Annotated in this window: 48 protein-coding genes, 2 pseudogenes and 1 CRISPR repeat array (1 of these 51 running past the window's edge); of the genes and pseudogenes, 22 read left to right on the top strand and 28 right to left on the bottom strand. The window is 41.5% G+C overall.

All coding sequences use genetic code 11. The features are described from left to right. The 5 genes and pseudogenes from V7K84_RS11640 to V7K84_RS11620 all read left to right on the top strand — a co-directional run. Positions 1–444, top strand: the 3' portion of a protein-coding gene (locus V7K84_RS11640; RefSeq protein WP_334838233.1) for a prephenate/arogenate dehydrogenase. It extends 393 nt beyond the left edge of the window; 444 of the gene's 837 nt are visible here — the last part of the coding sequence; its start codon lies beyond the left edge, outside the window; the stop codon is at positions 442–444. A 207-nt stretch (positions 445–651) separates the two neighbouring features. Continuing rightward, positions 652–969 (top strand): hypothetical protein, encoded by a 318-nt coding sequence (locus V7K84_RS11635; RefSeq protein WP_334838182.1) that lies wholly within the window; start codon positions 652–654, stop codon positions 967–969. A 400-nt stretch (positions 970–1369) separates the two neighbouring features. After that, positions 1370–2700: a CRISPR direct-repeat array (repeat unit 37 nt; unit sequence ATTGCAATTCATCAAAATCCCTATTAGGGATTGAAAC). 213 nt (positions 2701–2913) lie between these two features. Further along, a pseudogene (locus V7K84_RS11630) lies at positions 2914–3066 on the top strand (short-chain dehydrogenase); the annotation flags it as partial. 6 nt (positions 3067–3072) lie between these two features. Next, positions 3073–3990 (top strand): SMP-30/gluconolactonase/LRE family protein, encoded by a 918-nt coding sequence (locus V7K84_RS11625; RefSeq protein ID WP_334838181.1) that lies wholly within the window; start codon positions 3073–3075, stop codon positions 3988–3990. A 148-nt stretch (positions 3991–4138) separates the two neighbouring features. After that, positions 4139–4705, top strand: coding sequence for an antibiotic biosynthesis monooxygenase (locus V7K84_RS11620; RefSeq protein WP_334838179.1), 567 nt, complete (start codon positions 4139–4141; stop codon positions 4703–4705). Positions 4706–4916: 211 nt separating this feature from the next. On the opposite strand, the gene hetF is transcribed toward V7K84_RS11620, so the two are convergent. The 7 genes and pseudogenes from hetF to V7K84_RS11585 all read right to left on the bottom strand — a co-directional run. Beyond that, on the bottom strand, positions 4917–7421 hold the full coding sequence (hetF, locus tag V7K84_RS11615; RefSeq protein WP_334838178.1) for a cell division protein HetF: 2505 nt from the start codon (positions 7419–7421) through the stop codon (positions 4917–4919). Positions 7422–9684: 2263 nt separating this feature from the next. Further along, a complete protein-coding gene (locus V7K84_RS11610; RefSeq protein WP_334838177.1) occupies positions 9685–10443 on the bottom strand; it encodes an FHA domain-containing protein in 759 nt (252 codons plus the stop codon). A gap of 844 nt (positions 10444–11287) precedes the next feature. After that, positions 11288–12883, bottom strand: a complete 1596-nt coding sequence (locus tag V7K84_RS11605; RefSeq protein WP_334838176.1) for a serine/threonine-protein kinase — start codon at positions 12881–12883, stop codon at positions 11288–11290. A 703-nt stretch (positions 12884–13586) separates the two neighbouring features. Further along, positions 13587–14417, bottom strand: a complete 831-nt coding sequence (locus tag V7K84_RS11600) for a phytoene/squalene synthase family protein (RefSeq protein ID WP_334838174.1) — start codon at positions 14415–14417, stop codon at positions 13587–13589. Between the two features lie 1098 nt (positions 14418–15515). Beyond that, on the bottom strand, positions 15516–15959 hold the full coding sequence (locus tag V7K84_RS11595) for an acyl-CoA thioesterase (protein WP_334838173.1): 444 nt from the start codon (positions 15957–15959) through the stop codon (positions 15516–15518). A 41-nt stretch (positions 15960–16000) separates the two neighbouring features. Next, positions 16001–16588 carry a TetR/AcrR family transcriptional regulator gene (locus V7K84_RS11590; protein WP_334838172.1) on the bottom strand — a complete coding sequence of 196 codons (588 nt, stop codon included), beginning with the start codon at positions 16586–16588 and terminating at the stop codon, positions 16001–16003. Between the two features lie 260 nt (positions 16589–16848). Continuing rightward, positions 16849–17012: pseudogene (locus tag V7K84_RS11585) on the bottom strand (NADH-dependent alcohol dehydrogenase); the annotation flags it as partial. A gap of 650 nt (positions 17013–17662) precedes the next feature. Here V7K84_RS11585 and V7K84_RS11580 point away from each other — a divergent pair. Beyond that, entirely contained in the window at positions 17663–18460 is a 798-nt protein-coding gene (locus tag V7K84_RS11580) for a sulfite exporter TauE/SafE family protein (protein WP_334838170.1), read from the top strand. Positions 18461–18510: 50 nt separating this feature from the next. Here the strand turns inward: V7K84_RS11580 and V7K84_RS11575 are convergent, their stop codons facing one another. Beyond that, on the bottom strand, positions 18511–19173 hold the full coding sequence (locus tag V7K84_RS11575; protein ID WP_334838168.1) for a cadmium resistance transporter: 663 nt from the start codon (positions 19171–19173) through the stop codon (positions 18511–18513). Positions 19174–19406: 233 nt separating this feature from the next. Here V7K84_RS11575 and V7K84_RS11570 point away from each other — a divergent pair, with 233 nt between their 5' ends. After that, positions 19407–20117 carry a cadmium resistance transporter gene (locus tag V7K84_RS11570; RefSeq protein ID WP_334838167.1) on the top strand — a complete coding sequence of 237 codons (711 nt, stop codon included), beginning with the start codon at positions 19407–19409 and terminating at the stop codon, positions 20115–20117. Between the two features lie 169 nt (positions 20118–20286). On the opposite strand, the gene V7K84_RS11565 is transcribed toward V7K84_RS11570, so the two are convergent. The 3 genes from V7K84_RS11565 to V7K84_RS11555 all read right to left on the bottom strand — a co-directional run bounded on the left by V7K84_RS11565 (position 20287) and on the right by V7K84_RS11555 (position 22541). Then, on the bottom strand, positions 20287–20841 hold the full coding sequence (locus tag V7K84_RS11565) for a hypothetical protein (protein WP_334838166.1): 555 nt from the start codon (positions 20839–20841) through the stop codon (positions 20287–20289). A gap of 248 nt (positions 20842–21089) precedes the next feature. After that, entirely contained in the window at positions 21090–22052 is a 963-nt protein-coding gene (gene cysK / locus V7K84_RS11560) for a cysteine synthase A (RefSeq protein WP_334838165.1), read from the bottom strand. 18 nt (positions 22053–22070) lie between these two features. Beyond that, positions 22071–22541 (bottom strand): RrF2 family transcriptional regulator, encoded by a 471-nt coding sequence (locus V7K84_RS11555; RefSeq protein WP_322692964.1) that lies wholly within the window; start codon positions 22539–22541, stop codon positions 22071–22073. A gap of 225 nt (positions 22542–22766) precedes the next feature. Here V7K84_RS11555 and cysE point away from each other — a divergent pair, with 225 nt between their 5' ends. Further along, positions 22767–23492 carry a serine O-acetyltransferase gene (gene cysE, locus V7K84_RS11550; protein WP_334838164.1) on the top strand — a complete coding sequence of 242 codons (726 nt, stop codon included), beginning with the start codon at positions 22767–22769 and terminating at the stop codon, positions 23490–23492. A 170-nt stretch (positions 23493–23662) separates the two neighbouring features. Next, the gene (locus V7K84_RS11545) at positions 23663–24253 is read left to right on the top strand and encodes a Crp/Fnr family transcriptional regulator (protein ID WP_094351028.1); all 591 of its coding nucleotides are present in this window, start codon (positions 23663–23665) and stop codon (positions 24251–24253) included. 6 nt (positions 24254–24259) lie between these two features. Here the strand turns inward: V7K84_RS11545 and V7K84_RS11540 are convergent, their stop codons facing one another. Together V7K84_RS11540 and V7K84_RS11535 are read right to left on the bottom strand one after the other, a co-directional pair. Then, entirely contained in the window at positions 24260–24598 is a 339-nt protein-coding gene (locus V7K84_RS11540) for an NIL domain-containing protein (RefSeq protein ID WP_334838163.1), read from the bottom strand. 22 nt (positions 24599–24620) lie between these two features. Then, positions 24621–25286, bottom strand: coding sequence for an NIL domain-containing protein (locus V7K84_RS11535; RefSeq protein WP_334838161.1), 666 nt, complete (start codon positions 25284–25286; stop codon positions 24621–24623). Between the two features lie 771 nt (positions 25287–26057). On the opposite strand from V7K84_RS11535, the gene V7K84_RS11530 reads away from it, so the two are divergent. Together V7K84_RS11530 and V7K84_RS11525 are read left to right on the top strand one after the other, a co-directional pair. Continuing rightward, positions 26058–26642 carry a hypothetical protein gene (locus V7K84_RS11530; protein WP_334838160.1) on the top strand — a complete coding sequence of 195 codons (585 nt, stop codon included), beginning with the start codon at positions 26058–26060 and terminating at the stop codon, positions 26640–26642. A 659-nt stretch (positions 26643–27301) separates the two neighbouring features. Then, positions 27302–28813 carry a hypothetical protein gene (locus V7K84_RS11525; RefSeq protein WP_334838159.1) on the top strand — a complete coding sequence of 504 codons (1512 nt, stop codon included), beginning with the start codon at positions 27302–27304 and terminating at the stop codon, positions 28811–28813. A gap of 286 nt (positions 28814–29099) precedes the next feature. Here the strand turns inward: V7K84_RS11525 and V7K84_RS11520 are convergent, their stop codons facing one another. The 7 genes from V7K84_RS11520 to purE all read right to left on the bottom strand — a co-directional run bounded on the left by V7K84_RS11520 (position 29100) and on the right by purE (position 35095). Next, complete coding sequence (locus tag V7K84_RS11520; protein ID WP_289797696.1) at positions 29100–29366, bottom strand: NIL domain-containing protein; 267 nt, start codon at positions 29364–29366, stop codon at positions 29100–29102. A gap of 150 nt (positions 29367–29516) precedes the next feature. Then, on the bottom strand, positions 29517–30392 hold the full coding sequence (gene cysW, locus V7K84_RS11515) for a sulfate ABC transporter permease subunit CysW (RefSeq protein ID WP_334838157.1): 876 nt from the start codon (positions 30390–30392) through the stop codon (positions 29517–29519). Then, positions 30379–31239 carry a sulfate ABC transporter permease subunit CysT gene (gene cysT / locus V7K84_RS11510; RefSeq protein WP_334838155.1) on the bottom strand — a complete coding sequence of 287 codons (861 nt, stop codon included), beginning with the start codon at positions 31237–31239 and terminating at the stop codon, positions 30379–30381. The genes cysW and cysT overlap by 14 nt, the downstream gene beginning before the upstream one ends. A 146-nt stretch (positions 31240–31385) precedes the next feature. After that, positions 31386–32534: a sulfate ABC transporter substrate-binding protein gene (locus V7K84_RS11505; RefSeq protein WP_334838153.1), complete on the bottom strand. Its 1149-nt coding sequence runs from the start codon at positions 32532–32534 to the stop codon at positions 31386–31388. Between the two features lie 564 nt (positions 32535–33098). Continuing rightward, complete coding sequence (locus V7K84_RS11500) at positions 33099–33878, bottom strand: class II glutamine amidotransferase (RefSeq protein ID WP_334838151.1); 780 nt, start codon at positions 33876–33878, stop codon at positions 33099–33101. A gap of 161 nt (positions 33879–34039) precedes the next feature. Beyond that, positions 34040–34339, bottom strand: coding sequence for a putative quinol monooxygenase (locus tag V7K84_RS11495; protein ID WP_334838149.1), 300 nt, complete (start codon positions 34337–34339; stop codon positions 34040–34042). A 237-nt stretch (positions 34340–34576) separates the two neighbouring features. Beyond that, the gene (gene purE / locus V7K84_RS11490; RefSeq protein ID WP_094351018.1) at positions 34577–35095 is read right to left on the bottom strand and encodes a 5-(carboxyamino)imidazole ribonucleotide mutase; all 519 of its coding nucleotides are present in this window, start codon (positions 35093–35095) and stop codon (positions 34577–34579) included. A 159-nt stretch (positions 35096–35254) separates the two neighbouring features. On the opposite strand from purE, the gene nagA reads away from it, so the two are divergent. From nagA to V7K84_RS11460, 6 genes are all read left to right on the top strand, one after another. Continuing rightward, positions 35255–36442, top strand: a complete 1188-nt coding sequence (gene nagA, locus V7K84_RS11485; protein ID WP_334838147.1) for an N-acetylglucosamine-6-phosphate deacetylase — start codon at positions 35255–35257, stop codon at positions 36440–36442. 82 nt (positions 36443–36524) lie between these two features. Further along, the gene (locus tag V7K84_RS11480) at positions 36525–36932 is read left to right on the top strand and encodes a hypothetical protein (RefSeq protein ID WP_334838145.1); all 408 of its coding nucleotides are present in this window, start codon (positions 36525–36527) and stop codon (positions 36930–36932) included. Between the two features lie 306 nt (positions 36933–37238). Continuing rightward, on the top strand, positions 37239–40364 hold the full coding sequence (locus V7K84_RS11475; RefSeq protein WP_334838143.1) for a tetratricopeptide repeat protein: 3126 nt from the start codon (positions 37239–37241) through the stop codon (positions 40362–40364). A 58-nt stretch (positions 40365–40422) separates the two neighbouring features. Further along, positions 40423–40758, top strand: coding sequence for a hypothetical protein (locus tag V7K84_RS11470; protein ID WP_334838141.1), 336 nt, complete (start codon positions 40423–40425; stop codon positions 40756–40758). Positions 40759–40774: 16 nt separating this feature from the next. Next, the gene (locus V7K84_RS11465; protein ID WP_334838139.1) at positions 40775–41131 is read left to right on the top strand and encodes a DUF4288 domain-containing protein; all 357 of its coding nucleotides are present in this window, start codon (positions 40775–40777) and stop codon (positions 41129–41131) included. A 1-nt stretch (position 41132) separates the two neighbouring features. Beyond that, the gene (locus V7K84_RS11460) at positions 41133–41261 is read left to right on the top strand and encodes a hypothetical protein (RefSeq protein ID WP_334838138.1); all 129 of its coding nucleotides are present in this window, start codon (positions 41133–41135) and stop codon (positions 41259–41261) included. On the opposite strand, the gene V7K84_RS11455 is transcribed toward V7K84_RS11460, so the two are convergent. Further along, positions 41229–43310 carry a cation:proton antiporter domain-containing protein gene (locus V7K84_RS11455; RefSeq protein ID WP_334838136.1) on the bottom strand — a complete coding sequence of 694 codons (2082 nt, stop codon included), beginning with the start codon at positions 43308–43310 and terminating at the stop codon, positions 41229–41231. The genes V7K84_RS11460 and V7K84_RS11455 overlap by 33 nt on opposite strands. Before the next feature lie 674 nt (positions 43311–43984). Here V7K84_RS11455 and bchM point away from each other — a divergent pair. Next, positions 43985–44671: a magnesium protoporphyrin IX methyltransferase gene (gene bchM, locus V7K84_RS11450; protein ID WP_334838134.1), complete on the top strand. Its 687-nt coding sequence runs from the start codon at positions 43985–43987 to the stop codon at positions 44669–44671. Positions 44672–44948: 277 nt separating this feature from the next. Here the strand turns inward: bchM and V7K84_RS11445 are convergent, their stop codons facing one another. From V7K84_RS11445 to ssuD, 5 genes are all read right to left on the bottom strand, one after another. Next, positions 44949–46304 (bottom strand): (Fe-S)-binding protein, encoded by a 1356-nt coding sequence (locus V7K84_RS11445; protein ID WP_334838132.1) that lies wholly within the window; start codon positions 46302–46304, stop codon positions 44949–44951. Between the two features lie 63 nt (positions 46305–46367). Next, on the bottom strand, positions 46368–47681 hold the full coding sequence (locus V7K84_RS11440) for an FAD-binding oxidoreductase (protein ID WP_334838130.1): 1314 nt from the start codon (positions 47679–47681) through the stop codon (positions 46368–46370). A gap of 664 nt (positions 47682–48345) precedes the next feature. Continuing rightward, positions 48346–48912 carry an NADPH-dependent FMN reductase gene (gene ssuE / locus V7K84_RS11435; protein WP_334838128.1) on the bottom strand — a complete coding sequence of 189 codons (567 nt, stop codon included), beginning with the start codon at positions 48910–48912 and terminating at the stop codon, positions 48346–48348. Continuing rightward, complete coding sequence (locus tag V7K84_RS11430; RefSeq protein ID WP_334838127.1) at positions 48909–49547, bottom strand: beta-class carbonic anhydrase; 639 nt, start codon at positions 49545–49547, stop codon at positions 48909–48911. The genes ssuE and V7K84_RS11430 overlap by 4 nt, the downstream gene beginning before the upstream one ends. Before the next feature lie 27 nt (positions 49548–49574). Next, entirely contained in the window at positions 49575–50735 is a 1161-nt protein-coding gene (gene ssuD / locus V7K84_RS11425) for an FMNH2-dependent alkanesulfonate monooxygenase (RefSeq protein WP_334838125.1), read from the bottom strand. A 480-nt stretch (positions 50736–51215) separates the two neighbouring features. Here ssuD and V7K84_RS11420 point away from each other — a divergent pair, with 480 nt between their 5' ends. Both V7K84_RS11420 and msrB read left to right on the top strand, forming a co-directional pair. Then, positions 51216–51746 (top strand): MgtC/SapB family protein, encoded by a 531-nt coding sequence (locus V7K84_RS11420; protein WP_334838123.1) that lies wholly within the window; start codon positions 51216–51218, stop codon positions 51744–51746. A 234-nt stretch (positions 51747–51980) separates the two neighbouring features. Next, positions 51981–52475 (top strand): peptide-methionine (R)-S-oxide reductase MsrB, encoded by a 495-nt coding sequence (gene msrB / locus V7K84_RS11415; RefSeq protein ID WP_292810631.1) that lies wholly within the window; start codon positions 51981–51983, stop codon positions 52473–52475. 506 nt (positions 52476–52981) lie between these two features. Here the strand turns inward: msrB and V7K84_RS11410 are convergent. Next, positions 52982–53581, bottom strand: a complete 600-nt coding sequence (locus V7K84_RS11410; protein WP_334838121.1) for an MBL fold metallo-hydrolase — start codon at positions 53579–53581, stop codon at positions 52982–52984. A gap of 180 nt (positions 53582–53761) precedes the next feature. Here V7K84_RS11410 and V7K84_RS11405 point away from each other — a divergent pair, with 180 nt between their 5' ends. Together V7K84_RS11405 and V7K84_RS11400 are read left to right on the top strand one after the other, a co-directional pair. After that, entirely contained in the window at positions 53762–54940 is a 1179-nt protein-coding gene (locus V7K84_RS11405; RefSeq protein WP_334838120.1) for a pyridoxal phosphate-dependent aminotransferase, read from the top strand. Positions 54941–55447: 507 nt separating this feature from the next. Further along, positions 55448–55819, top strand: a complete 372-nt coding sequence (locus V7K84_RS11400; RefSeq protein WP_094351003.1) for a four-helix bundle copper-binding protein — start codon at positions 55448–55450, stop codon at positions 55817–55819. 146 nt (positions 55820–55965) lie between these two features. Here V7K84_RS11400 and V7K84_RS11395 read toward each other — a convergent pair. Next, positions 55966–57671, bottom strand: a 1706-nt coding sequence (locus tag V7K84_RS11395) for a DUF4114 domain-containing protein (protein WP_334838119.1), incomplete at its 5' end; no start/stop codon positions are given.

The raw sequence follows: 57671 nt of genomic DNA, 5'->3' as shown, positions 1-57671 counted from the left end.
AATAAACCTTATGTCTTAACACCGATAGCTACAACCCCAACTAATGCAATTACAGTTGTAGAAGAAATTGTGCGATCGCTCGGAGCTAATATCTATTATTGTCAACCAGAACAACACGATCGCGCTGTGAGTTGGATTTCTCATTTACCTGTGATGATCAGTTCTTCGTTGATTGCTGCTTGTTTGAGCGAAACTGACCCCGATGTTTTGCAATTAGCCCAAAAGTTAGCTAGTTCAGGTTTTCGCGATACTAGTCGTGTGGGTGGTGGGAATCCAGAGTTGGGCGTGATGATGGCGCGGTATAATCGTCAAGCATTGCTGCGATCGCTACAACAATATCGTCAAAACCTCGATGAGTTGACTAACTTAATTGAGCAAGAAAATTGGGCAGTTTTAGAGGAAAAGTTCAAATCAAGGCAACAGGCACGACCTGATTTTGTTTAATAGTTGTTGGGTGCGTTTAGCTATGGAGAGCGCACCCACTTTTAAATTTAATCAGTTAATTAATAAAGTTTGTTGGCTGCTTTTTTGTCAAAACAACTCTCCACAGCTACTCAGAAATTACAACAATAAAATCTTTAAAAATGCTACTCTACAGTCTGATAGTCACCAAACCGATGTACCATACAGATAAATTTACAAAAATCAACAATGGTAGAACGTCCAATTAAGAAATCGGAACGTCAGTCTCAAGGAAGCACTGACAGCAATTCCGAAAATACGGATTCTGTAACCCCTATTGAATCCAACCCCAAAAGCTCAAAACCGAGCCGCGATGCCGAAGGCGGGCTGCGCCAACGTTCGTCTGACAAAGGAAAAAAAGGATCGTCATCTAGGGATGAAGGCAGACAATCGGTGAATCCTGCACTAGCGCGCGGCCCAAAACCCGTTAAACCTCCAGCCCCCAAAGTTAAAACAGAAGAACTTGAAACCGAATCAGAATCTATCTCTGAGGAGTCTCAAGACTAACATTACAAGTGTTGTTGTGTGTGATGTGGGAGGCTATAAGCATATTAAAGACTGGGATTTCTGGCTCCGAAGGCAGCGATCGCGCCCCCCATCACCATTAGATTATTTTTAGCGATCGCGTCTCTCATAGAGTTCCTGTGTGTCAAATGCGCGAATGGGTAGGTGTACAAATTCCACAGCCCTAAAAAAGTGCTTCTATCTCAATACCAGCAAGCATTTCACCCTACTCATCACCCAATTGTCATCCGCGCAATCTCTGAAATGCTTACAAAAACTAGGATGTCAGCCTTTAACTTTTCCCGCCACTCTTCCCAAAGGAATTCTCTAATGCTATGATTGCTCCAGAATCGCGCAACCGCACCTTGAAAACTAAATATAGCTTGGCTTTCAGGCTCCCGCTATTGCAATTCATCAAAATCCCTATTAGGGATTGAAACTATCTCTTCATTCTTTCCTTGACTTCACTTTCTGATATTGCAATTCATCAAAATCCCTATTAGGGATTGAAACTAACCTCTTCCGGTGGCATCAACTCAACCTCCAATTGCAATTCATCAAAATCCCTATTAGGGATTGAAACTTTTCTTTCCCGCCAATCCCTTAGTCCTTTCTGTATTGCAATTCATCAAAATCCCTATTAGGGATTGAAACATCAACCCATTTCCAAGGTGGAGTTGCCACCAAATTGCAATTCATCAAAATCCCTATTAGGGATTGAAACAGATGTTCCGAGTCGTGGTTGATAGTAGCCTTAAATTGCAATTCATCAAAATCCCTATTAGGGATTGAAACATCTAAGGGCGATAAGGCAGAAAGGTTGAACGGGATTGCAATTCATCAAAATCCCTATTAGGGATTGAAACAAAAAAAGGAAGTAGTGGAAGAACAGGAGGCAGACTGGGATTGCAATTCATCAAAATCCCTATTAGGGATTGAAACATGACAGCACCAATTTTCATATCTTCTGGAGTGCTTGATTGCAATTCATCAAAATCCCTATTAGGGATTGAAACTTGAGCAACTTGATGAGCGAATATCTCAGCGTAAATTGCAATTCATCAAAATCCCTATTAGGGATTGAAACTTTGGGGCACGACCCTCAGATTTTCTACCAGCACATTGCAATTCATCAAAATCCCTATTAGGGATTGAAACTTCATGAAATTCGATGCAGTGTTTAAATAGCTTTGGAATTGCAATTCATCAAAATCCCTATTAGGGATTGAAACGGAAGCGGCTACTTCCAACACTTTCACCTAGCGCCGATTGCAATTCATCAAAATCCCTATTAGGGATTGAAACAGTCTTTGACCCTGTGACCAACCTGCCTTTAACCGATTGCAATTCATCAAAATCCCTATTAGGGATTGAAACTTCTACGGGTAAACCACCCCGGAGCATTGCTCGGAATTGCAATTCATCAAAATCCCTATTAGGGATTGAAACACGACGGGATAGAAGTCATCAGCAACCCCACAAATTGCAATTCATCAAAATCCCTATTAGGGATTGAAACCGGGAGAGATGCCAAGGGAGCCTTCGGCGCTAAATTGCAATTCATCAAAATCCCTATTAGGGATTGAAACGCTTGCGTGGAATGGTGTAGTAAGCAGGGAATATTGCAATTCATCAAAATCCCTATTAGGGATTGAAACACAAATCGCAACTTGTCTATTCCGCTGCGGAGTGGGGAAATTGCAATTCATCAAAATCCCTATTAGGGATTGAAACAGGAAGGATAGAAAACAAATTGCCGCACTAGCACAAGATTGCAATTCATCTTTAACACAATTCATACTTGGTGTTTATTGTCAATACATAAAACCTAAAAGATATATTCCTAAAATCAATTTGCTTAATTTACAACATCTCAGTACAGTAAGCTTAAAAGCAGTTTGAAGGTCATAAAAATGACGACTCAAAAAAGGATTGCTGTAGTCACAGGAGACCGATATGGGAGGAGATGATGCTCCGTTCACGGCAGAAGAAGGAGCGCAAATAGCTGTTTATTTGGCAACACTTCCCGATGGAGGAGCGCAAGGACTATTTTTTGCACAGATGCGAAAGTTTGGTGGCCCCATTCAATTACAGTGGTAGGTTAAGATGGAAATTTCCGCAGTTTTACCGCCTATTTACGTAGATACGACCATTGAATTAGCACCTGCTAAAGTGATTGCCTCATTCCCGGTCAATACCTTTTTGGAAAATCTAGCGATCGCACCAGATGGCACAATATTTGTAACTAATCACGAAGTTGGCAAGATTGTTCGCATTAGTCCAGATGGCAATCAGCAGATTCATGCCACTGTTGAAGGTAAAGTAAGTGGTCTTGCTTTCGCTGCCAACGGGGGTTTAGTAACAACAGGCTGGAATGCTGATTCTATACCAGTGGTTTCTTTAGTAGCCAATGATGGGAAAGTAGAAACCTTGCTGAAACTGCCAGATGCAATATTTCTCAATGGCATCACTCCCCTTTCTGACACTCAGTATTTAACAGCAGATTCTTATCGGGGTGCAATTTGGCTGATTGATATCGCTCAACCTCGCGCCTCAATATGGCTAGAACATCCAATGCTTGCTCGTAGCAATTCGGAAAATATCACTCCGGCTGCAAATGGTTTGAAGCGTTTTGGTGATTTTCTCTACGTTTCAAATACGGAAAAAATGTTGCTGTTGCGGATTCCCGTTGATACCGCAACTCGACCAGGTGAGCCGGAAATTTTTGTAGAGCAAACTAATATTGATGACTTTGCCTTCGACATGGAAGGCAATCTTTATGGAGCAACGCACATATACAACAGTGTGGTGCGAATTGCAAGCGATCGCAGTACTACTATTATTGCTCAAGCCGAGGCAGGTGTAATTGGTAGCACAGCCGTGGCTTTTGGCCAAACACAGAGCGATCGCACCGCAATTTATGTTGTGACTAATGGTGGAATGTTTTTACCTCCACCCACTGGTGTCGTTCCTGCTAATGTTGTTCGGCTTGAAGTTGGAAAACCTGGATATCCCTTAGCTTGAGCGTGACCGAATTTTAGATTTTAAATTTGGGATTTTTAATTGAAAATCTCAAATTTATAAATGTTTCACAGCAAGTAAATCGATGCTTGCCCTCCGAAAATCAAGCTACGTGAAAAAATTTAAAATCTAAAATTTATTAGCATAAATAATGGAGATAGAACAGAACGATCGATTTGTAACCGTGGTCATTACACAACTTGTCAAACCAGGATGCGAAACTGCTTATGAAGCTTGGTTGAAAGAGATTACCAGGGTTTCCAGAGCTTATGTGGGTCACATGGGAACAAATGTGATTTGTCCCCAACTTGGGGTAAGAAATGAATATGTGATTATCTTCCGATTTGACAATTATGAAAATTTAGAGGTGTGGATGACATCGCGCGATCGCGAACATTTGCTCAATCAAGGAAAGCATTTAGTTGAATCCGATCCTTATGTTCAAAAAATTAGTGGATTAGAAGCTTGGTTTTCTCTTCCCGGTCAACCATTAAAAACTCCACCACGCTATAAAACAGCCTTGCTAACTTGGGGAGCTGTATATGTATTGATTAATTTATTGAATGCGTTCTTAGTACCCCTCATTCGTGCTTTACCACCCTTGATTATTTCGTTGATTATAACGATTACTATGGTTTTGCTCTTAACCTATGTTGTCATGCCGAGAGTTAGCCGCTTGTTTAGCTTTTGGCTATATCCTAAATCACGAAAAATTTAGGAATAAGCCGAACTAACCCTATTTCAGATCCGAAGACAATCATCGCAGCGATCGCGCCATCACAATTCTGGATTTCTCACTTGTGAGAAATCCAAGGGGTGGGGAGGTGTGGGAGGTGTGGGAGGATGGGGAAGAAGTCTTACCCCCACACTCCCCACACTCCTCTTCCCCCCTCCGCCTACACTATGCGTGAGAAATCCGGGATAATATATTACTGTTCTTCGCCTTTTTTCTGAAGGAGCGATCGCCAATCTTCAATCGCTTTCTCCGTCCACAGCCAATTTTTAGTTAATTTATCTACCTGGAAATTTTCTCGATCGGACTTGAGAACCGTTTGCCGCAATTTGATCGCTTCATTCAAATATTGCGTCTGCTTACCATTAGATTGACTAAGTGCAGATTTATACAATCCAAGAGCTAAACCAGCATAAGAAGTTAAAGCATCTTGAGGAACTGCTGTGTTTCTGGATGTTGATTTTGTGTTCTGTTCTTTGAGAGCTAAATTCAAAGCCTTGAACCAAGAATCATTGGCGCGATTCAGATTGCCTTCTGTGTAGTAAGCAAATCCCAAAGCGTTATTATACAAAAGCGATTCGGGTTTAGCTTTGGCAGCAGTTTCCCAATAACGCCGGGCATCATCGACGCTATAGTTATTGTCTCCAGTTTGGATCGACTGCCACGCCAATCGTCCCTTGTAAAAATTCACAGATGGATCGTCAGCTTGTTTACTGGGAATTAGTTTTAAGGAAGTTTCAGCCGCAGCCAGTGCGCCCCGATTCAGTAGTTCTTCTACAGCCAATAGCCCACCTTGCAAGTCACCCTGGCTCAATTTTTCCGTAGCAGTAGCGGTGACAATTCCAGTCGCTTCTATTCCTAAATCGACATTCGGCTGCTCTTGAATCGGTCGAGAATCAGGTAGAGACTGGGTAGGAATTTCTGGTATTTTAGGCAGTGCTTGGGGGCGATTTTGCCACCACCAATTTAAACCGAACGCAGCAGCGATCGCACCGATCCCCACAACGCCGACAATCGGCCACAGTTTGCGGCGACGGGTACGATTTCTTGGCGGGGGTGGTTGCGATTGCGAAAAATTAGACTTTTGCCAATTTTCTTCAAGGTTTCCAGGAGTTGCAGGTGGCGGTGGTGGAACTTCTCCCCACAAATCTGCTTCTTCTTCTGAGGAAGTCGTTTCCTCTGATATCTGGCTTTGGTGAAGACTATTTTCGTGAATTTGTCGATCCGCTTCAGTTCCAGGTTTTTGATTATCTAGCTGACGAAACAAATCCGAAACTATCGCAGAATCTTCTTCATAGCTTGGGTCATCATACTCAATTTCATCAACTAGATCGCCCCAAGTATCTTCACCCAGCCAGTCCAACCCAGAAGAGTCCCGCGTCAAACCACTAGGAATCATGTCTTCCATTCCTAAAGGCATCTCGCTATCATCAGGTATACCAGGGTACATCGTGGAAGTTACCCCTAAAGGCGAACTATACTGATTCAGCGACTCCCTACTTGCAGAAACCTCAGTTTCCTGACTTAAAAAACCATCAAATTCTGGCTGGAGATATAAAATCGGTAATGCCCAGTACATCTGGTGAGAACCATAAGCAGAAATTAATCCTTGGCGCACCCGACTTACACACAAATCTACTGGATATCCCTGATTTAAATTGCGGTAAAACAATTGTGTGAGCGTCAACGCCACTTCATCAGGAATCCGTTCTGACATCGCCAAAACGCTTCTAATTCCGCGCTTCACCAGACTTTCCGCTAAGTTTCGTTCGCCAGTATCTCCAGAGGGATTGGACGCTGCTGTGTAAGCGCCCAAGCAGGAATTAAACACTGCCATTTGGATATTATTGTTGACGAGCAAACCTGCCAAATCGTCCCCAGTCAAGATTTCCGTTAAGCCGGTTCTGCGACTAACAAGATAAATTTCTCCGCCATTTGCGCCTAAATTACTATGACCAGAGTAGTGGAGAACGTGGTATCTGCCTTGTTCTAGGGCTTGCGTCAGTTCTTCCCGTCCTGGTTGGTCTAGTACAGTGAGTTCAATTTCGGGAAAACGATTCCGACCTTCACCAGGTCGTGACGTTTGACGGTGAAGTTCCGCTTGCAGTTTAATTGCTTCTTGTTTCTGTAAGTCAAGACGAACTTGATCTGAGGGAGAAGCAATTACCATTAAGACTCTGACACCACCTTGTTCTGGCGGTGTGGGCATATTTTGCGACCGCAAAGGAGAAGCCCCCGAAATCCCACTTTGGAAGCGAGAAAAAGCCACATAAGGCCCAGTGGCCAGAGGGCGATCGCCTGCGTGCATCACTTCCCAAGGCAAACGAGCTAATCTAGTGTCTTTTAGCCCCAAGCGTAAGCGTAGTACTTGTTGATGGTTCTGGGCAATACCTTGGGCAGTAATCCAACTATCTCTGAGAGTGCCTTGAAATAGGGCGTTATAAAATTGTTGACCCAACGCCACCAAATTCACAGAGTTTCTGGCGATATCGCTTTCATGCCCGCCAGAGGTAAATGGATCTCCTTGCAACACCGAATTCAACGGGTCATTCATCAAATGCCCAGCAGCCATCAACCAATCAGCTATAGGCCAAGTCACCAATTCTTCTGCCAATGGTACCCCAGGCGCGACTTGTTCCGTCCGCACCAAGTAGTCATTTTGCCCTACTGGGGTTACGGAAATATGGAATTCCTGGGTCACAACTTCTCCTGTCCGCCTCCTGAATCTGGTTTGAAACGCGAAAGTTTCAAGTCGATTTTTCGCTCTCTCTGATAATTTAGATGCATCCTGCCCCTGAATGTTTCTGATTCCGCGCTGTTTTGGTTTTTCCTGCCTTTACAACTTTATCCGGATCGGATTACCTGGGTCTAGAACACTTAATTGGTAGATGCACCTTGATCTTCAACTCCCCTAGTAGGCTAACACCCACTGGGGGTTTTTTTATTTTGGCAAACAACAGCAACTTCTGACGCAGATATTAGACCTCTTGCAAAAGTCCCTTAACACCCCACCCCCAGCCCCTCCCCGCCTGCGGGGAGGGGAGACAAAGCGTAGCTTTGGCGGGGTGGGGTTCTTTCTTATTTTTGATTTATGCAAGAGGTCTATTCTCTACCAGAAAATAGTGCTTAATCCTAGAATACTTGATTAATAGATGGATGTCCCTCGATCTTTAACTCCTATAAATTTAGTTAATATCCACTTTTGTTTTTTTGACACACCACAACAATCAATTTTCTAATAAATTTATCCGGAGCATGGTGGTTAAACCTAGAACATTTAAGTGGTAGATGCACCCTGATAACTAGCTCCCCTTGTTGGCTAACGCCCACTTGGGGTTTTTTTATGAACATTGAGTGCTATTGATTAACCCTGACACACCCATTTTGTAAAGCAGCGCACCGATCGTTTAATTGGTAGGTCTGTCCTGATAACTAACCCCTCTGAGGTTTTTCTTCCATCGACAAACAGTAACAACTTCAACCTCTGCTAATTTATCCGGTAGCGACCCATTTATTTTAGAAAAGATTATTGGTAGATGCACCCTGATAACTCACTCCCCTGGTTGGTTAACACCCACTGGGGGTTTTTTCTAGTTGCATCACCGATAACGAACGCGAATGCGTCTAGTTAAGAAATGTTAGCGAGTCTTTTCCTCTCAGAGACGCTATAGGTAGCTTGCTTCTCCATAAGACTACGAGCTTTACAGCCCATCGTAGACATCGCCTCTCATTTAGTTCTTTTTTCCCGGAAGATGCTGGCTACCCCTAGAAAAGATTATTGGTAGATGCACCCTGATAACTAACTCCCCTAGTAGGCTAACACCCACTGGGGGTTTTTTTATTTAAAAAATAACTGACCCTGATAACTCACTCCCCTGATAGGTTAACACCCACTGGGAATTTTTTCTACTAGTTGCGTTACCAATAGCGATCGCAAACGTGTCTAGTAAAGAAATTATAGCGAGTCTTTTGCTCTCAAAGATGCTTGCTACGCGTAGCTTGCTTCTCCATAGAGGTACTAGCTTTACAGCCCATCGTAGACATCGCCTCTCATTTAGTTCTTTTTTCCCGGAAGATGCTGGCTACCCCTAGAAAAGATTATTGGTAGATGCACCCTGATAACTAACTCCCCTAGTAGGCTAACACCCACTGGGGGTTTTTTTATTTAAAAAATAACTGACCCTGATAACTCACTCCCCTGATAGGTTAACACCCACTGGGAATTTTTTCTACTAGTTGCGTTACCAATAGCGATCGCAAATGCGTCTCATAGAGAAATGTGAGCAAGTCTTTTCCTCTCAGAGATGCTACGCGTAGCTTACTTCTCCGTAGAGGTACGAGCGTTACAGCCCATCATAGACATCGCCATCAACTCTAATTCTAATTTAGTTCATTTTTCCCGGAAGATGCTGGCTCCCCCTAGAAAAGATTATTGGTAGATGCACCCTGATAACTCACTCCCCTAGTAGGCTAACACCCACTGGGGGTTTTTTTATTTAAAAAATAACTGACCTTTGTACAAATTTATCCGGAGTATGGTCTTCAACCTGAGAACACTTAATTGGTAGATGCACCCTGATAACTAACTCCCCTAGTAGGCTAACACCCACTGGGGGTTTTTTTTGCCGTAGACGCGTAGTGGTGAGCCACATAACCGGAGTACATCACTATCACTGTTGCTACTGCTGGTAGACCTTGAGTATCCTCCTGTTGACAGGATACAGCATAACTTACTCAATCAATCTCTGAATCGCTTTCTTTTTATTGTTACCTAGAGATGCAACTCCAAAATGATTGCTATGATATTTAATCACATTCTTAATTTTTTTTATATATTTTAACGAGTTCCCTTTTAACTTTCACAATTTGTCTGCCTCAGCAAACCTTACCTTCTTACTCAGCACAGACTAACAGACTAAGTGTCACGCTACCGCTAACAGCACTCCTGAAGCAATTGAAAACTGCTAGAAGTTCCAATTTTTTAGCTGGTTGGGATTAGACGGTATTTGTGTGGTAAGTAGGCGGTCTAAAATTTCTGATTTCTGTTCTGAACTGAAGTTGTCATAAATATTTTCAAGCTTGTCAACTATGCCGAAATTTCTGAAAGCCTCTAAATTAGAATCTGGTTTTTCAATTAGAGATTTTTGTCTATTCTGGGAATAAGTAAGTATGTCTACTGTATGATTATTATTTCGATGCACAAGCTGCATCAATAAATCCATTGCAACAGTTGGCAGAACGCGGTAGTTAGAAGTCACAAAAAAATCAAAAGTCATATTTCCTAGACGGATGCGATCGCCATCTTTGAGCTTAATCGGCCTAACAGTGCGATTACCATTCACAAACGAGCCATTGGTACTGTTGAAATCAATTAAGTAAAAGCCTTGCTCGTCAATATGCTGAATAGCAGCGTGGCGACGAGACAGATGATTGTCAGCAATGCAAATACCGCTGGTGCGATTACGACCTATCGTCCAGATTTGTTGTGGCTGTCGTAAACTCTGAGTCTGATTGTCGCCCAAGTTAGTCATCAAATAAACAGCAGCGCTATCCACTACACCATGTACGTAACCCGTCGTCTTGACTCTCCTCAACGACGGTTGAGATAGGTTTTCTAGCTGAAGAATTTCATCTAGAAGGCTGCTGTGGTGTTCATACAACTTGAGAAATACTTGATATAAAGTTAATCGCCGTTCTATTTCCGTTTGTGCAAAGTCAGTCATTATACGTAAACCTTATACTACCTGATTTCGATTGTCATATACATCTCCAGTCGACAATCAGGAATAATTGATTTTTTGCTTTTTGCTGCCATCTAAAAAATTTAGTGGTTTAGGAGCATTCTATTTTAGAGATTTTAGATTCCCTGTTATTTATAGCCATAAAAAGCATGTAAATACCCTTAGAGAATTATTATGATGCTTTATTGTTTATTGTAAATAATCATTTGTTATTTGTAACAGATAAAAATTATAAAGATTTCATTAAGAATTGACAATTATCTGCGTATTTTTGCTAGAGATTTGGATATTTCTTAATATTTATGAGAGTGATGGCTATAAAGCAACCTAAACATTATATATTTGGTCAATTCTGAATGAATATAATTTTCCTAGATGCGAGAAAAGTTTAGCCTTGTGATTCTGATAAAATAAGTGTTTTAAAATTGTTAATAAAAATGGAGAGCTTAAAAGCAGGGAATTGAGGCTATTCTGCTAATCTCAAATAATTGACTTCAATAAAAAATATTCATCCGTCAGGATAATCTAGAATCTAAGAGGATGTTTGAAAAGTCATGATTGATGTATAAAATATTTTTTTACCCCATCCTAACCCTCCCCGGTATATTGGTGAGGGAACTAAATTTTCCGGTTTCACTCCAATAGATCGGGGGGATTAAGAGGGGTAGTAATTCAATTAAAATCAGGGCTAACCACTTTTCAAACAACCTCTAATATAGGAGATTATTCGCATATAACTATGGCTACAAAAGAGGATATTCCCGATGAATTAGGAAACTCCATCCGTCTCATCCGTCTATAGATTGGGGTAATTCACACTTTAAAATTACAACAAGCCTCGTTTCCCATTGGGGCGCACGGTCATCCAATTTGTTTTTGCTAGTGCTAGCTGCTCATCTGAAATTTTGGCACTGGTGAGATTAGCACCACACAAATTAGCTCCTCGGAGGTTAGCATTGCTGAGATAAGCATTGCTAAGGTCTGCGCCTCGCAGGTCTGCTCCTTCTAAATCAGCATGGTTAAAGTATGCTTTGCTCAAATTAGCATCCTTAAGATTTGCTCGAGTAAGGCTGGCTCTGCCAAAGTCACTATTGTGAAGATTAGCTCCCTGAAGATTGGTTTTTTGCAATTGAGCAGAATGGAAATTTGTTTGAGATAAATCAGCACCTTGCAGATTTAGCAAATTTAAATTGTGTAAGGCAAAATCTCGTCTTCCCTTCAGATAAGCTGTTAATAAACCTTGGGTATCTAACTTCCGCCCAACTTTAGAATTTTGAACTTGTGAACCATTGCTGTTGCTACTGAAACTCGTTGATTTGGCCATCCCAGAACCCTGGTGCGATCCTGCGGCTTCTGCTGCCTTGGCTCGTCTAGCACGAATCGCTGCCGCTACTTGTGCCACTCCAATACTGGTAGCAGCCGGGTTGTTACATAAAACAGCAGAATTTTCCAGGTGGTTATGTGTTCGCTCTTTAGATCCATGATCGGATTTAATCAGCAAACCTTTTGCTAAACTATCTAAGTATGGTTCTATTTCCAATGCTCTGAGAACTTCTGCCGCTGACTGATAGCGATTACGTACAGACACCTCTAACATTTTTCGTAACACATTGCCCAAGTGATCGCTCACTTGCACAAGCTGCTCCCACATCATCTCGCCAGTGTTGGGATTGTAATCTAAATCTTTAGGAGTTTTGCTAGTCAGTAAATAAATGCATGTTACCCCCAATGCATAAATATCACTGGCGTAGACTGGACGCATAGCCATTTGCTCTGGAGGTGCAAAACCAGGAGTACCAATTGCATACGCAGTTAATGCTGTCTGTCCTGATGGACCTGTCGCACTTTGGCTAATTTGGTTTTTGACGGCACCAAAGTCGATCAGTACCATTCTGGCATCTTGGGTGCGGCGGATTAAGTTGGCTGGCTTGATATCACGGTGAATCACCTTTTGATCGTGGATGTATTGCAACAGTGGCAATATCTCGCTCAAAAATTGCTTGACTCCAGTTTCGCTCAAGATGCCGTTAAGTTTGACCTCCTCTTGCAAGGTGTCACCACTGATATATTCTTGAACTAAGTAGAATTGCTCGTGATCTTCAAAATAGTCTAACAATCTTGGTACTTGGGGATGATTGCCAATCTTACCTAGAGTTTTGGCTTCTCGCTCAAAGAGTTCTCTAGCCATCTGTAAAACGTGTGGGGCGCTTCCTGATGGGCGTAATTGTTTGATTACGCAACTCGGTTCTCCTGGTAAGCCTTGATCGTTGGCTAGGAAGGTCGCTCCAAAGCCACCCTGACCTAATGGTTTGATCACCTGATAGCGATCGCGCAACAGTAGTTGCGAGCCACAAGACTGACACCTTTGGCTATATACCAAATTTTCTGGATTGGAACAGGTAGGATTTAAGCAGTAGCTCATGCACTCTCAACTCGCTGCACGAATAATCACGGGGAGTGTTATACTCCCTTTCAATTATTTAGACATTAATCAACTCTTGCAAGGTAATTTCTGCTGGAAATCCTTTGAAGAGTTCCTAAAGTTTAACTGAGATTACCTAAAGCGATCGCTAAACAAGATTATTTATTATACTTACATTGGCAAATACTGTTTATGCTGCTTTCTACCAATTCCTAATCACGCTCTCTCAAGGCTTGTGGCGTTCATCGCGCTATTATCCCATTCAGAAAATCAGTTTTAATCTGGTTTTTGCATGGGAGAATTGGTATTAAAAGGTATTGGAGGGCAGTGCCCAACGCCAGTTAGTAATTTGGGGAAACCCAGACGCTCGCGGAATCGCTCTAAGCATTGGCGCAGCCTCTCTAAGAGTTGCCATGCCGTTGGCGAACGCGAGTGCGTGTCGCAGATAAGCCTCTCGTAGCACCTTGTGGAAGCAAGCTACGCGTAGCAGAAGGCTTACGCTGCGCTATCGCTTTTAGCGTCTCCCCCTTCTCCCCAAGGGAGAGGCTAACGCCTTTCCTTCGGAACGCTCCGCGAACGCAAAGCGTCTCGTAGAGAAGAAAGAAGACCGCACTGGCTAACCTACAGAAAGTCGCTATAGGATTTTAGATGCCCAAATTGGGAGGCAATTTAGAATCATCTCCATGTAGTCGTTAAGAGATTATTAGCTAGCTTTCATGTTCACACTAGTCAGCTGTTCGATAAGTGCAAAAACATCACTGCGGCTGAGTTTCCCTTTCCCATTAGCAAGGGCGTCAAGAGTGCCGTTTGCCAAGGTGAAGGGGATTTGACAAAAATCTAAGGCTGGCCCGGTAGGAAGGTCTTTGATATAAGCTTCGGCCAGCCCGAGATTGCGTCGGGCATACTCTTGCATATTTTCTGCGCTCCAACCTTCTGGGAAGAATTCTACTCCACGCCCCAAATCTTCAGTGTGGTTACGCAGGATATTGACTGCTTGTAAACCCCGACCAAAACCAATCGCCTGGGTACGGTTCGTTTGTGTTCCATCATACCAAGTCCATAAATCAGAAAGTAACAGTCCCACTGCACCTGCAACTCCAAAGGTATAGCGATCTAGATCGGATTCTGTATAAATTTTCCAGTTTTTTTCTGCCCAATAAGCCATCCGGTCTGCCATTGCAGCAGTGGCATCCCAAATTCGAGGTGCAATGGTGTCTGGTGCTAGCAGTGACCATTCTCTAATCCTCAAAGTGACTTCTTCTAATGAATTCTCATACCCACTAAATCCTGCAAAGAAAGCATCTACCGCGAAGCCATCAACTCCTGCTTGTAATGTCAGGCTAATGGTTCTTAACAGCTTTGCTTTAGTAGCGTTATCTAGTTCGGGATGATCTTCAATTTCATCAATGGCACGCATACACAAATATGCCGATGCTACTGCTTCTTGCAATCCTGGCGGTAAAACACTAATTGGGATATAAAAAGTTCGGCTAGTTTCTTTGAGGATTTGCAATGCATCTCTACGTAAATTCATGTTTTCACTCCCCACTTGATTTTTGCACCACATGAAGTTTGCAGTTTTTTGATGATACTGGATATAGTTTTGACTAAACCTTAAAAACTATAGACTATAAGATACGCTAGTATTTCATCTAAAAATTGATAGTTTTTGGTATTGCAATTAACAAAACTCTTAAATTTATCAAAGTCTAGTCTAGTATAGAGGTTTTTGGGTGCAAAAGTGTTTGAAATGTCGTTTGATATAGCTTTCATAAACTTTTAGCATACATATAAAGAATTATGGTAATATTTGGTTGGATATGACGAAATTGTTCTATAAGCAAACATCCATTTTAGCGATTTGAAAGTGCTTTAAGTCTGCGTTAATCTGACTAACAAAGTGTAATTATTGTATATATAAAGACAATTCAGGAAAAGCTGACAACGGATAACAGCATTTGTACATACCTTTCGATGGGTACAGTGGTTTACCGAAGAGTTGGGGTCAGTCAAATCGGACGACATATAAGGCTGTAATGCCTGAGTTGGACTATACCTAATCTATTGGAGTCAGAACCACCTTACTGTTCAAAGTGACATAAAGTGACCAAAATTCAAAACAAGAAGTTCCCGTATATTTACGAGATTGACAATAAAAAAGTTGGCTGTTTACCGACTTAACACAATATTTGTGAATATTTGACCTCTTATATCATGTCCGCTTGATTGCTTATTAAACCCTAATAACCCCAAAAAGCTTAAGCTACACTTCGTCTCCACTCCCCGCTTGTCTACAGTGTACACAAGCCCTAAAAACCTAAACTTGATGAGGTCTTTCTCATTCCCATGCAGAGTACGGAATGAGAGGACAATAGGAAATCGAGCTTTTTTAGACTTGTGTACACACTAGCCCCGATACAGAGAGGGGATTAAGGGTAAGCATCAAGAAATTAATAATTTTTTAGATTGACCCCTTCTAATCTGCTCTTACCAAGGGGAGGTTGCCGCAGGCAGTGGGGTTCTTTCTATGTGTATTCATGAATAATCGGTATTATAGTCCAGATTATGTTGACACAAAAACAAACCGAACGGTCTGTAAAAAATTAAAAAAATACCGAAGTATTCCTAACTATTAAATTTTCTGAATCCCTTGTTGATACTGTAAATATTTTTTCTGTAATTCCTCTGGAATGGGAATAAGACGATTATTTTGCAGACTGACAAAACCACCCTTCTGGCTAGCCACTGCTGCTAACTCATTGTTAGATAAAATTTCAGCTTGCACAGTCCACTTTAAGCGTCCTAAACCACTCAGCCATAAACGTCCAATCACTCGATCGATAATCTTTATTGGACGTTTATATTCAATTTCAGTTCCAGCTAGAATTGGTGTATATCCTTGCTCAATTTGTTGATTGAGTTGCCAATGTTCATCTAAAAACTTTAGACGTAAATCCTCTAGCCATCTGATATACACAATATTGCTCACAATTCCCATAAAATCAATGTCGTATGTTTTGACAGGAATTGCTAATACTACTTCTAATGGTCTGTGTAAGTTGTTATTTACTAGCATTATTTCTTTTGATATTTTTTAATACTGCTCGGTCTGTTCAATTAAAGTGAATTTTCCAAGTATTGATTCAGGTGATTAATTACCCTATGGATATGAATTGAATCTCCATATAGCTTGCTCATCATTATGCCTCCTTCCAGTGTTGCGATTATGATGATAGCGATTTCATCAGCACTGGCTTCCGGGCGAATTTCACCCTTTTCAATTCCTGTTTCAATAATTCGACAAATTAGATGCAGCCAAGAGTTCATCGCTTGTTGAGCACGTTCTCGCAACGCCGGGTGAGCATCATCACTTTCCACAGCAGTATTCAGCAGTGGACACCCTCCCTTAATCGGTGGATTTTCTGCGAAGCTACTAAACACCCCAATGATTGCTTGCAGACGTTCTACTGCGTGGTGTTTGCTTCGTAATGCAAATCTAGTATGCTGCTTAATGCGAGCGATCGCAAAATCAAAAGCCTGTAGTGCAAGATCGTCTTTGCTTTGGAAGTGATTGTAAATTCCTCCTTTCTGCAATCCAGTTACACGCATAATGTCTGACATCGATGAACCTGCATACCCCTGTTGATTAAACAGTTCGGCTGCTTGCTCAAGAATTCTGGTTTTTGTTTCTTCGCCTTTGGACATTACAGCGATTTTGATAGTAGGGAGTTTATTGAATTGAAAATTGCTGTAAATAAAATATTACCGACCGATTGGTTTTATTTAATTTATCATGATAGGTGCTTGTAAGTCAAGATTTTTTCAGCGCTGGGTACAGAACTAGTACAGTACGGCGTAAATAAACCACCCATTCAAAACCAATTAAATGCTTACGCTGTATTAATTTTTAATTTTTAATTTTTAATTCCGCCTTGCGGTACTAGGCATTGGCTATAGCCAATGTTTGCCAATGCAGACTTCACCTGGTTATAGACGCCGTTAGTTTTGATGCTACCCCACCATAATTAATCAGGATTTTGGCATTATCGGGAATTTCAGCAGCAATGTTGGCGATTTGACCTTTGCCAAACAGGATTTTAACTGGATTGCAAAAAACAAAGTTTTCCATGAGTCATTAAACTAGGGAATCGGAATTGACCTTGAGTATTGTAATCACTTTCAGGATGTTGCCTAATTGCAGAATAATACGATATATCGCGTCTCTACAAAGTTTGGTATTATCCCTATGGTTACTAACTTGTAGGTAAATTTTTGAGCAACCAGTCCGTAGGGAGTTTGACTGACTGCGGTGTATTATCCAGATAATTGAACAATATACAACGCGAATACGCTAGACGTTTAATCATACTTACGAGTAAAATACGGTAAGTGCATCGCCTTACGTGGTTTTATATGTAAAACTGTAGAAAAACCTAGTTAGAAGTTGAGTTTAGCAGAGCGACTGACCAATAAGCAGTTATCAAAGTCTATTTGAGCTAAATGCCAGTTGTCATGCTTACAAAAACTTCCAGACAGGTTTTAAGTTGTCCAGGAATCCTTGAGAAACGCAATAACTTGTCATAACCAGCCCTGTCTAGCACTGGGCTATAGTTTGGCTGAGTTGCTGCTCTCTAACTGCTCGTAGTTAAGTCAGTGAACAGTTATCAAGGCTTCGTTTGGGGAATTAATCAACCCTTACCGACGCTGCTCACTTATGGAAGTGGGAGACTCAACAGGACTTTGATAACTGATAACTAATTGTTGAAACCCCCGAAGAGTATGCACTATCTATTACTACCGTTCTTAAGCTTTTTTGTTGGAATCATCGTTGGTTTGACGGGAATTGGTGGAGCGTCTCTCATCACCCCAATGTTGATTTTTGTTTTTCAGGTTCCGCCTTCTATCGCTGTAAGTTCTGATGTTGTGGCAGCCACTTTGATGAAAATTGTTGGTAGTGTCAAGCATTGGGAACAGAAAACCCTTGACACAGAAGTTGTCAAATGGCTGGCATTTGGGAGTGTTCCAGGCTCATTGTTCGGAGTGGGGATTTTGCACTTCATTAAACATACAGGTGAATATAGCCTGGATAATATCTTGCTCCGTTTGCTTGGCGGGATGATTTTGCTAGTTACAGTGTTAGCACTAGTGCAATTGTTGTTATTGACTTTTTTCCCCAAATTTAATTTACCCGAACTGCCAAAGTTAGACTTAGAAACTAACTTTGGTCGATTTATAACAATTACTTTGGGAGCAATTTTAGGCTGTTTTGTCGGTCTAACTAGCGTCTCATCAGGTTCAATGTTTGCTCTAGTGCTGATTGGGTTTTTCCGCCTTGATGCACGAAAGTTAGTGGGTACAGATATTTCACATGCAGCGATTTTACTGCTGTTTACAGCCCTTGGTCATCTCAGCTTGGGAACAGTTGATTGGAGTTTGGTAGTGCCTATATGGCTAGGCTCTGTGCCAGGGGTGTTACTAGGCGCTAAAATCTGTCAGGTAGCTCCACAACGCCCACTACGGTTTATCATTTATGCCATTTTGATGATGGTAAGTTGGAAATTAGTTCATCAGGTGTAACCAATTTGAAATTTTCAATTCCAAATCCAGCATTCAAAATCCAATATTGATTAACTTCTGATCCAAGGTAGTAGAGTGAATGTACCTCGCTCATACATAATGAATAGACCCAAGCCAATTAACACAAAAGGTACAACAGCGTTACCGTAGCGACTTAAAATATTAGCAATGGTAGGTTGACGGCTTAAAAAATAAGCGATCGCACACCAAACACCTACCATGATAAAAAATATACTTAAAATTACTCCCAAACTGGCAAGATCGTGACCAGCGAACAAAGGGATATATATACTAATATTGTCACCACCATTTGCGATCGTTACTGCTGCCACTTTATAAGTTTGGGGATGCAAAATACTCAAAATAAAAGACAATACCGGGTTAGTAGATGTTGGCTGGTTAAAATCACTACTGACTGTCTGAACTGTTATAGTATCTTCTTCTTTATATACTAAGTGGTGAATCCCAATACCAATTGGTAGCAATCCTAGCAATCCTATCCATTCTCGCTGTATGACCAATCCACCAAAAAATCCTGGTAAGCTAGCGATGATAATGGCTGAAAAACCCAGATATTGACCAAGTAAGATATGCCGCCGCCGAAAATTAGCATCTACTTGTGAAAAAAATATTAACAAGATAATAATGTCATCAATGTTAGTGGCGATGAAGGCAATTATCCCTTCACTGAAGGCTGTCCCTAGCTGACTCATGCTGGATTTTTAGAATCTACGATTTACCACCATACCAAATTCACTCATTCGTAATTCGTAATTCGTAATGACGCTCGTTTCTTGCTAGCGCTACGCTAATGTAATTCGTAATTATTGGCGAAATACTTACGCGTCATTACCAATCACGAATTATTTTAACCTTCTGGCACAACTTAGATTTAAAATGACACAGTAATTATTACTGACTCCTGAATTCTTCTTTATCATAAAATATGAACGAGTTAGTTACTGCAATTACTACAGGGATAATTGCGTTCATTGCCACTAACATTGATGATATTGTCATTTTATTATTGTTTTTTTCTCAAATAAGTGCTAATTTTCGCCCCCGGCATATAGTTGCTGGTCAGTTTCTCGGTTTTACAGTTCTATTAATCCTTAGTCTTCCGGGTTTATTTGGGGGATTAGTTTTATCAAAAAACTGGATTGGATTACTTGGTTTACTACCAATTTCCATAGGTATCAGTAGCTTAGTGAATCGGGAAGAAGATTCATCAAAAAAAGTTGTAGCTGCTACAGAAGAAGCTGAAGCATCAACAATTACTAGCTTTTTTTCTCCCCAAGCTTATAGTGTGGCCGCTGTTACCATTGCCAATGGTAGCGATAATATTAGTGTCTATGTGCCTTTATTTGCTAGCAGCAACTTAGAGAGTTTTTTGGTAATTATCGGATTATTTTTTCTCTTGTTAGGAGTTTGGTGCTATGTTGCATACAAATTAATTAACAATAGAGTCATAGCTGATGTATTGACTCACTACGTTAATTATCTTGTGCCTTTTGTTCTGATCGGATTAGGCGTTTTTATTGTATTAAAAAGCGAAGCTTTAAGTCCAATAAAGCTAGCTGCTAGTGGTATATGTTTGATGATTTTGGTGAAAAACAACGAAAGTGCCGATGAAATTGGCGAAAATTCTAGTAAATGAATGTAACTAGTACGACGGACGTGACGGAAATTTCCGAAAGGATTGATGTTTGAAAAAACTTCTGTTTCTGTATCAGCTAACGACTGTGCGTACACAGTATAACAGCAGAAGGGTGTGCCGAAGCGATCGCTATATTCCAAAAGAATAGAAGAGTAGGCGATCGCTATTGTTAATCAGATGCTCCAGCGTGTATTAATAAACATTGTCTTTGTTCTTGATTAACTATCAAAAATGTAAATCCCCAGAAAATAAAATCCCACAGTTCGTCATCGACATCAAAGGCTGGATTATATTGAAAAACTCTCGCATTCTGGTAATCAATACACTCATTGACATTCCGCCAAAAGCTTGTAATCAGATTGTGCTTTTTGGATTTTTCAACGTTTTTGAATCCGTCAGATGGGTTGATGCGTGCAATAAAACTATTAATTCTGGTAGTCAGTACTGTGGCAGCATGATAACACTCACACATGGTCGCCAGTTCTGGCTTTGCTCCTGGATAAGCCAATTGGATTAATCTTTGCATTTCTAAATCTGGCGTTGCTTCTTGAGAATTTTTTTGAATGGCTAGTTTGTCCAATGTTGGAGATTCTAAATCACCATCCTCAAGCTTTATTCCCTTCGCACTGAACCAGATGACATAGTTGGAACCTTGTAGGCAACAACTCATAGCTTCCATGTATCCATTTAACCTACCCAGTTCTGGTGTATTCTGTATTATCATACTGTTATTGGTTTTGAACGGCTCGAACTTCTCTGTGCCTCCAGTCCAGTATAGTTGCCTTCTTGTACTAAGGAATCAGGATTAAATAACTCCCCAAACTGTAAGGAAGGGCGGATTTGACGATCTAATTAACAGTTCACGATCGTATCAAGGAAACCCGCCCCTACCTAATCCTGGAACTTAGTTTAATTCACGATTCTAAGTTGCCTCATTAAGAGTCTTATCCTGAGAATGCTTACCATAAAGAATCAAACTTTACTCAACCACTCATTCTCTTCTGGGTCTTTGAACAGTGAGGTACTGAGATAGCGTTCGCCGAAGCTAGGCTGGATCATCACGATTAGGCGACCTGTATTTTCTGGTCGTTGTGCTACTTGAATAGCTGCATATAAAGCAGCGCCAGTAGAAATCCCCGATAGTAATCCTTCTTCTTTTGCGAGGCGACGGCTGTAAGCGATCGCTTGCTCATCTGCTACCTGAATCACTTCATCTACCATTTCTGAACGGTAAATTGCTGGGATAAATCCCGCGCCGATACCTTGAATTTTGTGAGGCCCTGATTTACCGCCTGCTAATACCGGACTGTTGCTTGGTTCAACTGCGATCGCTTGAAAACTCGGCTTCCGTTTTTTAATAACTTCTGAGACTCCCGTGATCGTCCCACCAGTACCCACTCCCGCCACGAGAATATCTACTTCTCCATCGGTATCATTCCAAATTTCTTCGGCTGTGGTTTCGGCGTGAACTTTTGGGTTAGCAGGGTTGCGGAACTGCTGCAACATATAAGCATTGGGCGTTTTAGCTACAATCTCCTCTGCATGGGCGATCGCTCCTCGCATCCCTTCTACCCCTGGCGTTAACTCTAATTGAGCGCCATAAGCTTTGAGCATAGATCGTCTTTCGTGGCTCATTGTGTCAGGCATCGTTAGAATGAGATGGTAGCCCTTAGCGGCTGCCACCATCGCTAGCGCAATTCCTGTATTTCCAGAAGTCGGCTCTACTAAAACAGTTTTTCCGGGGTGAATCAAGCCTGCTTCTTCTGCCGCTTCCACCATACTCGCGCCAATCCGGTCTTTCACAGAAGATGCTGGATTCATGCTTTCTAGCTTCACCACAATCCGAGCAACCGCTCCTGAAGCTTGGGGAATCTTGTTTAATTGAACTAAAGGAGTTCGGCCGATTAACTCTGTGATATCTTTCGCTATCCGCATGTGGGTACTCCGTCGTGTCTAAATATAATACATTGGACTCTGCTGGGCGCGAGTTTCTCTTTCCTCGCACAAGTCTTGGAGTGTATAACGACCCAAAACTTCTATTGAGGCAGCGTTAGCTTGCTCCCAAACTTCATAAACCAGAGTCTTTTCCAGAGTCGGAGAGTTAGAAGTATCTTTCTCTTTCCGCTCGCCTTCAACCAAAGTGACAATTTCAAGTATTGTAATCTGCCAAGGTTCGCGAACTAAAACGAAACCTCCTTTAGAGCCGCGTTGACTCTGCACCACACCAGCACGCCGGAGGTTGGTCAAAATTTGTTCCAGATAGCGCTCAGGTATGGGTTGCTTGGCAGTAATCTCGCTCATAGTTAAAGGAAGTTTTTGTCCGTGGTGGCTTGCCAGTTCTAATAGTGCCAGCAGCGCGTATTCCACTTTGGAAGACAGATCCAAGAGAGCGTAGTTTTGGCTATTCAACACTGTACTCAACATACTACGGTGAATTGGGGGACTTATCGCAGTTTATGCGAAATTAATTTTTTTCAACTGTGGAATGTGATAGCATCCCACTTATTACCCACAAAAACACTATACTCTATCGAATTACCGTAGATTCTGATATTACATAATTCCCATAAAGGACTCGATCTTTTTCTGGGAATCATCCTGAGTTTCTGTTTTCAGAGCCTCACCTACCAATAAAAATCTCAACAGAGTATGCTAATAACTGATTTGCGAACCATTTTTGAGCGTGACCCAGCAGCCCGTAACTGGCTAGAAGTATTATTCTGTTACCCTGGACTGCAAGCTCTAGTGTTTCATCGATTGTCACACTGGCTGTATAAAATTGGAATTCCCTTCATACCAAGGTTCATCTCTCATATTAGTAGGTTTTTAACCGGAATTGAAATTCATCCTGGGGCATTAATTGGCCAGGGAGTGTTTATAGACCACGGTATGGGAGTTGTGATTGGCGAGACTGCGATCGTGGGCGACTATGCCCTGATTTATCAAGGTGTCACCCTTGGCGGGACTGGGAAAGAAAGCGGCAAACGCCATCCAACTTTAGGCTCTCATGTGGTTGTGGGAGCGGGTGCGAAAGTATTGGGAAATATTCAAATTGGCGATCGCGTCCGTATCGGAGCCGGTTCTGTGGTGCTACGAGATGTCCCCAGTAACACTACTGTAGTTGGGATTCCAGGGCGCGTAACTCGTCAGAACAACTTGGCTAGCAATGTTCTGGATCATGATAAAGTACGCGACGTAGAAGCTGAAGTTATCCGCGCTTTATTTGAACGCGTCAAGTCTCTAGAGAAACAGTTCGAGCAGTTGGAACAATCAAGTTTGTCCCCAACTGAGCTTGGCGACGAATTAACCGACAACCCTAAGAGCAAAAACTCTGATGGGATGATTGAAGATTTTCTTGATGGTGCGGGAATTTAGGGAATGGAGGGGGAAAGGTGACAGGTGATAGGGAATTATCTGTACCCTGTAACCTGTACCCTATTCCCTTCTTCACTCCCCACTCCCTCTTTAAAAATATCCATAGGTTCTTATAACCTGATATAAATGTAATACTACGGTTAATTTATCGGAGAATAGTTTTATATAGTATGGTGTCTTTGTACACAAGTTTATCTACTTCAAGCAGTAACAATACTAAGCAACTTTTTGCCCGTAGGTCATTTCTGCCGGAGCATCATAACGACCTTTGGAAGATTGAAACGGGTTTCGTCAGGACTTTTAGCTATCTGGAAGATGGTACAACTGTCGCTCTAGGATTGTGGGGCCCTGGAGATGTCGTTGGTAAGAGGTTGTCAAAATTAGAACCTTATCAGATGGAATGCCTAACTAAAGTGGAGGCGACAGTCTTACCTCTAGAGGAGTGGACTGAACTAACAGAAACTCTACTTGCCCATATCCAACAGGCTCAAGAATTGATGATCATTCGTAGCCATAAAAAAGTGGATACTATGCTCATCAAGCTGTTGGCATGGTTATCCAAAAAGTTTGGTTCGGAAGTTGAGAAGGGACGTTTAATAGATATGCGTCTGACTCATGAAGATTTGGCGGAAATGCTTGGTTCAACTCGTGTTACCATCACTCGTGTTCTTGGGCAGTTTGAACAAGAGGGCTTGATCGATCGTCTCTCCTTACATCGAATTGTCCTAAAAGAAGAAGAAATTTGGTACTACGAAATTTAGATTATTTTAGTAAAACCAGCTATCGCCGTCAGCATTCGGCTTACCCACAATTCTAAGATTCAGGGATTCTAGGTAAGCTAAACCGCGAGAAATTTGTGGCACTGTTCCCCGCAGTTCAATGTCAAAGCATCCTTCTCGATCTGTATTTGGTTGTAGCATAGCCTTGGTAATATTAACTACCAAGCCGTAAGTAGAAATTAACTGCGAAATCACGGGTGCTTGCAGATAGCATTTGGGAATATGTATTCGCAGACGAATCTGAGTGACTTGGCTTTTTTCAGAATCTGAAGAAACCAGTGATAATCTGTTTTGGGAATTGGTTTTTTGGTGATTTAGTGCTGCCATTGGATTGTGGTAATTTTATTAATTAGCGTAGGCGTAGCCCGTCGTAGACATCGCTATAAACGCTAGACAAATCTAGCCAAATCGGTAGTCCCAGTTTTTCTAAATAACTCAAGCTAGAGTAGAGTTGCTTTGTTCTCCCCCACAAATCCAAGTCAAACCAGCCGTCATCTTGCGTATCGGGTTGAAGTATAGCACTGGTGATATTGACCGTTAGTCCATAACGAGAAACTAATTCGGAAATCACTGGTTCTTGGTAATAGGATTTTAAGACGCACAGTTGTAAGCGCAATCGATTGGTTTGACCCAGAGAAATCCATTGCTGGAATTGTTGTTGCCATTGATTTGTTAGCCATGCAGAATCTTTAAGACTCAGTTTGCTAGCTAGATTTGGGAAAGGTAGAGTGTGCTGGTTGGATTGAATTTGGTTAGCGATCGCTAGTTGCAGCAAATTCACTCCCAATCCTTGCAAGTAAGATAGGCTATTTGTCAGTTTTTGGGGATTTCCTGAAAGTTCCAAATCAAACCAGCCATCGCTGTCATTGTCGGATGTCAGGGATGCAGCTTTGATATTGACAGTTAAACCATAACGAGACACCAACCGAGAAATTACAGGTTGCCTGTTATACCGTTGAGGCACAAGAATTCGACTGTGGACTGAAGCGGGTTCTACAGATTTACTCTCAGACATCAGATTAATTCCCAATAGCGATGCCTACGGTTTATTAAACTACGGTAACTCTATCGATTTAATGAATTAAATTGTTATGTAAAGGAAAGTATCACAAAGTTAATAAAAAAGCAATCAGCAAATTAACGTAAATCAGGAGCAATTTATGTAGAGTACTTGACGTTAAACGGATTGAGAATTTATTCTATCTGTCTCTTCGGTGATATCGTCATATCTTGGAATCAAAATTGAACGCATCCTTTTTACCCGACCTCACCAAATCGCGTTGCTCCTGTTCGATGGTCTTGTGACAGAATAAGTTACACATAGCGTTTAGGGACTTACACGAAAATAAAATACTAGTTAGAAAAAGCCTAACTACTAAAATCAAGCTAAAAATACTGGTAAATTATAAAATCGCTAGTACAGCACGGTGGAAGTAAACCACCCATTTCAAATCTATGAAACGCTTATGCTGTATTCATTTTTAATTTTGAATTTTTAATTCCGCCTTGCGGTACTAGTCTCTTAAACCCTAAAATATCATCACCTGACCCTCCAACCGTGGAATGTCGGTTACAAGATATGCCTTATGTGAATTAAAAATTCTCAAGCAATATCAAAGGTTTTAGCCTTCAACTCACATAAGGCGTAAGATTTAAGTTTTAATAAGCACTGTATTTATTCACGAGTTCCTCACATTCTTTTTCTAATATCAAGCATCAAGATTGAGGCGCTCAAGTATTGCATTAACTATCTTGAGAATTCACCGCCTTAAACAACTTTAACAACATGAGTACAATCTATATGAACTTTAAAAAATTTGGTGTATTACTGTCTATATCTACAATTTTTGGAATGAACATTATTGCGACCAAGACTTTGGCTCAAGATTTGCCTAGTATTACTTTTGGAGCAATAACAACGGTTGGATGTAGTGTTACAAATACGCTTCCTGGATCTGCCCCTATAACCTTACCGATCGCCTTGGATCAAATCAGTGCAAGCGAGGGTCAGCGTCAAAGGTGTATTTTACGTGCTCAGACTTTTATTCCTAGTGGTTTCTTGGTTGAAGATATACAGATACTGTACCAAGGAAGTGCTACAGTTAGTCCAATGAGTGAAGGTGCTAGCTTAAGCAGAACCTATAGCTTTAGTGGTGGTGCTCTTGGTCAAGCCATATCTCCCATTAAAACTACCAACTTTACATCTAACGGTTCTAATGGATTTGCGGAGCAAGATGATATTACTGTGCTATCTACTTCATGTGGTGGACAAGGACTATTAGGTATTAATATAATTGCACAATCATCACTAGGAAGTTCTATAGACATCTCCAAAATAATAATATCTTCTGGTAAGCTGTCACGTTGCTAAATTTAATAAACTGCATTACTTTCATTTTTAATTTTTAGCTCCCACTTAATCAGACCACCTTCATTAAGCAATTTACTCGACTTATTTGCCAGATATTTAGCGATTGATGTTGGGGAATCACCTCATATAATACCGCCCCTTTTTTATCAACCGAAAGTCTGCGGCTTTCCTGGTATCGTTTTAGCGTGAATTAAGATGGGATTATCCAAAGTTTTTGCCTCTTGGAAATCCTATTTACCTCTTTACATCCGACTTGTGTATACACGGTAGCAAAGAGTGAGCAAACAAAAGAAATGCATATTTCCTTACAAACGGTTAGCAGGGGGAAAGGAGAGAAATAGCTCTTCATTGCCAATAACCGCGGCTTTACGGACGGACACCACTACCGTCACAAAGATTAAACCCTCTTAATACTTAGTTAAATTAAAGACATCAATAAGGATGAAGGCAAACCTCTCGAACGACATGAGCGATCCACACGCAACTACGTGGGACTTAGTTGGTACTAGAGCTAATTATTAATAAACTAACAGGTCAGTGCTGGCGCGATCGCGAAAACTTTAAACTTTAAGTTCATATCCTAAAATTACCTTGTTCTTTACCCTGTTAGGATATTAATCAGCATAAGATAGTCGGTTAATTTCTGATTATAAAGTTTGATGATTAATATTACTAAATTAAATAAAATTGACTTTCTTGTTTTGATTGGGATTGCGATCATTGGTCTTATACATTTACCCTTTCCATTTGACGGAGATCAAGCATTTTTTCGGCTTGGTGCTTTGGAGATGCAACAAGGAAAGTTACTCTATCGCGATTTTTGGGATGTGAAGCAACCGGGAATTTTTTGCTTTTACTTTTTAGCGGGAACTTTATTTGGTTTTAATGAGATTGGCATCCATCTCTTTGAACTTATTTATATGGTGTTTCTGTCTATAGTATTGTTGCTGAGTCTCAAAAGCTATTTTCAGCATCCGATAATCGCAAGTCTAGTACCTTTGTTAACGGTTGGCGTTTACTATACTGTTTCACAGCCTTGGCATCTTACTCAAGTGGAAGCACTGGTTAGTTTGCCTTTATTCAGTTGTATTTTGCTGACTTCTCAATCTTTTAAATGTGAAGGAAGACAAAGATTTTTTCTACTTTTACTGTCAGGTTTGATTGGTGGGATTGTCCTGATATTTAAATTAATACTTTTACTAATATTGCTTTCATTTTGGCTAACTCTTTTAATCTATTCTGTGCTAATCAAACGGGAGCCAATTCAAAAAGTTTTTGTAGAAATATTTATTCCGATTTCTATAGGGATTATATTTCCTATTTTATTTATTGTTAGCTATTTTGCTTGGTTTAATAGTTTACCAATTTTGTATCAAACATTCTTTTTAGATCCACCTCGGATTGTTGCTAATTCCCAATTCGATCCAAGTGGCCTTTTTGCAGGAATAAAATGGTTCTTAAATAATTTTTACCCTCTACTTTTAGCCGCTACTGTTGCAGTAGATGTATCATTGCGTAAATCTAAGAATATATTGACTTTGCTACTTGTTATTTGGTGTATTTTTGCTTGGGGTGTGATTGTTCTACAACGAGGGGCATTTTGGGAATACCATTATTTACTATTGTTTGTACCTTTAGGAATTTTAGCAACTAAAGGATTAGATGTTTTATGGGAGTCTTTAAAAAAATTGAGTTCCCCATTTACGACAATCCTGCTGATATTTTTGTTTTTCTTTCCTTTATCGCACACTCTTCTAAAAAAGAGTGTTGTTCTGGTTAATAATAACTTTGCTTTAACTGAAGATACACGATTTAAATATCAGACTGTTTTTAGAGAAAAATATCCATCTCTTCGTTCCGAGGCTGAATTTATCTCCCAAGCAGGAAGTCTTCCTGGTAAGATTTATGTAGCTGGCGATCCATCTATTTACTACTTCTCCAATCGGACTCAGGCAACATCACTACGTGGTTGGGCACTTGAATATTTTCTGCCTGAGCAATGGACAAAACTTCTAGAAGAGTTAGATTCATCTAAGCCTCCTTATATCTTTATTGATTATATTCAGCAGCCTACTATCAACAAAAATTTTCCCAGAATGCTAGAATTTCTTGAGGGAAGATACCGTATTTTACGTCAAAATAATAATGGTATTTGGTATACCCTTTTGTAGACAAACCACTACAGCAATTCTGAATAATTCATGAGAAACAAGATCCCCGACAACTTTTACGAAGTCGGGGATCTGCGGGTTGCAATTCTTTTAAAACCAGATAAATAAACTGTTTGTGTTGCTATAACCCTTAGAGCATGTCTGAGAAGTATCAAATAATTCTTGCTCCCCCCTAACCCCCATTAAAAAAGGGGGGAATAAGAGTCTTAAAGTCCCCCTTTTTAAGGGGGATTTAGGGGGATCTGCAAGGTTTAGGTGTATACAAAAAAACTTTTCAGACATCCTCTTACCAATCGCTTGCTTTAGTATCATCCCAGACTTCCAATTCCAAGTCGCGGAGATAAGTTAACCCGCTTTGAATTTGTGCATCTGTTCCTTGTAGTTCAAGGTCAAACCAACCATCTCCGACAGCATTGGCTCCCAAAATCGCTGCCGTGATATTCACAATCAGTCCGTAGTCAGACACTAGGCGAGAAATAACAGGTTCCTGGTGGTAATCTTTAGGAATTCTGAGTCGAATCCGTTTATTGGTAAGTGTATTGTCAGTAGCCATATCTGAATTATTTCAATCCCTAATCGGGATTGGTACAGAACTACTCTTAACCCTAACGGTAATTTCCTGATAGGTACTAGGTAGATCGTACCATGTCCCATGATTTGCTTGTATCCTATTTCAAAAGATAACTACAATCGCTTGATTTTTCTATTCAACATCTTTAATGCGGGTTTTCCGTTCTAGAATCTCCTTCAGCACCAAGGTTACTACTGCTAGCAACGCTAACAGTACAGCCGCAGAGAAAGCCGCTTCAGTTTCGTATTGTTTGTAAGCGTCTTCTACAAACAGTGGTAGGCTCTGGGTTTGGTCAGCAATGTTGCCAGATACCACTGAAACCGCTCCGAATTCACCCATTGCTCTGGCATTGGTCAAAATTAAACCATAGAGTAAGCCCCAACGGATACTAGGTAGAGTTACGCGCAGAAATATCTGCCAATCTTTTGCACCTAGTGTTCTAGCAGCTTCTTCTTGATCCTTACCAAACTCTTCTAAAACCGGAATCACTTCCCGCGCCACAAAGGGCATACTCACGAAGGCTGTAGCCAATACCATGCCTGGAAAGGCAAAGATAATCTTGATATCATGGGCTTGGAGCCAAGGGCCAAACCACCCATTCCGTCCGTAAAGTAGCACAATCATTAATCCTGCAACTACGGGCGAAATTGAAAAGGGCAGGTCAATAATGCTCAAAACTACGGCGCGTCCAGGAAATTTATGACGAGCGATCGCCCAAGCTGCACATAAACCAAATACCGTATTTAAAGGTAGAGAAATCACAGCTAACAACAGTGTTAACCAAGCTGCATGGAGAAAAGCTGGCCGTGTCAGATTGGATAGAAACGGCCCAGTTCCTTTGCTGAAGGCTTGGAAAAAAACGTTAATTGCCGGGATATATTGAACTAGGGCTAAATAGGCGATCGCTATCCCAATTAAAACTATTGGCACCCAACTCTTCTGCTCTTTCGGCTTGGTTGTATCTGATACAGATGCAGATGAGTGAAAACTTGGCTTATCTACTGTCATATCGCCTTGCCCATGCTTGTAAGAAATTAATTGCCAATAGCAGTACCAAGGAAATTGATAGTAAAACTATGCCAATTACTGTTGCACCTGAATAGTCATACTGCTCTAAGCGCTGGAAAATCAGCACAGGTGCGATTAAATCTTGATAAGGCGTATTGGAAGAAATAATCACAGTCGAACCATACTCTCCAACTGCACGGGAAAAACCCAAGGCAACACCAGTCAAAATTGTCGGAAATAAAGGTGGCAAAATCACTTTCCAGAAGGTCTGCCATTGAGAAGCACCCAGACACCAGGCAGCTTCTTCAATTTCATGTTCCATTTCTTGAAGTACGGGTTGCACAGTTCTCACAATAAAAGGTAGTGAGATAAATATCATTGCTACCGCTACTCCTGTGCGGGTAAAAGATACCTTAATTCCCAATGGTGCTAGTAGCGAACCTAGCCAACCGTTATCGCTGTAAACTGTTGCCAAGGTTAGCCCTGCTACGGAAGTTGGTAGTGCAAAGGGTAAATCTACTGTGGCGTCAATCAAGCGCTTGAAGGGAAAGTCGTATCGAACCAGAACCCAAGCAATCAGAGTTCCAAATACGCCATTGAGTAAGGCAGCAAATATTGCTGTAAAAAAAGTTACGTTGTATGTTGCTAGTGCGATATCACTGGTTGCGATCGCCCAAAACCTAGATGGAGGTTCTGTAGCTGCTTTCAGAAACATAGCAGTTATGGGGACAAACAACATCACCGTCAGATATGCAATGGTAATTCGCCAAGTCCAAGGAACTCGCCCCAATCTCTTCCAGAATGGCGTTTTGCGTTCAACTTCCACAGAAGGAGATACAGATGTCATAGTGAAAAATTCAAAATTTAAAATTCACAAGGAGCTTTTTGGCAGTGTTCGTAATTGCTAATTCGTAATTCAAGCACAGACCAACTATTTTTAATTCTGGAGAAAAGAAAGTTGTGCAGTCAGAATTACGAATTAAGAATTACGAATTATTTTTTGGCTTGAATCTTGTCAAACACGCCCCCATCTGCGAAGAACTTCTTATCAATTGCTTCCCAACCACCTAAGTCTGCAACTGTACCTAAAGTTTTCAGCTTGGGAAATTTGTCTGTGACTTCCTTGGTTTGAGCTAAAGTCTCATCCACAGGACGGAATCCCAATTTGACAAACTCTTGCTGTGCTTCTGGGCTATAGAGGTATTTCACAAAACCTTCAGCAACTTCGCGGGTTCCATGCTTATCAACGTTTTTATCTACCACAGCGATCGGATTATCAATGGATATATTCACATCGGGAACGACATACTCAACCTTTTCGCCCTTTTGCTGTGCCAGAATAACTTCGTTTTCGTAGTTGATTAAGACATCACCCTGCCCTTGCTTGGCGAATGTATCAGTAGCTTCCCGCGCATCTTTAGGCAAGATAGGCACATTTTTGTAAACTTTAGTCACAAATTCAGTAGCTTTAGCCTCATCGCCACCTGTTTTAATTACAGAATCCCATAGCGCTAAGAAATTCCACTTAGCACCGCCGGAAGTTTTGGGGTTAGCAGTAATCAATTTCACACCGTCTTTGGCTAAATCTGCCCAGTTCTTGATGCCTTTAGGATTGCCGGAACGAGTTACTAATGCTGCAACTGATTTGGAGACAATACCATTGTTGGGAACTTCTTTTTCCCATCCTGGCTGAATCAATCCAGCTTTCTCAATTTTTGAGGTGTCTCCAGCTAGTGCCAGGTGAACAACATCTGCTTCCAAACCATCAATAACGGCGCGTGTTTGGGAACCAGAACCGCCATAGCTTTGCTTGAAAACGACAGTTTGATTATGATCTTTTTTCCACTGTTCTACAAACTTAGGAATAATTGCTTCATGAGCTGCTTTAGTAACTGCAAAGGAAACTAGAGTTAATTCAACATTATCTTTACTTGCAGCCACAGGAGTAGCATTAGCAGCAGGGGTTTCAGAGGAAGAAGTACTCCCAGTTTCACCACCAGAGCAGGCAGCAAGGGCTACACTCAATGCAGTACCTACCAAAAAGAGTGATACAAAGCCTTTGAGCGAATTTAGTCTGAACCGATACGTTCTATATTCAGCGATCGCTTGTAATCTTTTCAGTGAGCGTTGCCATAAACTCATTCCATTTCCTCCACTAAATGTACAGATAATTGATGGGAATACAGTTATATACTGTTTATAATACTGGATGATTCCATGTATCTAGTTGCAAACACTAAAAAACCTCATATTCTTTATCAAGAATATGGTGATTTTACCAGTTCTGTGAAAAATTAAAAATGCTTTTACTTTCAACTATCAAATTGCGTAGGCGCAGCCCAACCTAGGCATCGCAATCACCTATCTAGCACATCAAGCAACTTGCTAGGGAATAGCTAATTTTTAAGGACAGTCTGTTCTTGTGACCGGCTTCGCTCAACGTAGGGCAGCAAAATCAAGTAATGTAGTGGCGTGGCAAGCTTAAAATTACTTATACCAATTCTGTATGAAGATGCGCTAAACCATCTTTAAGTAGAAGAAAGAAAGAAAGAAATAAAGAAATAAAGAAAGAAATAAAGCAAGTAAAGAAAGAGGTTAAAGGGTTTGGCGCAGCCTCACAAAGAAATGGTATTAATATGAACACCATGAAAAACGAAACCCATTTAGAAATAATCTAAATGGGAAAAATCTAACAACTATTTATTATTAACTGAATGCATATTTCAGGGGCAAACCGTCCTGAAAAACTAGTAATTCTCCCGGTTGAATTTGTGTCCAAACTTCATTGTCTGTGAGGGGTGTGGTAGCAATGACAGCGACGCGATCGCGTTCAGTAGTCACTTCTCGAAAATCTACAGTCATATCTTGGTCAATTAAATGGGCAGCGGCAAAGGGCGCTTGGCGAACAATGTAGCTGAGTTTAGTTGAGCAATAAGCAAAAAAGTGTTCTCCATCTGATAATAAGTAATTAAATATACCCAGTCTTGCAATTGCACCAGTAATTTCTTGCAGTACAGGGTATAGTTCCTTTATGTCAGGCTTACCTTTAGGAAAGCGCGATCGTAATGTTTCTAGCATCATACAGAATGCTTTTTCACTATCGGTATCACCTACGGCTTGATAAAAGCCTAAATTTTCTGGATCGAAATCTGGCAAATTACCGTTGTGAGCAAACACCCAATACTGACCCCACAATTCCCTGCGGAAAGGATGGCAGTTGTGTAGGGCAATTTCACCCTGAGTAGCTTTGCGGATGTGGGCTATGACATGGGTTGAGTGGATCGGATAACTCCGTACAAACTCCGCTACCGGAGAAGCAACAGAAGGTTGGGCATCTAAAAACATTCGACATCCCTTTCCTTCAAAGAAAGCAATGCCCCAACCATCGCTATGGTCATCCGTTTTTCCTCCCCGTGCAGAAAACCCTTCAAAAGAAAAGCAAATATCCGTTGGAACATTGCAATTCATTCCGAGCAGTTGGCACATGGATGTTGCAGCTCTCAATTTTTGACTAAGGCCTCAGGATCAAGATACTTCAGAATGCTGCCTTGATTCTGGAGCGATCGCTTCAATCTGAGAATTTAAAGCTGAGATATGCCAAATGATCCCCAAAAATAAAGAGTCTGCTTCTAGTTAGCAAGATGACACTATGCCAAAAGATGGTAGCGGCGAATATCTGGTGCAGCAGTCACTAAACCTTCGAGTTTAGCTGCTGCCGCTTGGAAATGGGGTGAATCTAGATGACTATTCAGGGCTTCATTAGAAGTCCACTCTTCTACAAAAGTAAAATCTGTTGGCTCGTATTGATTTTGCAAAAGTTCATACTTAATCGCACCTGCTTCCTGACGAGTTGGCTCAATGAGTTCCAACAGTAAAGCTTTTAGTTCTTCTACTTTGTTAGGCAAAGCAATAATATGGGCAACAATGTGAATACTTTGGTTTGTCATTTGTCATTTGTCATTTGTCATTTGCCATTTGTCATTTGTCATTTGTCATTTGTCATTTGTCATTTGCCATTGGTCATCAAGTCAAGAGTTAGGAATTCTTTCGCTGCTCCCCTGCTCCCCTGCTCCCCTGCTCCCCTGCTCCCCTGCTCCCCTGCTCCCCTGCTCCTCTGCTCCCCTGCTCCTCTGCTCCTCGGTCACTGAGCGTAGCCGAAGTGCTGCCCCTCTGCTGCTCTGGTGTTAAAACATCTGCTGTAAATATTGCTCATAGCCTAATTGTTCTAGTTTTGCTTGCTTTGCAATTACTGATTCACATAAGGTTTGACGATATTGTTGCACTTTTTCTAGCAATTCTGGTTGATGAGTTGCGAGGATTTGTATTGCTAAAAGACCGGCATTTTTGGCATTACCGATCGCTACTGTTGCCACAGGAATGCCAGCAGGCATCTGTAAAATAGAATACAAAGAATCTACACCTTGTAAGTTCCGAGTGGGTACAGGAACACCGATTACAGGAAGTGGAGTTAAAGACGCTACCATTCCTGGTAAATGGGCAGCACCACCGGCACCTGCAATAATTACCTTGATACCGCGTTGGTGTGCAAGTTGAGCATATTGCACCATACGTTCTGGGGTACGGTGAGCCGAAACGATCGCAACTTCGCTCTCAACGCCAAATTCTTCACAAACTGCGATCGCATCTTTCATAGTGGGCAAATCGGAATCGCTGCCCATGATAATACCAACTAGGGGAGTCATAATAATTCAAAATTCAAAATTCAAAATTCAAAATTATTTGAGCTAGCTTATGGAAGCTAAGTGATGCGGATCATCATCTCATCTATTGGCGTTGTTTGAATTGATTCATTGATGTAAGTTGCATCTAAAATCAGATTTAGCTCTATTCTCGCCAGTGTGATGACCCAAGCAACACAAAATCCTGTAGATATTATCAATGCTAGAGTGACTGGTTACAAAGATTTGCAGATGCTCTTGGTTAATCCAGAGGGCATAATTGAGCAAATCTTTCCAATGGGTGCAATAAAAGCAGACAGCCGTGCATCTGTAATAGATGTAGCAGGCGACTGGATTTCATTGGGTGGCGTTGATTTGCAAATTAACGGTGCTTTGGGATTGGCATTTCCTGATTTGACGGCTGAAAATGCTCATGTACTCCAGAAAATAACGCAATTTTTGTGGGATGTCGGGGTAGATGGATTTTTACCGACACTTGTGACAACTTCAGTAGAAAAGATTCAGCGATCGCTTGCAGTCTTTGCTAATTTTACTCCCCTCTCCGTCAACGGAGAGGGGTTGGGGGTGAGGTCATCTGCCAAGATTCTCGGAGTCCATTTAGAAGGCCCATTTTTGAATTACCAAAAACGCGGCGCACACCCGGCAGAGTACTTATTACCCTTAACAATTGACGAGGTAAAGCGGGTTTTGGGTGATTATGCTCACATTGTAAAAGTCATCACTTTAGCGCCGGAGTTAGATCCCACTGGCGAAGTAATTCCATATTTGCGTTCTTTGGGAATTACCGTTAGTTTAGGACATTCTCAGGCAACATCAGCCCAAGCGCAACTTGCTTTTGAACTCGGTGCAACGATGGTAACTCATGCTTTCAATGCCATGCCACCACTACATCACCGCGAACCAGGATTATTAGGCGCAGCAATTACTCATCCTGATGTGATGTGTGGTTTTATTGCTGATGGTGAACACGTTTCGCCCACGATGCTGCAAATATTACTTCGCGCTAGCTATCAAGAGAAAGGGCTGTTCCTTGTGAGTGATGCCCTTTCACCTCTGGGGCTACCCGATGGCGTGTATCCTTGGGACAGTCGGCAAATTGAAGTTAAAAACGGTACAGCACGACTGGCGGATGGCACTTTATCGGGGACGACTTTACCTTTATTAGTGGGAGTGCAGAATTTGGTGAAGTGGGGGATTTGTGATGTGGAGACTGCCATTTTACTAGCTACAGATGCACCTAGACAAGCAATTGGTTTGCCTGGAATTGCCAAGAGTCAACCCGCTAATTTATTACGCTGGTATTGGGATGAAGCGACAAAAGAATTAACTTGGCAGCGATTCTTGGGCTAAATTTTGCATCAAGGTGACACGGGAAGAAGCGTTAATTATACTCAGTAAAAATGTACATTTATGAAATAGACATTGTAAATCAATGGATATAGCTCTACTCGTTAAATTTCTCGCTCCCTGTCTGCCATTTTTGTTGAATGTGGGTAATAAGGCCGTAGAAGGGGCATCTCAGAAAGTAGGTGAGGATGTTTGGAATAAAGCTAAAGCTATTTGGGCTAAGTTACATCCCAAAGTAGAGGCTAAGGAAGCAGCGAACGAAGCAGCAACGGATGTGGCGCAAAAGCCAGAAGATGAAGATTTACAAGCAAGTTTGCGAGTGCAACTCAAGAAGATTTTAGAAGCGGATACAGTACTTGCAGAGGAAATAGCTAAAATTTTGCAAGCATCGACTGACAAACCCGGAGACAATATTCAGGTCAGTGCGAATGCTTACGACCAAAGTACGGTGAAGCAAGTTGGGAAGATTGACGCCAACCAAGTAAGTTTTTAATTAAATAGGGTGGATAGAGTACTGCCCACCCTAAAAATTTTGATGTTTCGAGTTCCGAACAGGAACGGTCGAGTTCTAAACAGGAACGGTCGAGTTCTGAACATGAACAGCCGAGTTCTAAACAGGAACGGCCGAGTTCTAAACAGGAACGGCCGAGTTCTGAACAGGAACGGCCGAGTTCTAAACAGGAACAACCGAGTTCTAAACAGGAACAACCGAGTTCTAAACAGGAACAACCGAGTTCTGAACACGAACGGCCGAGTTCACAGCCACAATATCAAGCAAAATTTTTACTTAATGTAAGCAATGGCAGAGGAACCTAGCCCCAGTAACTCGAACAACATTGAAATGAATCTCACTGCCTACGGTAACAGTAAGGTAACTCAAGTAGGACAGATAAATGCAGCAGAAGTCAAGATTATTGTTGACCGAATAGAACCAGTACTAGAGCGATTACAACAAATCTCTCAACCAGAATCGCCTGGGGTTCTCAAAGCAGGCAACCCTAACAAAAGTTTGGCTTACTGGCAGGGACGTAAAACAGAAATTGCCCAAATACAGCAATGGTTAACTGATAAAAACACTTTCTTAATTGGTATAGAAGGTATCGGTGGCACAGGTAAATCGATGCTAGCTGCTAAAATTTATGACGAAAATGAGGGTTTCCCTAAGCGATTTTGGGCAGATATTAGTTATGGAGCAGGTTTTAGCGATTTAGCCCGCCAAGTCCTCAGTGAATTTGGCTTTCCGGTTCCAGAACAAGAAGCGCAGTTAGTAGAGGCACTAGTTAAGTGTTTGCGATCTGGTCAATATTTACTCATCATTGACAACCTGGAGAGTTTATTACAGCCTGATAGACAGTGGGGAAGTCAATTCTACAGCGACTTTTTCAATGCTTGGGTAGAATATGGCGGTAATAGTAAAGTGCTAGTCACCACCAGAGAAAGACCAGAATTAAAAGGCTTTGAGTGGCAACCCCTGAAAGGTTTACAACTAGAAGAAGGAGTAGCACTGTTAACTGCATTAGGCATTCGCGGTGATTTAGGGGATTTTGTCGAATTGGTAGATGGGCATCCCCTGCTGTTGAGATTAATAGCAGATTTATTAAAAGAAGAATATCCCCAAGATCCGGATTTAAGACGATTGGCAGATTTAGGCTTAGGGAATTTGCGACAGTTGTTGACAGATTCCCAAGTGGTAGGTGTGCATCGCCGGGAAAATGTGGGGATGGTGTTGGTATTGGATGCCAGTTTTGAGCGATTGAGTGAATTGCAAAAGGCTTTATTGCTCAATATCAGTGTTTATCGTGGTGCTGTTGAGAGTGCAGCAGCCGTGGCGGTGTTGCCGGGAAGTTCAAAAACAGAGATTGAGGAAGAATTGAGGAATCTGGTTAAGCGTTCTCTGCTGTTAGAAAAACTCAATGGTAAGCGGCAGTTTGAGTTTCAGGCTGTGGTGTTGGAGTATGTGCGGTATAAGGCCGGCAATCACACAGAGGCGCATCAACGAGCTATTGATTACTATCTTTTGAATGTTAAACAAGAACCCTGGCAGACTAAAGAAGATATCAAGGAGTATTTAGAAGTTTTTTATCACAGATATCAACTAGAAAACTATGGCTTGGCATTTGATGGACTAACCACCTACTATGATTTTTTAACCTTGCGGGGCTATTATGCAGATCAAGTTGATTTATTGAGGCAGTTAATAGAAGTTTGGCAAAAAACTGGGAGTAGAAAAAACCGGAATTATCAGATTGTTCTTCATTTCTTAGGTGATGCTTATAAATCTCTAGGGCAGTACCAACTGGCTATTGACCTCCACCAGCAATCTTTGGACATAGCAAGGGAGATTGGCTATCGCGATGGCGAAGGTGCTTCCTTAAGGGGTTTGGGTAATATTTTCAGATACTTGGGGGAGTACCAACGGGCGATTGAGTTTCATCAGCAGTCTTTGGAAATATCTAGGGACATAGGTGATCGTAATGGCGAAGGTTCTTCCTTAGCGGGTTTGGGCAATACTTACGACTCCCTGGGGCAGTACCAACGGGCGATTGAGTTCCACCAGCAGTCTTTGGAAATATTTAGAGACATAGGCGAGCAGAATGGCGAAGGTGCTTCCTTAAACAATTTGGGCGATACTTACAATTCCCTGGGGCATTACCAACGGGCGATTGAATTCCACCAGCAGTCTTTGGAAATATCTAGAGACATAGGCGAGCGCAATGGCGAAGGTTCTTCCTTAATGGGTTTAGGCAATACTTACAATTCCCTGGGACAGTACCAACGGGCAATTGAGTTCCACCAACAGTCTTTGGAAATATTTAGAGATATAGGTGATCGCAATGGGGAAGAAAGCGCCTTGGGCAATTTAGGCAATGCTTACATTTTCTTAGGGCAGTACCTACAGGCGATTGAGTTCTACCAGCAGTCTTTGAATATAGCTAGACAAATTGGCCATCGCTGTGGGGAAGAAATAGCCTTGGGCAATTTAGGCATTGCTTACCAATCCTTGGGGCAATACCAACAGGCAATTGATTTATACCAGCAGTCTTTGGATATCGCTAGGGAAATTGGCGATCGCAATTCTGAAAGCTTATCCTTAATGAATTTGGGTAATGCTTACTGCTCTCTGAGGCAGTACCAACAGGCGATAGATTTGTTTGAGCAGTCTTTAGATATAGCTAGAGAAATAGGCGATCGCAATACTGAAGGCAAATCCTTAGCTAATTTGGGTAATGCTTACTTCTCTCTGGGGCAGTACCAACAGACGATAGATTTCCATCAGCAGTCTTTGGAAATAGCTAGGGAAATCGGCGATCGCAATACTGAAGGCAAATCCTTAGCTAGTTTGGGTAATGCTTACTTCTCTCTGGGGCAGTACCAACAGGCGATAGATTTCTCCCAGCAGTCTTTGGAAATATCTAGGGATATAGGCGATCGCAATTCTGAGGGCAAATCCTTAGCTAGTTTGGGTAATGCTTACTTCTCTCTGGGGCAGTATGAACGGGCGATAGAGTTCTATCAGAGGTCTTTGGATATAGCTAGAGAAATTGGCGATCGCAATGGCGAATGTGCTTCTTTAAACAATTTGGGCAATGCTTACTTATGCTTGGGCGAATACCAACGAGCGATTGATTTCTGTCAGCAGTCCTTGGATATATTAAGCCAAATCGGCGATCGCAATACTGAAGCGATCGCATGGTTTAATTTAGGTCGGTCATTAGAAAACATCAATCGAGAATCAGACGCACTGGGTGCTTATCGCAATGCCCGTGAACTATGTCAAGCGATGGGACTTGATGCTAATGTGCAAGATTGCAACAATGCAATTGAGCGTCTTTCTCACCCACAAAAGCCTCTAGTCTATCGTCGTGGCTTTTGGGTGTGGTTGCGTCGGTTGTGGCGTTGGGTACGCAGTTGGTTTCGGCGGTAATATTGATTCACTATCTTATGAAAAGGGAAATAGTCGGCTATTTTTCAACTATATGTTTATGTTGCAAAAACCACTGGCCAGTCTGTTAACTATGGGATTGCTTGTGCAACCTATTGCTGCTCACTCCCAGGCTTTAACCTATAATTACAACAATGCAAGTTTATCTCAGCAATCCTTACTAATAAGCCAATTTAGACCTGGGGCTAGTTGTGAAGCCAACGACAACTTAAGTTTGTTTGCTGATATTTTTATTAGTGTGTGCCGAAAAGCATCTATTAGGCGGGAGTTTCCCAGCGAGTTTCTGAACTCTTATTTAGAAGACATCAAGAAAAACAAATCGGCTAGTGGTAAAAAAGCTTGGAAGTTATTGAATGATAATAGATTCAAAAAATAGCTGGAGAGAACATTAAATGGAAACTAAAAGTGTAAATAAAGCAGAATCTTTCTATATTGCTATAATTCTCTACAAATCATCTTCAGATAAACCCGATCGTCAACCTTTGTACCAAGAAAGCTTTGTTTTGATTAAAGCCGCTTCTTTAGAACAAGCAAAAGTAAAGGCTTTGAATCATGGTAAAAATGAAAGTGTCAGCTATACAAATGAAAATGGAGAAACTATTACTTGGTCTTTACAGCAAGTAGTAGACGTGAATTCAATTTTGTATGATGACTTTGATTCATCTGAGGATATTGTTGATTTATATGCTCGGCATTTTCGGAATTATGAGGCTTACCAATCATTTGAGCCGTTATTGTCTAAAGAGTAATTTGGAGAATAGTGATAAAACCACGCGATCGCTCTTGTCGATTCCCATCACTGAGCCAAAAGCGATCGCAATTATTTTACTAGCGTTGACTGGCACATCACGAATTCGGCTCTCCCAACAACACAATTGAACACTTCAATTCTCGAAGTAACTGCGTTGTCACTTCGCTGACTGCTAATCCCCCGGCTGTGCGATAACGAACGGAACGTAATACAGCTAAATCAAACGCCTGAGCTTCCCGAATTACGACTCTAGCGACATCATCACCCCTGATTGTTTGGATATTCGTATTCACCTGTAACTGGCTTTTAGAAGCGATGTCAGACAATTGAGATACAAATCTTTCTACTCGATTTGGGGGTGATTTGCGATCGCATACGTGTAACAGCACAACTTCCGCCTGATTAACATCAGCCAAAATCTGAGCAAACCTTAAAGCACCAATGGTTTGGCGCGTTAAGTCTCCAACTGGTACAAGAATTCTTTGGATTGTCTTGGGACTGCTCAAGAGGCGTGTAACTGCAACTGGACAGTGAGAAGACCAGAAGACGCTATCAATAACATTACCAAATAAGCGGGCGCGTAAACCTGTTGTCTGCGACCAACCCATCACTATTAAACTAGCATTTTGTTCTCGACTGGTGCGGCTAATTGCCAAAGCTATATCATCATCAATCCGATTTGCAGGTGAAACTTCTACATCAAATTCTTGACTGATTTCTCTAGCTAAACTTAATCTTTGCTGACTCTGGTCGAGCGCTGTTACTAATTGTGGATCGTCCATGTGAATATGCGCTTTAGTAATAGCTAATGGCACAATTTTTCCAGATTCATGACTAGCCAGCAGTGCTGCCATTTCTATTAGATACCGCTGCGTTTGAGGATTGTATATTGGTACTACTACAGTAAATGTATCTTGTTTTTGCTCTACTAGTTGAGCTTCATTAGTTTCCCACCAAGTTGTCAAACTATCTGTTTCAAAATCTGTCTGAGAAAGCTGTAACGAAGAAGCAAACCGTGCTGTTATTATGGGCCCCAAAATTGCAGTCACCAGCATGAGAACAATCACACTGTTTAAAACACCTTCATTAATTAAGCGCTCACCGGCAGGGTTTTTAGTTTGATATGCAACTAAGGCTGCTGCTAGTGTGGCTGCTACCTGTGGTAGTGACAACGACCACATTGTTAGCAATTCCGCCGTATTATAGCGGTATAAAAGTTTGGCTAAGAATGCCGCGATAAATTTGCTGCCAATCAAAGCTACTACAATTACCACAGTCAGCCAAACTGAACTGAGAGTTCTTATAAATGCAGGAATATCAATCAATAATCCCATGTCCACAAAGAAACAAGGAATAAATAAAACACTGCCAATAAACTCTATCTTTTCTTTTACTGGGCTACGTCCTAGTACGTCATTGACTGCTAAACCTGCTAAAAAAGCACCAACAATTTTTTCAATTCCAATTACCTGCGCTCCGACAGATGCCAAAAATAATGCTAGTAATATAAACAAAAACTGGTTGCTTTGTTCATCTCCAGATCGGCGGAAAAACTCTTTTCCCGCCCAGTCAAAGCCAAACAAAACAACAACAGAGTAAATTGCTAATCCTCCTAATAAAGTAGCTAAACTTAAGGCAGAGAATTGCCCTCCATGAATTCCCACACAAATTGCTAACACTAACAAAGCACCTGTGTCAGTAAAAATTGTTGCCCCAATTGTGACGGTTACAGCTTCATTTGTTACTACTCCCAAACGACTCACAATTGGATACGCTAAGAGGGTATGAGATGCTAGTAGAGAACCAATTAGGAAGGAGGCATTCCAACTAAAATTGAATAAACGTCCAACAGCAATGCCAGCAATTAATGGTACTAAGAATGTCAGTATACCAAACCCAATTGAACGATTTTTAGTTTTATGGAACTGTTCTAAGTCAATTTCTAAACCTGCTACGAACATCAAATAAATCTTACCAATATCCGAAAGTAGATTGATAGTTTCTGATTCAGGATTTAACAACTTTAGTCCATTTTGCCCTAAGACTACGCCTGCTACTAACAAACCCACTAATCCAGGTAGTCGCAATCGCTCAAATATCGGAGGTATAGTAAAGATTACTGTTAGGAGAATTGTAAATGCAACGATAGGGCTGTCTGTGAGTGAGTTAAGTGTCATGTGTAATAAATCAGCCTAAATAGTAGATGTACCAAAAACATACGAGATTTTACTGAAATTGTTTGGATATTTCAGTTTAATTGGTTACAGATAATAAAATCTTTAACAGCTTAAATGTTGCGATCGCAATTCAATTCTATCTTAAGGAGGTATTTTTTATATCCATAGATATAAATCTCGATGAGATTTGAGGTTGCAAAAATTATGGGTATTGAAATAGCTATAAATAGTATTTAGCGATCGTGAATTGTGAAACCATAGAAAAATAGCAGTTTTCATTTAAATAAAAAATATTACCTAAACAATTATTTAAACAAAAAAATAATGCCAACAACTTGTGCAATTACAACATCAAATTTGGTAATATAGACTAATCCAAAGTAATTATATAAATATCACGATTTGCTGATTTATTTAAAAGTAAATCGCTGTTATGGGCAAAAGGTATATCTAAAAGCCATAAAACCCAAGTTAAATTCAGTCTTTTGCTTGTTAAGCCAGTACAGCTTCAATTTTGCGCGTCTGGGCTAGAATTCGATAGCCTGAGTTACTCTATGTACGTAAGTATCCTTGCTTATCGCCCAACTATCATCTGGAAAAATCTGGAAGACCGCTCTTATGGGTTCCTATCAATGATAATTTTAAGCATTGGGAACCCCTAAAAATCGAAGTTTATGAACGCAGCCGACGACAAAACGATTGTTCGCGAGTATTTCAATTCCACAGGGTTTGACCGTTGGAAGCGAATCTACGGCGATGGCGAAGTCAACAAAGTCCAATTAGACATCCGCACTGGACACCAGCAAACTGTGGATACAGCTCTCGGTTGGCTGAAGGCTGATAACAATTTACCAGAGCTATCAATCTGTGATGCTGGGTGTGGTGTCGGTAGTCTCAGCATTCCCCTGGCGGTAGATGGGGCCAAAGTCTATGCCACCGATATTTCGGAAAAAATGGTAGAAGAAGGCAGAGATAGAGCAAAGCAAACTTTGGGAAATACCGAAAATCCTACTTTTGCCGTGCAGGATTTGGAATCGTTGAGTGGTAGCTACCATACGGTTATTTGCCTAGATGTTCTCATCCATTACCCTCAAGAAAAAGCCGATGAGATGATATCTCACCTCTGTTCTTTGGCACAGTCGCGGATAATTCTCAGTTTTGCGCCGAAGACCTGCGCCCTGAGTATACTCAAGAAAATTGGCAGTTTCTTTCCTGGACCAAGTAAAGCCACTCGTGCATATCTGCATCGTGAGGCTGATGTGGTGAAAATCTTGGAAAGCAATGGCTTTTCATTGCAACGACGGGCAATGACGAAGACTCGCTTCTATTTTTCTCGCCTACTGGAAGCCACACGCAATTAAAGTTAAAATCGCAGCAAAGGAATCACAAACCTCTTGCTGCGATTTGACAATCTCAAACCTGAGATATGGTAAATATTGCCGTTGGCATCAAACTTTGTTTTTCTCTAAGATGGTTGCCCAATCCCATTGAAAAATTGAGTGCTTTGCTTTCAAATTCCCTTAAATCTCATACCAATTTCTACCTCTTTTTCTGCACACTTAAGCCAGCAAAATTATTCTCATCCGATTAAATGAAGAGTGCTGAGTATTGTAAATGCACAACGCAGCTAGCAAACGTCTACAATTTCAATTTCTCACCGCGAATCGAATAATCTAACAACTCCATCGGGTGAATAACCGAAATCTTCTTACCTTGCGACTGCAAATGCTTAGTAATTTGCAAAGTACACCCAGGATTAGCAGAAGCAATTAACTCAGCACCAGTATTCAACAAATTCTCTACTTTTTGCCGGCCCAATTCTTCAGACACTTCTGGTTGCAGCATATTATAAACCCCAGCACTGCCACAACACAAAGCTGCATCTATTGGTTCTCTCAACTTCACCCCTGGAATTTGTCGCAACACCTGACGCGGTTGGACGCTAATCTTTTGTCCATGCAATAAATGACAAGCATCTTGATAAACTAAATTCAAGGGTTTATCTGTCAGTGGGGAAAGTTTCGCTGTTAACCCAACAGTTGCCAAAAATTCTTGAGCATCTTTAACTTTAGCTGCAAAATCCTTGGCCTTTTCCCGATATTCTAGGTCGTCTTCTAAAATATGACCGTACTCTTTTAAAGTATGACCGCAACCAGCAGCATTGATAATCACGAAATCTACATCTGTCTTGGCAAAACTATCAATCATCTGCCTTGCTAAAGCTTTCGCCTGTTCTGTTTGTCCTTGGTGTTCGGGAAGCGCCGCACAACAACCTTGAGATTTGGGAATCACAACTTCACAACCATTCGCTGTTAAAACGCGCACCGTTGCTTCATTCACGGGTGAGAAAAACAGCCGTTGGACGCAACCCAAAATTACCCCGACTCGATACCGCTTTTCACCTTTAGCAGGAATCACACTAGGCAAATTATCTTGAAAAGATTTGAGAGTAATTTCTGGCAGAATTGATTCCATTGCTGCCAAACGGGGCGATATTTTATTCAGTAAACCCGTAGCCCGAAATAACTTAGCAAATCCTAACTTTTGATAAACTAACAACGGAACTAATAAAACCCGTAAAAGATTAGGATAAGGAAACAGAGAAAATATCAGTTGACGAAAAAATTGATCTGGTAAACTGCGGGGATAATTTCGTTCAACTTGATGGCGAGTTGCAGAAATTAATTTGTCATACTGCACACCAGAAGGACAAGTACTCACACAAGCAAGACATCCCAAACAAGAATCAAAATGTTCTACTGTTGCCGTATTGAGGGCAATTTCACCCTCATTAATTGCATCCATTAAATAGATGCGTCCTCTAGGAGAATCCATCTCCTTACCCAGCACGCGATAACTGGGACAAGTCGAAAGACAAAATCCACAATGTACACAACTATCAATTAACTTCGGGTCAGGCGGATGACTCTCGTCAAAGCCTTTCAAATTCTTTAAACTAGCCGTATTATTAACAGAATTTTTTGAAACTTGCATATTTCTCTTTTTCCCCTCTCTATCTTGGTGTCCTCTGTGGCTCTGCGGTACATTTTCTTAAAACTAAATCCCACCCACAAAGCGACCAGGACTTAAAATATTCTTACTATCAAACTGTTCCTTAATACGGCGCATCAAAGGCAAAGCATTCCCCGTATAACCCCAAACATCTATTTGTTCTTTAACCGCCACTGGTGCTTCCAGAATTGTTAAAAAACCACTATTAGCTTGAGTGCGATCGCGCACCTTCAAAACTTGATTTTTACTCTCTAATTGTAACAAACCTAAACCACTACTAATGTGAATTAAACCTAACTCCACCTGAGTCAAAATCTCCACAGCAGCAGTAGGTAACACTCCTATTTTGCAAGTAATTACAGATTCTGTAGCAGTAGTATGTATTCGTTCTTGCAATCTCTGCCATAGATTAGCTTCATCACCATCAGCAAAAATTGCCCCATTTAAGCCTAGCTTTTGCCCTACTTCCAAAACTCGGTTTGACTGTTCCTTAACACTCTCACTAATACTTTGAAACCGAGCAATTAATCCCAGTCCTTCACCCAATCCTAAACTAGACACCAATTTAGTTGATAGTAAATCAGCCTGAACTGGTGTTAACGCCGAACCTCGAAGGATATCAGCCGCTTGGGATACAGCCTCAGCTTTACCAGTCAGTACCACTGTTCCCGATGCCTCTGCTAGCGGATACAGGCGAAAAGTTAGTTGACTAATAAAGCCTAATGTGCCATAAGACCCCGTAAGCAACTTCATCAAGTCATATCCGGCGACATTTTTAACTACTCTTCCCCCAGCTTTGGCGATTTCTCCATCAGCACGAACAAAGGTAATACCTAGTAACTGGTCGCGCACACTGCCATAGCGTTGCCGCAGAGAACCTGTATCACCTGTGGCAACAATACCGCCAATGGTTGCCGACTCTGGTGCTGTGGGGTCAAGGGCGAGAAATTGCCGCGATTTTGCCAAAAGTGCTTGCAAATCGGAGAACTTCATCCCAGCTTCTACTGTGACAGTCAAATCGCCAACAGCGTGTTCAATCAGTTGGTTGATGCGTTCTGTACTAACTACAACATCAATGCTTTTTGCTAAACCACCCCAGCTAAGTTTACTGCCACTACCACAGGGAAGGACGCGCCAGTTATTTGCGTGAGTTGTGGTAATGACTGCGGCTAGCTGTTCTTGGCTGCGGGGATAGACAATACAACTGGGTGATTTTCCAGAAGCGATCGCCTGTTGGATAAGTTTTTGCTGACTGAGTTCGATATTTTCCCAAAGGCAAATAGCATTTTCTTCACCGACGATAGATGCAAGTTCAGAAGCGCAGACGCCTTGCGGCTTGTCGTTAGACATCGCTTTCATTGAGTTTATTTTTTTACGCCCTACTTCTAATTTACTGGCTAACCTGACCAAAAAAGCGCATTGCCATTAATCGGTGGCTTTAGATTCCTAGGGCTGGTTGCGCCAACGATAGCTTGTAATTAGTGCCAAATAAAAGAAAGTTTGTTTTTCAAGCGATCGCTACTCATTTACAATAAACTTTTTACCGCAGTCTGCAACTTTAACGTTTATGACTAATAATCTATTGGGTAAAAACTTGAGCTTTGTTAAAGCTCAATAAAGTTGTGATGCTCTTGTATTAAAAGCGATCGCACTTTGGTTGGTTAAGGTATTAGCCTTATCCAACCTATATTTTTGTGAATTTGTTGATAAACTTTGAAATTTAATTGGAGAAAATAGTAGATGAGTAAATTTCACTCATCTACTACAGGTAGAGTTAGGAGACAATTTGCATATATACAAGATATTTTATAGAAAAAATAATAAATTATAGCCGTGTTAGTTGAATAGACTATAGAAGTTGGGAGATAAGTATAAGTGTAGTCTGTAAAGAATTTTAATATTGCAATAAAAGTGCAATTTTTGAGAATAAATTTATATTATTCTGATTAACTTTAAAAAAAAGTAACAGATGGGTAAAAATTACCCCTCTGCTACAAGCAAACGGAGGTATAAACTTAATTATTTAATTGGCATGAACCAATTCTTGAGGCGCTGCGGCATCATATTCTACAGCTTTCACAAATTCCTTGAGAACGTCTTTGAGTCTTTGCTCAATTTCCTCATCTAACAGGACGCTGTTATCGGGTTGGCGTTGAATTTGTTTGTCTACCGCATAAATAGTGGCTAGGATATGCCGCGCTCCTAATTCAGATAACACAGGTTTTAGAGCATATTCAATTGCCAATAAATGAGCGATGGTTCCACCCAATGCAATTGGTAATACGGGTTTACCTGTTAATGATTTTTGTGGCAGCAAATCTAGAAATGTTTTTAGCACTCCTGTGTAAGCAGCTTTGTAAATTGGGGTGGCAATAATCACACCATCTGCCTTTGCTAATAAAGCTTTTGGCTGTTCTAAAGCAGGGCTATCGTAACGTCCAAAAACTAAATCTTCAGCAGGTAAATCTCGAACTGAAATAATGTCTACATGCAAGCCTTCTTGTTGTAGAAGCTGGGCAGTGTATTCGACAACACCATAGGTTCTAGATGGGTGGGTTGGACTACCTGCGATCGCTAAAATATTTGTCATTCAATTAAACTCCCAATTTCTAAAACGGGTTCAGTATGTTTTGTGGTTTTGGTATTCATAGCTGATGCTGTGTTGACTTTCTCACTCAGGCGTTTGTAAGGATGGCGCAAACTCATACTCTCTACTTCCCAGATGTAGCCATGAATAACTACATCTTGGGGAATTAAAGGAGAATTCCGCAGTAATTGCACTTGCTGTGTGCAGATTTCATCCACATCGGTAAAGGTTTTGATCCATTTGGAAAAAACGCCTTTTGGTAGCTTCAATTCTGGCAAAGCAGGATCGACACTAACTCGATCCACATCAATACCTTGATTTCGCAATACCTCACTGAGAAAGTCTCCTGATGCTGTCATCATGCCACATTCGGTATGATTAATGACGATGATTTCTTTTGTGCCAAAAAACTGTGTAGTTAACATCGCTGACCGAATTGCATCATCTGTAACTAATCCCCCAGCATTACGGAAAATATGAGCGTCTCCTTCACCAATTCCTAATGCTTTCTCTACTGGTAAACGTTCATCCATGCAAGCTAGCACCCACAAGCGTTTATTGTTAGGTATTCCCAACTGACGACGCAATACCCACGCTTCTTTTTCTGAGATTTTTTGGTCGATTTGTTGGTGCAGCATTGCTGTTAATCTCCTAGTTCTTAATTACTAGGATATGGACGTTGCTCTTTCTTGAGGCTTTTGCTTAGGGAAATCTTCATTTGCCACAATCTCACCAAATGGACTTAAGACGTGTTGCTTTTCCACTGCGGGTAAATTCTCTAATGGCAAATAGGGAAATAGAAGTTCTGCAACTCGATAAGCTTCTTCTAAGTGGGGATAGCCAGAGAGGATAAAGGACTCAATACCTAAATCTGCATATTCTAATATCCTGGCAGCTACGGTTTGGGGATCGCCGACTAAGGCTGTTCCCGCACCACCCCGGACTAAACCGACTCCTGCCCACAGGTTCGGGCTAATCTCTAATGCCTCACGATTACCGTGGTGTAATTGAGTCATTCGCTGTTGTCCAACTGAATCCATTCGGGCATAAGTTTTTTGGGCTTTAGCGATCGCTTCGTCATCTACATACTTAATCAATTCATTCGCCGCATCCCAAGCTTCACTCTCGGTTTCGCGCACAATCACATGTAGGCGAATCCCAAACCGCAAAGTCCGGCCTTGTGTTTCTGCAAGTCTCCGAACTGCTGCAATCTTCTCGGCTACTTGCGCCGGTGGTTCGCCCCAAGTTAGATAGACATCTACATGTTTAGCAGCAATTTTTTGAGCAACAGGAGAGGAACCGCCAAACCACAAGGGCGGATATGGCTTCTGGACGGGTGGAAACAGCAGTTTCCCATCCTGAATGTTGAAATAGTCGCCTTGGAGATTGGCTTGTTCTCCACTAGCGATCGCTCGCCATACTGTTAAAAATTCATCTGTTAATTCATAGCGCTGATCGTGATCCAAATGCAAGCCATCTCCCGCTAACTCCACGGGATCGCCCCCTGTCACGACATTAATCAGCAAGCGTCCCCCAGAGAGGCGATCGAAAGTCGCCGCCATCCGCGCTGCTACTCCAGGCGATACCAAGCCGGGACGAATTGCCACCAAAAAACGCATCTGTCGCGTCAGGGATACCAACGTTGACGCTACAATCCAAGCATCTTCGCAAGAACGTCCCGTGGGCAGCAATGCCCCTGTATAACCAAGGTCATCCACCGCTTGGGCAATCTGCCGCAGATAAGGAAAGCTTACTGCCCGTCCGCCTGTAGCAGTTGCAAGGTAACGTCCGTCGCCATGAGTTGGGATGAACCATAGTAGCTGCATGAATCCTGTCCTTTTAAACTCCGGCAAATCGATAGAAATACCGTGCTTTATTTATAGTTTTTAGAGTATCACATATTCCATTTAAGTAAGCAAGAAGTTTTCAGAAAACTCCGGTATTCCTACCAGACCAATGTATATTAGGCAGTGTTCAAAAAACTAGCGTTGGGTATTGATTGACATTAGGCACAAGAGGCAGAGGTGCAGAGGGAAAAAACTTACTGCAACTTCTCCCCTGCTCCTCTGCTCCCCTGCTTTCCCACTCCTCCCCTGCCGCCTTCTTTCTATCTCTAGGAAGAATCCAGCAATGGTAGCTTTGTGTATATTGGTTTACTTATCTATAACCTTTTGTTAAATTAACCTTAATGTACTGAACACTTATTGATTTGCTGCGCTTAAGTTTTCAGTGACAAAAGTGGGTAGCCATCCAGCCCACTGCCAATAGGTGCAAAATTCTGTTCTGTCTCTAGGAGAAATAAAGCAATGGGGCCGATGTTTATTGCTGCCAACGATTGGCCACATATAGCGTTTAGATTGTCTTTGGCGCTCCTGGTTGGTTGCTTGATTGGATTTAACCGTCAGCAAGGGGGTAGACCAGCAGGGATGAGAACATTCATGCTCGTGAGTATGGGAGCAGCATTATTTGTGATGATTCCTTTGCAGGCTGAGGGCGAGAGTCCCTATGCTGCTACCAATGCACTGAGTCGCACAATTCAAGGTGTAGCTACCGGGGTTGGATTTCTTGGAGCCGGATTGATTTTACAAGAGTCTCCGAGAAAATCTGCAACGCCAAAAGTAAAAGGTTTAACTACAGCCGCCTGTGTCTGGACGGCGGCTGGGTTGGGGGCTGCAATTGGTTGTGGTTTGTGGCAAATGGGATTATTGGGAGGCTTACTCACCCTAATTACCTTAAGTGGGGTGAAGCGGCTCAATCGCGCATTTGTATTTCTGACGAATCAGGGTAAACACGGTACTACTCAGGATCTCACAACCATCTCTGATGAAGACGATTGATTATCTATCGTTATGCTCTAGTTGAAAACTATACTTGCTATTGTCCAAAATTAGGTCAAATCGATCCGATGGCCGCCTAGTATTTTATTGAAAAATAATTTGTTGTTTCTTAGCCAATTTTAATCAGTTTATCAGGGCTAATTCAGAGCGATCGCTGATTATAGTCATTCATGTAGGGAATCCCGTACTGGAATTGATTGCCCAGTGAACCGGAAAATAGAAAATAATAGATATATGGACAAACGCTATTTTTTACAGGCTGGTGCAGTCATAGTCGGCACAGCATTGTTATCAAGGTATATCAATTGGGGGTCACAAGCAATGACAACTTCTCAAAGTGGATTTGAAGTTACCAAACCAGAGTCAGAATGGCGCACGATTTTAACGCCAGAACAGTTTAATGTATTGCGTAAACATGGGACTGAACGCCCTCACACCAGTCCATTAGATAAGGAATACGACCAAGGCACTTATTATTGTGCCGCCTGTGAACTACCACTGTTTACATCTGATACCAAATTTAATAGTGGTACTGGCTGGCCTAGCTTCTTTAATCCAATTGAAGGTGCGATCGCCACAACTGTAGACAAGTCGTTGTTTATGACCAGAACTGAAGTGCATTGTAGTCGCTGTGGTGGTCATCTGGGTCATGTTTTTGATGATGGTCCTGCACCCACTGGGAAGCGCTACTGTATGAACGGTGTTTCGCTAAAATTTGAGCCTGCTTAATTAAGTTGCGTAGGCGTAGACCTTCGTGACATCGCATACACAACCTAAATCATCAGATTTGGGGCTTGACCAAGGGTGAACAAATTTTTGACAATAACTTTTCCTACTCAATGCTACTGGACGAAATATTGTCAATTTTAGGAAAGTGCAACTCTTGGTCTTCGCTAAAGATAACCTAAATTACCCTATTTGTTTGGCTCTTTTTTCTCCTTTTTGTCTTTAGGATCTTTTTTAGGTTTTTTAGCTTCTTTATTACTTTTTCTTTCCTTAGACATCAGCGTTCTCCAACTAGGTTGATCGTTAAAAGCCTTCGCATTCTGCCGTCAGGAAATCAGGATATTACTTACCTGATATTCTTTCTTTTATGGCAAAAAAGAAACTATCAGACATAAATGCTACTAACTACCATGATACGGTGTTGTTTGATTTTCTTCTGACAGCCTTTTTATCTATTTGAACTACAATCGCCTGTAGGGTAGCATAGCTAGCTGTGCTACCCCGATTATTTACAGCGTTGCTACCAGATCCTTTAAGCGATCGCGTCCATCCCGAAAGACGGGCCAACCATCCCCCACCAGCACTGCTTCTACCCGACTCAGTTGAGCCAACCTGCGAACAGAAGCAACAGCCTCCTTTCGATTCAGCAGCTTGTCATCTGGTAAAATCGTCAAGCTACCTGCTTTACGTGCCCGGACTAAATCCCCTGTAATTAAAGTTGTCTCTTCCAGTAACAAAGCCAACTCACCGGGAGTTTTAGAACCATTGAGTTCAATCACCTCCAGTCCTGGGACAAATTCTTCACCATCAGATAGCCAGCGATCGCAAGGTATAGGAAAAGTGTCTTTTTCTGCAATTGGGCCAGCAATCTTAGCATAAGTTTGATCGGCAATTTCTTTACTTGCCCTGACATGCTCAGAATTCGTCAGCACAATCCAAACCACACCACCGAGGGATTTTAGATGATTCCAATCATGGTTTGATAGGGCTACTGGGTCAATCAAGATGTTGCCATCTGGGCGAATCCAGGCAATCCCATTGAAATCAATATTTCTTGCCGGATTGAAATTAGACCAGCTATAAAGATCGGGACGGTGCAAAGATTTCATGATGATTCTGGATCGGTACTTCAATAATTGACTATTAATCTCAATAATTAAGTATATAGATTATGAGGTTGCATTCCCTCTGGATCGGAAATTTGAGTATACTACGATAAATCTATCAACATTATGGATTTTATCGGGATTGCAGAAATTTTCGGTTAACGGCAATACGGAGGTATAGGGGTGAGTAAGATTGGGCGACAAAAAATATCAGCGAAGGCAGAACAGTTTACAGAGTCGGTGATTCGAGAAATGACCAGGGTGGCGCTGCAACACGATGCGGTGAATTTGGCACAGGGGTTTCCTGATTTTCCTTGTCCCTTGGAGTTGAAACAGGCAGCATATCAGGCCATAGAGGCAGATGTTAATCAGTATGCCATTACTTGGGGCGATCGCCCATTTCGTCATGCGATCGCCAATAAAGTCCGTTGGTATCTCGGCTTAGATATCAATCCTGAAACCCAAATCACTGTTACCTGTGGTTCCACAGAAGCAATGGCATCTGTGATGCTAGCGACAGTCAATCCGGGTGACGAAGTAATTGTATTTGAGCCATATTATGAAAACTACGGCCCCGATGCGATTTTAGCTGGTGCTATACCCCGCTACGTGACACTGCATCCTCCTCATTGGACATTTGATGAGGCACAGTTGCGTCAAGCTTTCAATGCCAATACCAAAGCAATTATTATCAACACACCCCACAACCCTACAGGTAAAGTTTTCACCCGTGAAGAACTCACGCTAATTGCTGAACTTTGTCAAAAATGGGATGTGTTAGCGTTCACTGATGAAATCTATGAACATATTCTTTATGACGGCACTCAACATATTGCCCTAGCGACTCTTCCCGGAATGGAAGAACGCACTGTTACTATTAACGGTTTATCCAAAACTTATAGCGTCACTGGATGGCGAGTCGGCTACATTTTGGCAAACCCGGAATTGACAGGGGCGATTCGCAAAGTCCATGATTTTCTCACTGTTGGCGCACCTGCACCATTGCAACGAGCCGGAGTCGCCGCCATGCAGCTGCCACCATCCTATTATCAAGAACTAGCCAAACTTTATCACCAGAAACGAGATAGCATTTTACAAATTCTAGACCTAGTTGGAATTCCCTATTTCGTTCCCAAAGGAGCCTATTATGTTCTTGCCGATATTTCAAAGTTTGGCTATAAAACAGATGTTGAATTCACGTACCATCTGATTAAAGATATTGGTGTTGCCGTAGTTCCCGGTTCCAGCTTTTTTAGCCAACCAGAAAAAGGACATTCGTTAATCAGATTTTGCTTTAGCAAAAGACCTGAGACATTACAAGCAGCGAGCGATCGCTTACTCAAATTAGAATCAAATCTATAACCGACATCATAATTTATTTTCCTCTCTTATGTAAGTTGTGAAAACTACTTTTTTGTGACGCACTTTTGTTTGAGGTGCCGTTTAAATTCCATTATGAATTACAAATTTATCAGACCATATATTTTCAAGTTAATATAAATTAATGAAACCTAGATTAATATAATTTTACAAATGCTTGATTTAAGCATTCATTTGTTAAAAAAGATAACATCATTTTCGAGTTAAATTTAACTCTAACTTTTGATCCCCGATGTAAAGTTGACTTTTAAAATCAAACCCCACTCCGAAGCGAGGGTTTATAACCCTTAATATATAGTATTCTCCAGAAAAACAACACCAAACTAGTGTAGAATTTATTCAATTTCCCGGTAATTATATCGGGATAGTAGGCTTAAAAATTCTGGATTAAAAACCCCATTGACTCCTTAAAAAGATAAGACTAATGTGATGAGTAGTCCTTTCAAGGACACTATTTATCCATCAAAAAATCAGGAGGTATTTCCGATGATGATGATGATGATGACTGAAACCATGACTCCAGAAATGCAGACTTGCATGGATGTTTGTATGGACTGTCATAAAATGTGCATGGAAACCATGACTCATTGCATGAGCAAAGGTGGTCAGCACATGGATAAGAACATGATGAGCATGATGAGCATGATGCGCGATTGCTCTGAAATGTGCATGATGTGCATGAATATGATGATGAGCGGTTCTGAGTTCATGGAACGCACTTGTATGCTTTGCGCTGAGATGTGCGATCGCACTGCAATGGCGTGTGAGATGATGAGCGATGACGCGAAAATGATGGAATGTGCTGCTGCTTGCCGTAAGTGTGCAGAGTCTTGCAGAAGTATGCACATGATGCCCGCATAATTCTACAACAATCTAGCAGAAGTTTCTCTGCAACCTAATATTCAAGCGCTCAGACTCTTTGAGTCTGGGCACTTGAAGTAAAGACTTAACTAATCATAGACGCGGTTTTTAACCGCTGATTTGATGTTAAGTTGACAATTAAATAGCTAACCAATACTCAAATTGACATGCACAATCATATCGTTGAAATCTTTGTCACCACCCTTTGCTAAATCCTCAAAGCCAAAGGTGTTTTTTTCTAACAGACGAATGTGATCTGTCTTGTCTGAGTTAGCGCCCAAAAATGCAAAGTAAACCGCTGGATTGTTATTAGCATCGACATCGAGAATGGCATCGGGTTTACCATTAACAATAATAAAGGGTGCAAACAGAGAATCAGGCTCAAGATTCCCGGAGTAACTTGCGCTACCTTGATTATTCACCATCAAGTCAATGCCTGCAACACGTCCACGTATAGCAGCTTCAGCATAACCAGCTTGCCCTACTAGAATATCTGCTGTACCATCGTCGTTGGTATCGATACCACCATTTTCATTAGCCACTTCATAGAAACCGACAAAATTGTCGTATGCAGCTTCTCTATTGACGACAAAATCAGCTTTTATCTGTTGTGTCACACCACGTAAATCAAGGAGTTCTCCTTGTTGCTTTCCTTGGGAAGCTACACCCAAAGGCAAATCTTCATCTGTTGCCTGAATTGTTAGCATCAAATCCTGAAATTCAGAACCGTTGCTAGCTTTCCAAGACAAGGAGAAGCTATTATTACCCAAGCTTGTGATTTTAACATTTGTCGGATCGGAAAGCAGTACATCTGTAAAAGCAGCTTGTCCAGCCAAGATACTATCAGTAGTGCTATCGCGTACCAAGCAAAATCTTAGCTGTTGACCAGAATTAAATTCCTCCAAACTAGCTAAATTAGTATTAAATCCAACAGGATAATTGGTAAGTGAGGAGAGAATTACCTTGGATCGTTTCAAAGCTGCTTCAGTGTAACCAGCATCGCTAGTGGCAATACCTTCAATCTTCCCTTGTTCATCATCTACAGCAAAGACTCCCAATTCATAAATATGCTTAGAACTCTGTCCCGTCAGCTTGACTGAGAGTGTTGCTTTGTCACTGTTACCTTTACCTTGGATAGTAAAGATATCGTTAGTATTCTTCGTCAGGGTTGGTATATCGTTGACACCACGATCGTCCAGATTCTTAACTGCGATCGCTAATGCTTTTTCATAAGTAACTCCACTTGCATCAGTTGTCCGAACTCGGATATTGTAACTAGATTTAGCTTCAAAGTCTGGGGAAGTGTTGATTTTGAGCTGATTGCCATCAACTGTGAATGCAGCATTGTCGGTATCGCCAGTCCCCGGTACTAAAGTGTAGGTGAATGTGTCGTTTGGATCTGGGTCGCTAGTGGTAAATGTGCCAACAACTGTCCCCGCAGATACGTTCTCATCAACAGCTAGCTGACTTACTGTCAAATCTGTGGGTGCATCGTTAACACCAGGATCGTTGAGATTGTTAACTGCAATTGTTAACTCTTTGCTATAAGTAACTCCACCCGAATCAGTTGTCTGAACCCGGAGGTTGTAACTAGATTTGGTTTCAAAGTCTGGAGAGGCGTTGATTTGTAACTTATCGCCAACAATTGTGAATGCACTATTATCGGTATCGCCTATCCCGGTTACTAAACTGTAGGTGAATGTATCGCTTGCATCTGGATCTGTGGTGCTAAATGTGCCAATTTCTGTTCCCGCAGGTACGTTCTCATCAACAGCTAGCTGACTTACTGTCAAATCTGTGGGTGCATCGTTAACACCAGGATCGTTGAGATTGTTAACTGCAATTGTTAACT

The sequence above is a fragment of the Nostoc sp. genome (genome assembly GCF_036917315.1).
In the GTDB taxonomy this organism is placed as follows: Bacteria; Cyanobacteriota; Cyanobacteriia; order Cyanobacteriales; family Nostocaceae; genus Nostoc.
Note: the sequence above shows the minus strand (reverse complement) of the source record. Positions and strands in the feature narration are given on the sequence as shown.

Excerpts from the sequence above, each read along its gene's own strand:
- V7K84_RS11465 (WP_334838139.1), top strand. The coding sequence starts at position 40,775 with ATGGAAACTAAAAGTGTAAATAAAGCAGAATCTTTCTATATTGCTATA.
- purE (WP_094351018.1), bottom strand. The coding sequence starts at position 35,095 with ATGACTCCCCTAGTTGGTATTATCATGGGCAGCGATTCCGATTTGCCC.
- V7K84_RS11505 (WP_334838153.1), bottom strand. The coding sequence starts at position 32,534 with ATGAGTTTATGGCAACGCTCACTGAAAAGATTACAAGCGATCGCTGAA.
- V7K84_RS11440 (WP_334838130.1), bottom strand. The coding sequence starts at position 47,681 with ATGAAAGCGATGTCTAACGACAAGCCGCAAGGCGTCTGCGCTTCTGAA.
- V7K84_RS11445 (WP_334838132.1), bottom strand. The coding sequence starts at position 46,304 with ATGCAAGTTTCAAAAAATTCTGTTAATAATACGGCTAGTTTAAAGAAT.
- V7K84_RS11545 (WP_094351028.1), top strand. The coding sequence starts at position 23,663 with ATGGTGTCTTTGTACACAAGTTTATCTACTTCAAGCAGTAACAATACT.
- cysT (WP_334838155.1), bottom strand. The coding sequence starts at position 31,239 with ATGACATCTGTATCTCCTTCTGTGGAAGTTGAACGCAAAACGCCATTC.
- V7K84_RS11400 (WP_094351003.1), top strand. The coding sequence starts at position 55,448 with ATGATGATGATGATGACTGAAACCATGACTCCAGAAATGCAGACTTGC.
- V7K84_RS11455 (WP_334838136.1), bottom strand. The coding sequence starts at position 43,310 with ATGACACTTAACTCACTCACAGACAGCCCTATCGTTGCATTTACAATT.
- V7K84_RS11525 (WP_334838159.1), top strand. The coding sequence starts at position 27,302 with ATGATTAATATTACTAAATTAAATAAAATTGACTTTCTTGTTTTGATT.
- V7K84_RS11590 (WP_334838172.1), bottom strand. The coding sequence starts at position 16,588 with ATGTCCAAAGGCGAAGAAACAAAAACCAGAATTCTTGAGCAAGCAGCC.
- V7K84_RS11600 (WP_334838174.1), bottom strand. The coding sequence starts at position 14,417 with ATGAATTTACGTAGAGATGCATTGCAAATCCTCAAAGAAACTAGCCGA.
- V7K84_RS11520 (WP_289797696.1), bottom strand. The coding sequence starts at position 29,366 with ATGGCTACTGACAATACACTTACCAATAAACGGATTCGACTCAGAATT.
- V7K84_RS11555 (WP_322692964.1), bottom strand. The coding sequence starts at position 22,541 with ATGTTGAGTACAGTGTTGAATAGCCAAAACTACGCTCTCTTGGATCTG.
- V7K84_RS11605 (WP_334838176.1), bottom strand. The coding sequence starts at position 12,883 with ATGAGCTACTGCTTAAATCCTACCTGTTCCAATCCAGAAAATTTGGTA.
- V7K84_RS11575 (WP_334838168.1), bottom strand. The coding sequence starts at position 19,173 with ATGAGTCAGCTAGGGACAGCCTTCAGTGAAGGGATAATTGCCTTCATC.
- nagA (WP_334838147.1), top strand. The coding sequence starts at position 35,255 with ATGACCCAAGCAACACAAAATCCTGTAGATATTATCAATGCTAGAGTG.
- V7K84_RS11565 (WP_334838166.1), bottom strand. The coding sequence starts at position 20,841 with ATGATAATACAGAATACACCAGAACTGGGTAGGTTAAATGGATACATG.
- V7K84_RS11475 (WP_334838143.1), top strand. The coding sequence starts at position 37,239 with ATGGCAGAGGAACCTAGCCCCAGTAACTCGAACAACATTGAAATGAAT.
- cysW (WP_334838157.1), bottom strand. The coding sequence starts at position 30,392 with ATGACAGTAGATAAGCCAAGTTTTCACTCATCTGCATCTGTATCAGAT.
- V7K84_RS11420 (WP_334838123.1), top strand. The coding sequence starts at position 51,216 with ATGGGGCCGATGTTTATTGCTGCCAACGATTGGCCACATATAGCGTTT.
- V7K84_RS11480 (WP_334838145.1), top strand. The coding sequence starts at position 36,525 with ATGGATATAGCTCTACTCGTTAAATTTCTCGCTCCCTGTCTGCCATTT.
- V7K84_RS11625 (WP_334838181.1), top strand. The coding sequence starts at position 3,073 with ATGGAAATTTCCGCAGTTTTACCGCCTATTTACGTAGATACGACCATT.
- V7K84_RS11500 (WP_334838151.1), bottom strand. The coding sequence starts at position 33,878 with ATGTGCCAACTGCTCGGAATGAATTGCAATGTTCCAACGGATATTTGC.
- V7K84_RS11540 (WP_334838163.1), bottom strand. The coding sequence starts at position 24,598 with ATGGCAGCACTAAATCACCAAAAAACCAATTCCCAAAACAGATTATCA.
- ssuE (WP_334838128.1), bottom strand. The coding sequence starts at position 48,912 with ATGACAAATATTTTAGCGATCGCAGGTAGTCCAACCCACCCATCTAGA.
- V7K84_RS11580 (WP_334838170.1), top strand. The coding sequence starts at position 17,663 with ATGCACTATCTATTACTACCGTTCTTAAGCTTTTTTGTTGGAATCATC.
- msrB (WP_292810631.1), top strand. The coding sequence starts at position 51,981 with ATGGACAAACGCTATTTTTTACAGGCTGGTGCAGTCATAGTCGGCACA.
- ssuD (WP_334838125.1), bottom strand. The coding sequence starts at position 50,735 with ATGCAGCTACTATGGTTCATCCCAACTCATGGCGACGGACGTTACCTT.
- V7K84_RS11535 (WP_334838161.1), bottom strand. The coding sequence starts at position 25,286 with ATGTCTGAGAGTAAATCTGTAGAACCCGCTTCAGTCCACAGTCGAATT.
- V7K84_RS11620 (WP_334838179.1), top strand. The coding sequence starts at position 4,139 with ATGGAGATAGAACAGAACGATCGATTTGTAACCGTGGTCATTACACAA.
- cysK (WP_334838165.1), bottom strand. The coding sequence starts at position 22,052 with ATGCGGATAGCGAAAGATATCACAGAGTTAATCGGCCGAACTCCTTTA.
- V7K84_RS11595 (WP_334838173.1), bottom strand. The coding sequence starts at position 15,959 with ATGCTAGTAAATAACAACTTACACAGACCATTAGAAGTAGTATTAGCA.
- V7K84_RS11635 (WP_334838182.1), top strand. The coding sequence starts at position 652 with ATGGTAGAACGTCCAATTAAGAAATCGGAACGTCAGTCTCAAGGAAGC.
- V7K84_RS11470 (WP_334838141.1), top strand. The coding sequence starts at position 40,423 with ATGTTGCAAAAACCACTGGCCAGTCTGTTAACTATGGGATTGCTTGTG.
- V7K84_RS11570 (WP_334838167.1), top strand. The coding sequence starts at position 19,407 with ATGAACGAGTTAGTTACTGCAATTACTACAGGGATAATTGCGTTCATT.
- bchM (WP_334838134.1), top strand. The coding sequence starts at position 43,985 with ATGAACGCAGCCGACGACAAAACGATTGTTCGCGAGTATTTCAATTCC.
- V7K84_RS11495 (WP_334838149.1), bottom strand. The coding sequence starts at position 34,339 with ATGACAAACCAAAGTATTCACATTGTTGCCCATATTATTGCTTTGCCT.
- V7K84_RS11430 (WP_334838127.1), bottom strand. The coding sequence starts at position 49,547 with ATGCTGCACCAACAAATCGACCAAAAAATCTCAGAAAAAGAAGCGTGG.
- cysE (WP_334838164.1), top strand. The coding sequence starts at position 22,767 with ATGCTAATAACTGATTTGCGAACCATTTTTGAGCGTGACCCAGCAGCC.
- V7K84_RS11530 (WP_334838160.1), top strand. The coding sequence starts at position 26,058 with ATGAGTACAATCTATATGAACTTTAAAAAATTTGGTGTATTACTGTCT.
- V7K84_RS11610 (WP_334838177.1), bottom strand. The coding sequence starts at position 10,443 with ATGACTGACTTTGCACAAACGGAAATAGAACGGCGATTAACTTTATAT.
- V7K84_RS11410 (WP_334838121.1), bottom strand. The coding sequence starts at position 53,581 with ATGAAATCTTTGCACCGTCCCGATCTTTATAGCTGGTCTAATTTCAAT.